The following is a 57,015-nucleotide window of genomic DNA, read 5'->3' as shown; positions in this document are numbered from 1 at the left end:
TGGCCAATGCGGTCTCGCCGCCGGTCACCGATCCGCGCACGGTTGCGCTCTGGGCGGCCTCGATGCAACTGGTGCCGCGGGATGCGAAAATGCGCGCGGTGCACCGCGAAACCTATCTGGAGTTTCGCGACCTCTTGCAGCGGATGATCACCGAGGCATTGGCGCATAGCGGCCAGCCGGTCGAGCAGGCGCAGACCCTCGCGATTGCCGGTAACGCGCTTTTGGACGGGCTATGGATCGAAGCCGGCGCGCTGCCCGACGCCTTCACACCAGATCAGTTAAAGTCTATCGCTATCAATGCCTTCTCACGCCTTCTTAAACTCGAACTCCCTGAGGTCTAACATGAAATTCGCGGCAGTCACCCAGCAATTGGCGGGTCTGGGATCGGACAAATGGACGCTCCATAACGCAGCGCAAAAACGCATCGCGGCGGGGGAAAAGGTGATCAATCTGACGATTGGCGAGCCTGATGTCGCCACCCCTGACGCACTGATCGAGGCCGCCTGCGAGGCGATGCGCGCTGGTCGCACCGGCTATTCCAACGGACAGGGCGAAGCGCGGCTGCTGGCGGCGCTCTCGGAACGCTATACCGAGCGGCTCGGCCGTCCGATTGGCCCCGAGCGCTTCATGTGCTTGCCCGGCACCCAGACCGCGCTCTATCTGGTGCTGCATACGCTATGCGAGACGGGGACCGAGGTGATTATCGGCGATCCGATGTATGCGACCTATGAGGGGTTGATCCGCTCCTCAGGCGCGACGCCGGTGCCGGTGACCTTGCGCCCCGAGAACGGGTTCAAAATTCAGGCCAGCGATATTGAATCCTCGATAACCCCCCGGACTCGTGTGATTTTTCTCAACACCCCGCATAATCCGACCGGCGCGATCCTGCAGCAGGACGACCTGAGTGCAATCGGCGAAGTGGCGAAGAAACACGACCTCTGGATCCTCTCCGACGAGGTCTACGGCGACCTCACCCATGACCACCGCGCCTTTACCTCGGCGCTGGCCGATCCCGCCTATGAAGAGCGCACGATTGCCGCCGCTTCGATCTCGAAAAGCCACGCCGCGCCGGGGTTTCGCTCGGGCTGGATCACCGGCCCCGCGCATTTCATCGAACGCGCCCTGCCACTCTCGGAAACCATGCTTTTCGGCTCGCAACCCTTCATCGCCGATATGACCGCGCAGGCGGTGGCCGAGCCGCCTATACTGGCCCGCGAGATGGCGGCACGGATGGCAAACCGCGCGAGGATCGTCCGCGACACGCTTGATAATCAAGCGAATTTGCATGTTTCCCTCCCCGAGGCCGGGATGTTCGCGCTGATCGACATTCGGGCGATTTCCATGGACTCCCTTGATTTTGCGCTAAAACTCTTGGAAACCGCCAATGTTGCGGTTATGCCCGGAGCATCCTTTGGTGAAGCGCTTGAGGGCTGGCTGCGCTTGGCGCTCAATGCCTCGGACGCGGACACCATCGAAGCCTGCACGCGCATCCGCGCCTTTGCCGAAGAACAGAGCACATGAAGAGCGTCGCGCAAACCCTTGTAGAATGGCTGAAATCCATGGGCGTGGAGGTCGTGTTCGGGATCCCCGGCGTGCATACGATTGAGCTTTATCGCGCGCTGCCCGGCTCCGGCATTCACCACGTGACACCACGCCATGAGGGGGGCGCGGGGTTTATGGCCGATGGCTATGCGCGCGCTTCGGGGCGGTTTGGCGTGGCCTTGGTGATCACCGGTCCCGGCGTGACCAATATGCTGACGCCGATGGCACAGGCCCGCGCCGACAGCAGCCCGATGCTGGTGATCTCGGGCGTGAACCAGCGGCAGACTTTGGGCCGCGGCATGGGGCATCTGCATGAGCTGCCCGACCAGCGCGCGCTGACGCGGGTGCTGGGTCCGGCGCTGCATCTCGAGGACCCGAAGGCCCTGCCCGGTATTCTCTCGCATGCTGGCCGTGCCCTGACCACGGGGCGCGGCGGGCCGGTGCATGTGCAAATCCCCTTGGACCTGATGGACAAACCCGCCCCCGCGACCGTGCCCTTGGCCGCACCTGCGCCCTCACTGCCGGACCCGGCCAAAGCGCTTGGCCGTATCCGCATGGCGAAAGCGCCGGTGATCCTTGCCGGTGGCGGCTGCCGCAAAGCCGGTGCCGAATTGCAGGCGCTGGCCGAGGCGATGGGCGCGCCGGTGGTGTTGACCGCCAATGCACGTGGCCTCATGCATAACCACCCGCTGGCGGTGCCGGCCAGCGCCAGCCTGCCGCCGGTGCGCGCGCTGATTGACGGCGCCGATCTGGTGCTGGTGGCGGGGTCGGAATTGGGCCCGACGGATTATGATGTCTACGGCACCGGCAGCTTTGAAATCCCGCATCAAAGCCTGATCCGCATTGATATCGACGGCGCGCAACTCGCCCGCCATAGCGCGGCGCTGACCCTACAGGCGGATGTCGCAGCGATCCTGCCGAAACTGGCGCCGCCGCGACCTGTGGCCGATGGCGCCGCGCGTGCGGCAAAGACCCGCACTGCCGCTTTTGCCGAATTGGACGCGCCCTATCAATCCGATATCCGCCTGTTGGAAGCGCTGCGGGATCGGGTGCCGAATGCGATCATGGTCGGCGATTCGACGCAGATTATCTATGCCGGAAACCTCTATTACAGCCATGACGCACCGGGTGGTTGGTTCAACGCCGCCACCGGTTACGGCGCGCTGGGGTTCGCCACCGGTGCCGCCATTGGTGCCGCATTTGCCGCGCCCGACCGGCGGGTGATCTGCTTGACCGGAGATGGCGGGCTGATGTTCCATCCCGGCGAATTGCGCACCGCGCGCGACGAGGATCTCGATATCACTTTCGTCGTCTTCAACAACCACGGCTACGGCGAGATCGCGCAATCGATGCTGGATGCGGGCGCCGAGGTGCTGGGCTGCACGCCGACACCGCCGGATATGGAGGCGCTGGCCAAGGCCTCGGGGCTGCGGTTCGATATCTGCTCGGATTCGGAACTGCCGGAGCTGATCGCCAGCGGCAAAGGTCCGCGGTTGATTGAGGTAGAACGTCCGAGGGTGGTGGATTTCGGGTAGCGTGACGGGCGCCAAAATGTCAGACATTAAAACGTCTGTCGTTTGGCGAAATCCCCGATCTTGTAGCGCCACTTATCAGACCCACAGAATAAAACACCCCGAAGCATGCGCTTCGGGGTGTTTTATTGTCAGATATCCACAGATCGCTTACGAGGCGTTCTGCGCCTTGCTATCGGTATAGATCAACAGCGGCCGTGCACCCGAGGTCACCGCCTCTTCATTGACCACAACCTCTTCGATATTCTCGAGCCCCGGCAGGTCGAACATCGTGTCGAGCAGGATGTCCTCCATGATCGAGCGCAGCCCGCGTGCACCGGTCTTGCGCAGAATGGCACGGCGCGAGATTGCGCGCAGCGCATCCTCGGTGAAGCTGAGCTCGGCGCCCTCGATCTCGAACAGACGCTGGTACTGTTTGACCAGCGCGTTCTTCGGTTCGCTCAGGATCGTGACCAGAGCGTCCTCATCAAGATCGGTGAGCGTCGCGATCACCGGCAGACGGCCAACAAACTCGGGGATCAGGCCGAACTTCAGCAGATCCTCGGGCTCCAACTCGGTCAGCGATTCCCCGATCGTGCGCTGGGTGTCGTCCTTGACGTCCGCGCCGAACCCGATCGCCGAACCCTTGTTGCGCATCGCGATGATCTTTTCGAGACCGGCAAAAGCGCCGCCGCAGATGAACAGGATGTTGGTGGTGTCCACCTGCAGGAATTCCTGCTGCGGATGCTTGCGCCCGCCCTGAGGCGGCACCGAGGCAACCGTGCCTTCCATCAGCTTGAGGAGTGCTTGCTGCACCCCCTCGCCCGAGACATCGCGGGTGATCGACGGGTTGTCGGACTTGCGGGTGATCTTGTCGACTTCGTCAATATAGACGATGCCGCGCTGCGCCCGCTCGACGTTATATTCCGAGGCTTGCAGCAGCTTGAGGATGATATTCTCGACATCCTCGCCGACATAGCCCGCTTCGGTCAGGGTTGTGGCATCGGCCATGGTGAAGGGCACGTCCAAAATCCGCGCCAGCGTCTGCGCCAGCAATGTCTTGCCGCAGCCGGTGGGGCCGATCAACAGGATGTTGGATTTTGACAGTTCCACCTCGCCGGATTTGCCATCCGCCGCCGAGAAATTCAGCCGTTTATAGTGGTTGTGCACCGCCACCGAGAGCACCCGTTTGGCGCGCTCTTGCCCGATCACATAATCGTCCAGCACCTTGCAGATATCTGCCGGTGTCGGCACCCCATCCGTCGCCTTGAAACCGGAGCCTTTGGTTTCCTCGCGGATGATGTCCATGCAAAGTTCAACGCATTCATCACAAATGAAAACGGTTGGACCCGCGATCAGCTTTCGAACCTCATGCTGGCTTTTGCCGCAGAAGGAACAATACAACGTGTTTTTGCTGTCATTGCCAGTTGTGTTGGCCATTAGACACCTCGTGCTCGCGTTCGGTTCGGGCCTTCTCACGGGCCTTTGGTGCAAAGGTTAGGCTAGCATGAAAGCGAGGACAATGCCAAATCGCCGCGCCCCGCTCATGTGCCACCTCAGCTCTCAGCGGTTTCGTCCTTGCCACGGCTTTCGACGATCTCGTCGATCAAACCCCAGTCTTTGGCGGCTTCGGCGGTCATGAAGTTATCCCGCTCGAGCGCTGCCTCGACTTTCTTGAGGGTCTGGCCGGTGTGTTTGACGTAGATATTGTTCAGCCGGTCGCGCAATTCGAGGATCTCGCGGGCGTGGATCGAAATATCCGTCGCCTGCCCCTGGAACCCGCCCGAGGGCTGGTGGACCATGATCCGGCTGTTGGGCAGCGAGAACCGCATGCCCTTTTCGCCTGCCGCCAGCAACAGCGAGCCCATCGAGGCCGCCTGCCCGACGACCAGCGTCGAAATCTTCGGTTTGATATACTGCATGGTGTCGTAGATCGACATCCCCGCCGTCACCACGCCACCGGGCGAGTTGATATACATGGAGATTTCTTTCGACGGGTTCTCCGCCTCAAGATGCAGAAGCTGCGCGACAATCAGGCTTGCCATGCCGTCGTGGACCGGGCCGGTGACAAAAATGATCCGCTCTTTGAGCAAGCGGGAAAAGATGTCATAGGCACGCTCACCCCGGCTGGTTTGTTCGACAACCATCGGGACAAGGTTCATGTAGGTTTCAATGGGATCTTGCATCGCTCGGGCCTTATGTTCTCGCGGGTGGTCCCACGCTAGGTGTAAATCCTTGCCCCAGACTTAGCCCGCCGGTCAGACCCCTGCAAGGGCGCGGCGCGCAGGTTTTTTCCGACGCGGGGTCATCGCGGCCATTCCGGCCATATTTTTGCCTCTGCAACCGGCTGGACTTTCGCCTTTAGAACGATTTGACTGGTCCCGAGGAGCCTCCCTGCAAAGGGAGCGGGAGAGATAGCCATGACCAGCCAACCCGCCACCGACCTGTCGCCTGCGGTCTCGGATGAGATCCGCCAGACCACCTGCTATATGTGCGCCTGCCGCTGCGGCATCAACGTGCATATGAAGGGCGACGAGGTCGCCTATATCGAGGGCAACCGCGACCATCCGGTCAACAAAGGCGTGCTGTGCGCCAAGGGCTCGGCGGGGATCATGCAGCACCTGAGCCCGGCGCGATTGCGGGCGCCGTTGCGCCGCGTGGGGCCGCGTGGGTCGGGGGAATTTGAAGAAATTTCATGGGAAGAGGCGCTGGAGCAAGCGGTCTCATGGCTCAAACCCCTGCGCGAGGAAGCACCTGAAAAGCTGGCGTTTTTCACCGGCCGCGATCAATCCCAAAGCCTCACCGGCTGGTGGGCGCAGGCTTACGGCACGCCCAATTACGCCGCCCACGGCGGGTTTTGCAGCGTCAATATGGCGGCGGGCGGTATCTATACCATGGGCGGCGCGTTTTGGGAGTTCGGCCAGCCTGATTGGGAGCGCACCAAGCTGTTCATGCTGTTTGGCGTCGCCGAGGATCATGACAGCAACCCGATCAAAATGGGCATCGGTCGCCTGAAAGCCCGCGGCGCGCGGGTGATCGCGGTCAATCCGGTGCGCACCGGCTATAATGCGGTGGCCGACGATTGGCTCGGCGTCACCCCGGGCACCGACGGGTTGTTGATACTGGCGATCGTGCATGAGTTGTTTCGCGCTGGTAAAATCGACCTCGATTATCTGACCCGCTACACCAATGCCGCCTATCTGGTGCGCGGCGATGAGGGACCGGAAAAGGGATTATTCCTGCGCGATGACACCGGCACGCCAATGGTTCTGGACCGGCGCAGCGGCGCCCCCGTGGCGTGGGATGCCGAGGGGGTCGATCCGGCCCCCGCCGCCGAGCACGCGGGCCATAAGACCGTGCTGCGCCTGATGGCCGAGCGCTATCTTGACCCCTCTTATGCCCCCGACGCCGTCGCCGAGCGCTGCGGCATTCCCGCCGATACCATCCGCGCGGTGGCCGCCGAGATCGCCCGCGTGGCCTTTGAAGAGGAAATCACCCTAAACCAGCCATGGACAGACTTTCGCGGGCAGCGTCATGAGACCATGACCGGCCGCCCGGTCAGCTTCCATGCGATGCGCGGGATCAGCGCCCATTCTAACGGCTTCCAGACCGCGCGCGCCCTGCATATGCTGCAAATCCTGCTCGGCTCGGTCGAGGTGCCCGGCGGTTACCGTTTCAAACCGCCCTACCCCAAACCGCCCGAGGCGCATCCCAAACCCCACGCCGGCGTAACCCCCGGCAAACCGCTTGATGGCCCGCATCTGGGCTATCCGATGGGGCCCGAAGACCTGCTGATCAACGATGATGGCAGCGCCAAACGCATCGACAAGGCCTTCACTTGGGAGAACCCGCTCTCCGCGCATGGCATGATGCATATGGTGATCTCCAATGCCCATGCCGGTGATCCCTATAAGATCGACACGCTGTTTCTCTATATGGCGAATATGGCGTGGAACTCGACGATGAACACCTCCGAGGTGATGCGCATGCTCACCGACACGGATGAAAACGGCGACTATGTGATCCCGAATATCCTCTATTCCGATGCCTATTCCTCGGAAATGGTGGCCTACGCCGATCTGATCCTGCCCGACACCACCTATCTTGAGCGCCATGATTGCATCAGCCTGCTAGATCGCCCGATTGGCGAGCCGGACAGTATGAATGACGCGATCCGCTGGCCGGTGGTCACGCCCGACCGGGATGTGCGCGGGTTTCAGTCGGTGCTCTTGGACCTCGGCGCGCGCCTCGGCCTGCCCGGCATGGTCAATGAGGACGGCAGCGCAAAATTCGCCGATTACGCCGACTATATCACCAACCACCAACGCCGCCCCGGGGTCGGACCGCTGGCCGGCTGGCGCGGCGATGGCACGGGCGCGGGACGCGGGGCACCGAATCCTGCGCAATTGCAGCGCTATATCGACAACGGCGGGTTTTTCTCGGCGCATATCCCCGAAGAGGCGCAATTCTTCAAACCGTGGAACGCCGCCTATCAGGAGTGGGCGGTCGAGCGCGGGATTTATGACGCGCCCGCGCCCTATATCTTTAACCTTTATCTCGAGCCGCTGCGCAAATTCCAGCGCGCCGCCGAAGGTTACGGTGAGCGCCAACCGCCCGAGCATCTACGCAGGCGGATCAAGGACACGCTCGACCCGCTGCCGATCTGGTATCCGCCGCTGACCGACGAGCAGGATGAGGCAGAATACCCCCTGCACGCGCTGACCCAGCGCCCCGCGGCGATGTATCATTCCTGGGGCAGCCAGAACGCGTGGTTGCGACAAATCCACGGCCTCAACCCGCTCTATGTCTCGGGCAAGATCTGGCGCGATCACGGGTTTGCCGATGGCGACTGGGCCTATCTCACCTCACCCAACGGGCGCATCAAACTCCCCGTCGCGCGGATGGAAGCGCTCAATGATCACACCGTCTGGACATGGAACGCGATCGGCAAAAGACGCGGCGCTTGGGCGCTGGAGAACGACGCGCCCGAGGCTGAAAAAGGCTTCCTGCTCAACCATTTGATCAGCGAACTTCATCCCGAGAAAGGCGATGGGTTACGCTGGAGCAACTCCGATCCCGTCACCGGTCAGGCGGCGTGGTTCGACCTGCGCGTGCGCATCGAGAAAGCCCCCGCCCATGGCCCCTCGGAACCCGCGCATCCGCCGCAAGCCTCACCGGTGGGCAGCGGTCCCGAAACCGTCGCTTTGCAAACTTCCCACAGATCGGGGGCATAGATCATGCGGCTTCATCTTGCCAAAAATACTCAACTCTTCGCCCGCTATCCTCGCCGCGCCGAGGCCCTCCTATGACCGCCCTGCCACAATCGACCGAGCGCAAGCTCGGCCTTGTCATCGACCTTGATACCTGCGTCGGCTGCCACGCCTGTGTGGTCTCCTGCAAAGGCTGGAACACCGAGAATTACGGCGCGCCGCTCTCCGATACGGATGCTTACGGCGCCGACCCCGAGGGCACATTTCTTAACCGTATTCACAGCTACGAAGTGGTGCCGGCGGATGCAGCCCCGATGGTGGTGCATTTCCCCAAATCCTGCCTGCATTGCGAGGATGCGCCCTGTGTCACCGTCTGCCCCACCGGCGCCAGTTTCAAGCGCGTCGAGGACGGGATCGTCTTGGTCAACGAGCAGGATTGCATCGGCTGCGGGCTCTGCGCCTGGGCCTGTCCTTATGGCGCGCGCGAGATGGATGCGCTGGCGGGTGTGATGAAGAAATGCACGCTCTGTGTGGACCGGATTTACAACGAGAACCTGCCCGAGGAAGACCGCGTGCCCAGTTGCGTGCGCACATGCCCCGCCGGCGCGCGGCATTTCGGCGACCTCGGCGATGAGAGCAGCGCGGTCTCGCAATTGGTCGCCGAACGCGGCGGATTTGACCTGATGCCCGAGCAAGGCACCAGACCGGTCAACAAATACCTGCCGCCGCGCAACCGCGACGCGCTGGCGGCGAAGGGCGCGCCCGCGATGGCGGCGGACCCATCCACCGACGGTCTGGACGGCTTTCTGGGCTGGATCGACCGCACATTGTCGAGGTTCTGATGCATCCCGCCCCCTCTATCATCGCGTTTTCGGTGCTCTCGGGTCTCGGGCTTGGCCTCTTGGCCTTTCTCGGGCTGGGCGTGGCGATGCCGACCGGCTGGGCGGCGTTTTTCTGGTTCGGGTTGGGCTATGCGTTAATCCTGATCGGGTTGGCGGCTTCGGCCTTTCACCTTGGCCGTCCCGAACGCGCGCTCAAAGCCTTCAGCCAATGGCGCACCAGTTGGCTCTCGCGGGAGGCGGTGCTGGCAGTGGCGGCACTTTTGTTCATCGCGCCGCATGCCGCGGGGCTGGTGTTCTTCGGCCAGCCTTTGGTCGGATTTGGCGTGATCGGCGGCGTGCTTTGCCTGCAGACCGTGCTGGCGACGGCGATGATCTACGCGCAACTGCGCAGCATACCCCGTTGGAATCATTGGTCGGGTCCGGCGGTCTTTATCCTTGCGGCGCTGACCGGTGGCGCGCTGCTCACCGGCATGGTGATGGCCGCGCAATTGCTGCTGGCGTGGCTGGCGCTGACACTGGTGGCGAACTGGCTGCTGGGCGACCGGCAGTTTGTCAAAAGCGGCACGACGCTCGGCAGCGCCACCGGACTGGGTGCGCGCGGTGCGGTGCGGCAGTTCGAGCCACCGCATACGGGGCAGAATTATCTGCTGCGCGAGATGGTCTATGTGGTCGGGCGCAAACACGCGCTGGTGCTGCGGGTGTTAACCTTGGTGCTGGCCTGCCTCGTGCCGTCGCTCATGCTGTGGATCGCACCGATGTCGATCACCGCGCTGGTCGCCGCGACGGTGATCCATACGCTGGGCATGTTCACCGCACGCTGGCTGTTTTTCGCACAGGCCGAACATGTCGTCGGCCTGTACTACGGCGCGCATCAATCTGCCTGAGCGTTCAGCGCCCCTCGAATTTCGCGGGGCGCTTTTCAAGAAATGCCATCACGCCCTCAAGGAAATCGCGGCTCTTGCCGACCTCACCTTGCAGCTGCGCCTCGACATCCAGTTGGGTTTCCAGATCGTTCACCAGACTGCCGCGCAGCGCCTTTTTGATCGCGCCGTAAGCCAGTGTCGGGCCACTGGCCAGTTGCTCGGCCCGCGCGCGCCATTCCGCGTCAAATTTGTCGTCGGGGATCGAGGCCCAGATCAGACCTTGCTCGACCGCCTCATCGGCGGTCACCTTATCGGCAAACAGCGCCTGCCCCATGGCGCGGGCAAAACCGACCAGACGCGGCAGCCAATAGGTGCCGCCGGCGTCGGGGATCAGCCCGATGCGCGAGAAGGCCTGCAGGAACACCGCCGATTGCGTGGCAATCACCACATCTGCCGCCAGCGCCAGATTGGCCCCCGCGCCTGCCGCGGCGCCGTTCACCGCCGCGATCACCGGCACCGGACAGTCATAGATCGCGCGCAGCATCGGCTCGTATTCCTCGCGCAATATCCGCCCCAGATCGAGGTCATTAACCGAAGCGCCATCGCCCAGATCCTGGCCCGAGCAAAACGCCCGCCCCTCGCCAGTGAGCACCAGCACCCGCATCCGCTGGCCCAGATCACGCACCGCGGCGGTGATCTCGGCGCGCATCTGCGTGTTGAGCGCGTTCATCAGGGTTGGCCTGTTCATCACGATCAGGCCAATGCCGTTGTCTTCGGTCACCGTGAGGGTGGTGTAAATCATCGTTAATTCCTTCGCGCCGCATGGGTGTTGCGCGCAGCTTACCTGCCGGTCACCCGCTCCGCCTAGGGACAACCTCGCGTCACATGGGAATTCTCACGTGAAAAGGTCACTCGTCGAGCAATTGCGCCAGTCGCGCCTCTTCGGCTTCGCTCAGCGGCTCCTCGGTCACCCGCCGCCGCCGCAGGCTGATCACGGCGACCAAAAGACCGGTCAGCAGGAGCGCCGGACCGGCCAGCCAGAGCAGTAGATTGGTGCCAGTGATGCGCGGATTGAGCAGGATGAACTCGCCGTAGCGATCGACCATATACTGGATCGCCTCGGCGTTGCTGTCGCCCGCGACCAGCCGTTCGCGCACCATCAGGCGGATATCGCGGGCAATCTCGGCGTTGGAATCGTCGACGCTTTCGTTGCGGCAGACCACGCAGCGCAGATCGGCGGTGATCACCCGCGCCCGCGCCTCAAGCGCCGGATCGTCAAGGATTTCATCGGGTTGCACGGCGAAAACCGGCGTCGCGATGAGCAGGAGGATAACGAGGAGCGCGCGCATCATCTCACTCCGCCGGTGTCGCATTGGCAGGCGCTTTGCGGGCACCGGCGGCAACGCGGTAGCGCCGGTCGGTGAGCGAGATCAACCCGCCCAGAGCCATGATGATCGCCCCGCCCCAGAGCCAATTGGCAAAGGGTTTGATATAGGTGCGCAGCGCCCAGCCGCCGCCGTCCTGCGGATCGCCCAAGGCGAGATAAAGGTCGCGGGTGAACCCGTAGTCAATCGCCGCCTCGGTGGTCGGCATGCCCGCCGCCGGATAGACGCGCTTTTCGGGGTTCAACTGCGCGACCAAAGCGCCGTCGCGGTGTATATCGACGTAAGCCATCGAGGTGACGTAATTCGGCCCCTGCTCACGGCGCACATCGGTCAGGGTGATCGTATAGCCGCCATGCTCGAAGCTCTGGCCGATGGTGGCGACGCGGATATCCTCGGTCGCCCAGCCCATCATGGCCGCGACCGCAAAAATGGTGATGCCCAGTCCGCCATGGGCCAGCGCCTTGCCCCAATCGGCGCGCGGCAGCCGTGCAATCCGGCGCAGACGCGCGGTCACACCATTGCGCCCGCCACGCATCCACAGATCCTTGAGCGTGCCCGCAACCAGCCAGACACCCAGCGCCAAGCCAATCGGCGCCAGCATCGAGCCGCCGGTTTGCAGCACCCATGTCAGTGCGCCGAGGCTGATCGCCAACAGCGCCACGCCCCACATGCTGCGCAGCGCGCGGCGCAGGTTGCCGCGTTTCCACGGCAGGATTGCGCCCACCGGCAGGATCACCGCCAAAGCAACCATGAACGGGGTAAAGGCGGCGTTAAAGAACGGCGGCCCGACCGAGAGCACCCGCCCGAAGGCCAGTTCCGAAACCAAGGGCCACATGGTGCCGACAAAGACCACAAAAGACGACACTGCCAGCAGCACATTGTTGAGCACCAGCGCGGATTCGCGGCTGATCAGGCCAAAGACGCCCTTGGCCTCAAGCGCCGCGCCGCGCAGGGCGAAGAGGGTTAATGCGCCACCGGTGAAGAAGGCAAAGATCGCCAGAATATAAACCCCGCGCTCGGGATCGCTGGCGAAGGCATGCACCGATGTGATCACGCCTGAGCGCACGATGAAGGTGCCCATCAGCGAGAAGCCGAAGCCGAGGATCGCCAGCAGAATGGTCCAGGCTTTGAGCGACTCGCGCTTTTCCACCACAATCGCGGAATGCAAGAGCGCGGTGGCAAAGAGCCACGGCATGAAACTGGCGTTCTCGACCGGATCCCAGAACCAGAAGCCGCCCCAGCCGAGCTCGTAATACGCCCACCATGAGCCCAAAGCGATGCCGATGGTCAGGAACACCCAAGCCGCCAGCGTCCATGGGCGCACCCAGCGGCCCCATGCGGCGTCAACTTTGCCTTCGATCAAGGCGGCGACGGCAAAGCTGAACGCCATGCTGAGACCAACATAGCCGAGATAGAGAAACGGCGGATGGAACGCGAGGCCGGGGTCTTGCAGCAACGGGTTTAGATCGGTGCCGTCAAAGGGCGGGAAGGCGCTGCGCAAAAACGGGTTCGAGGTCAGCAGCATGAAGGACAGGAAAGCGGCGCCAATCGAGCCCTGCACCGCCAACACGCGGGCTTGCAGGCTGACCGGCAGATTGCCACCGAACCACGCGGCACAAGCACCGAACAGCGCCACAATCAGCACCCAAAGCAGCAGCGAGCCCTCATGGTTGCCCCAAACGCCCGAGATTTTATAGAGCATCGGCTTGAGCGTATGCGAATTATTGACCACCAGTGCGACCGAGAAATCCGAGGTCACAAAGGCATAGGTCAGCGCGCCAAAGGACAGCGCGATCAGCACAAATTGCAGGCTTGCCAATGGGTTGGCGGCGGCCATCCAGTCGGCCCAGCCCTTTTGCGCACCGACCAGCGGCACAATAGTTTGCACGATCGACACCGCAAAGGCGAGGATAAGGGCGTAATGTCCGAGTTCTATAATCATAGAGCCGATATACCGCGAACACGGCGCCGCGCAAAGCACATCTGCACCACCAGCCTGCGACCAGAGGGCGCGGGGGCCGGTGGTTTTGGCGTGACTGGCTGGGGGCGTGACGCGGGCGCAGCACCCCCTGCGACGGGTTGACGCCATGGTGTCGCGGTGAATTGCCATTTCCCCCCGCGCAGGGCAAAATCCGCCTCATTAACGCCCGAAAACCACGACCGAACCGATCACAGGAGACCGCCCGCATGCTCAGCGACCTGCTCCAACGCAACCAAGCGTGGTCCGCCAAGCGAAAATCGGATGAGCCGGATTACTTCAGCCGTTTGTCGGCGCTGCAAGACCCTGAGTTTTTCTGGATCGGTTGTTCGGACAGTCGGGTGCCGGCGAATGTCGTTGCGGGGCTTGATCCCGGTGAGGTCTTTGTTCACCGCAATGTCGCCAATCTGATCCATTCGGCGGATATGAATATGCTCTCGGCGCTGGAATTTGCCGTGCATGCGCTGGATGTGCGCGAGATCATCGTCTGCGGGCATTGTGGCTGCGGCGGGGTCAAGGCGGCGACCGAGGAAATGTCGCAAACGCTGGCCGATCACTGGCTCGAGCCGATTCGCCGCCTCGCCCGCATCAATGCCGCGGAACTGGCGCAGGCGGCAGACCCTGAGGCGCGGCGCGACCGACTGGCGGAACTCAATGTCATCGAGGGCGTGCGCCGCGTGGCCGAAACGCCGATCCTGCAGCGCGCGTGGCAAGACGGAAATAGGGTTAAAATCCACGGGCTGATCTACGGTCTCAAGGACGGGCTGCTGCGCGATCTGGGTTGCACCATTGGCCCGTCGCATATCTCAGAGACGGCAGACGCCTAAAGCCTCAGGCGCACAGGTGCCTGCCGAAATCATGGTTAAGGACAACAGACGATGAAAATTGCATATACCATGGCGCCGGGGCGCGGCGATACCGACAGGCTGCTGTTTCGCGTTGCCGAAGCGCTGGTGGCGAAAGGCTACCGCGCTTGTGGCACCGTGCAGATCAACACCGAGCGCGAGGTCAATGACCCCTGCGATATGGATGTCAAAGTGCTGCCGCAAGGCACCGTGCTGCGCATTTCGCAAGATCTCGGGCCACATGCACGCGGCTGTCGGTTGGATGCCGACGCGCTGGAAACTGCTGTTGGTCTGGTCGCGGCAACGCTAAATGAGGGCGCGGATTTCGTCATCATCAATAAATTCGGCAAACATGAGGCCGAGGGCCGCGGGTTTCGCGATGTGATCGCCGAGGCGCTGGCCTTGGAGATTCCGGTTCTGGTCGGCACCAACGGGTTGAATGTTGATGCCTTCCAAGAGTTTACCGATGGCTATGCACAAGAAATCGCGCCCGAGTTTGACAGTATCGAGGCCTGGTTGACTGCGATGATCAAGGCCAACAAGGACGCCGCCTGACCCGCTGATACTTCGCGCGCGCGGCCTCGCGATAAGCCGAGCGCGCGACCTCGCCGCCACACCACCGCAAGACCTGCCCGCCCTGCCGAGGCGGGTCTTGGCAATTGCCCGCAGGATCGCTACAAGCGCCCTGCATTTCTTGGCGTTTGCGCGCGTATCGGGGCCAGCCCCATACGCCAGTGGAGCGCCGCGCATATCCAAATGACCACGCAAACAGCAGACCGGCGACGCGCCGGGCGGCAGACGGAACGCCTCATGATTTCTATCGACGCATATATCCGGCAATGGACCGGCAACATTCGCCCCGATCTTCTCTCGGGACTGGTTGTGGCGCTCGCCCTGATCCCCGAGGCGATTGCCTTCTCGCTGATCGCCGGGGTTGACCCCAAGGTCGGCCTCTACGCCAGTTTCTCGATTGCGGTGATCACCGCGATCACCGGCGGGCGGCCGGGGATGATCTCGGCGGCGACGGCGGCAACTGCCGTGCTGATGGTCACCTTGGTGCGCGATCACGGGCTGGAATACCTGCTGGCGGCGACCGTGCTGGCCGGATTGTTGCAGATCGGCGCCGGGCTACTGCGGCTGGGTTTTGTGATGCGCTACGTGTCGAAATCGGTGATGACCGGCTTTGTCAACGCGCTGGCGATCCTGATTTTCATGGCGCAATTGCCCGAACTCGACCCGCGCAGCGTCACTTGGCTGACCTATGTGATGGTCGCCGGTGGCTTGGCGATTATCTATCTGTTTCCACGCATTACCAAGGCGATCCCCTCACCCTTGGTCACCATTATCGTGCTGACGACGCTGACTTGGGCGATGGGGCTGGATGTGCGCAACGTCGGCGATATGGGCGCCCTGCCCGACACGCTGCCGGTGTTCCTGATCCCTGATATTCCGTTCAACCTTGAGACCTTGATGATCATCCTGCCCTATTCGGTGGCGGTGGCGGTGGTTGGGTTGTTGGAAAGCCTGATGACCCAGACGTTGATCGACGATCTGACCGACACCACCTCGAACCGCGATCAGGAGTGCATTGGCCAAGGTCTGGCGAACACCGCCACCGGCTTTATCGGCGGTATGGCGGGCTGTGCGATGATCGGCCAGTCAATGATCAACGTGAAATCCGGCGGTCGCGGGCGGCTCTCGTCCTTTGTGGCGGGCGTGTTCCTGTTGATCCTCGTCGTCGGTCTCGGCGATCTGGTCAGCATCATCCCGATGCCCGCGCTGGTGGCGATCATGATCATGGTCTCGATCGGCACCTTCAGCTGGTCGAGCCTGCGCGATCTGCGCAGCCACCCGCGCTCAAGTTCCGTGGTGATGTTGGCGACCGTGGCGACCGTGGTCTACACCCATAACCTCGCGATTGGGGTGCTGGTGGGCGTGCTTTTGTCGGGGATTTTCTTTGCCGCCAAGATCGCGCAATTGTTCCGCATCACCAGTGACATCAGCGCCGATGGTCGCGTGCGCACCTACCGCGTTGAGGGCCAGATGTTCTATGGCTCGGTCGAGGATTTCATGAAAGCCTTTGACTTCAAAGAGGCGCCCGAGCGGGTTATCATCGATGTGAGCCGCGCGCATATCTGGGATATTTCCTCGATTCAGGCGCTGGATATGGCGGTGCTGAAATTCCGCCGTGACGGCGCAGAGGTGGAGATTGTCGGCATGAACGAGGCCTCTGAAACGCTGGTTGACCGGCTGGCAACACATGACAAACCCGGCGCAATGGACAAATTGTTGGCGCATTGAGGAGGCCGAAATGAGCAGCAAAATCATCGCCTTGGTGGATGGCTCCATCTATTCGAAAAGCGTTTGCGAACATGCCGCTTGGGTCGCCGCGCGCAGCGGTTGGTCTGTGGAGTTGATGCATGTCTTGGGCCGCGGTGACGGCTCGGAGAAAAGCGATCTCTCGGGCTCGATTGCCCTTGGCGCGCGCTCGGCACTGCTGAGCGAACTGGCCGAGCTGGACGCGCAGCGCGCCAAACTGGTCACCCACCGTGGCCGCGCGATCCTTGAGGACGCGCGGGCAATTCTGGACGCGGCGGGGGTTGATGAGATCACCACCCGCCTGCGCCACGGCGACATTGTCGACACGGTGCATGAACAAGAGGCCGGCGCCGAGATGGTGCTGATCGGCAAGCGCGGCGAGGCGGCGGATTTCGCCAAGGGCCATCTCGGCTCGAACCTAGAGCGCATCGTCCGCTCCAGCCGCAAGCCGGTGTTCGTGGCCTCGCGCGCCTTCCGCCCGATCACCCGTGTGCTTCTGGCCTTTGACGGCGGGCCGTCGTCGATCCGCGCGGTCTCTTATCTCGCCGGTTCGCCGCTCTATGCCGGTCTGACGGTGCAGGTTGTCACCGTCGGCAGCCCCTCGGCGGCGGTGACCAAAGGGTTGGAGGACGCCCGCGCCATGCTGGTCGCGGCAGGCATCGAGGCCGACACCAAAGTGGTCAGCGGCACGCCGGATAAAGCGCTCGGCGATCTGGTCGATGAGGCCGGTTTCGACATGCTGGTGATGGGCGCCTACGGCCACAGCCGCATCCGCAGCCTGATCATCGGCTCGACCACCACCGAGATGGTTCGCTCGTGCAAAGTGCCGGTTCTACTGGTGCGCTAAAGCGCGGTTCAGCTGCGGATCGCCCCCTCGATGGGGGCGGTTCCGCGGCTATCCGAAAACACGCTGTCTTCGACAAAGCCCTCAGCCAAGCCGAGGTGCTGCGTCAGTATCGCTTTGAACAGGCTCTCGCAGGTGTTCAAAGGCGCCACATCGCGCGCCTCATAGAGCGCCCGCGCGCTCAGGCCGGGCCACTCGCCGAGGATTTGCCCGCCCGCCACTGCGCCGCCCGCCAGCATCACCAAGCCGCCAGTGCCGTGATCGGTGCCGCGGCTGCCATTCTCCGCCGCGGTGCGCCCGAACTCCGAGGCCACCATCACCACGGTGTCGCCCCATGCCGCACCCAATCCATGGCGCAGATCGACAATCCCCTGCGCCAGTTCGGCCAGCAGCGCATTCAACCGCCCCTGCTGCATGTGATGCGTATCCCAACCCTGCATCTCCATCGCGGCAATCCGCGGCCCCTCGGGGGCGGCCAGCAATTCCGCCGCAACCTGCGCGGAAATGGCGAAATCACGCTGCGCCAGGGGGCGTTCCATCATGGTTAACGCGGTTGCGGGCTGCACCGCCGCTTGTGCCGCGCTGAAGGCCTGCGCGAACAGCGGATCGTTTTGATAAAGCTGCCCCATGCGGAACAGGAAATCATCGTCGACTTCCGGCAATGGCGAGACCGCAAAGGTGCGAATACCCGCCACCCCCTGCATCAGCAGCGGCACCGAGGGCCCCAGCGCCAAGCCGAGCCGCCGGTCACCGCCGTTCAACCCAAGGATCGCCCGATTGAGCCATCCGTCGCGCGCGCCAAAGGGCCGCCCGCTGCCATTCTCCAACATGTTCTGCCCGTCGAAATGCGACCGCTCGCGGTAGCGCGTGGCGGCCGCAGGGATCAGTGCCAATTCGCCCGCTTGATACAACGGCATCAGCCCCGAGAGCGCCGCGTTGAGGCCAAAATAGCCGTCGAGCCCGACAACCTGATCCCCCGCCAGTGCCAGCGTCGGACGCAGCCGCCGATACTCCGCATCGGCATAGGGCGCCAGCGCGTGCAATCCGTCTAACCCGCCGCGCAAGAAGATGAAGACAAAGCGTTTTTCACCTTGGGTCTGGGCGAATACCGCGCCGCTGCGGTGCAGGGCGGCGATCACGCCAGCGCCCGAGAGTTGCAGGAAGATGCGCCGGTTCAGCATCCCTATCTCCTTTGAAATTCGGGGCTGGCGAAGATCAGCGCAAGGGCCGCATCATGCGAGGGCGCGCGCCTGACCCAAGTGCGGGTCTCGGCGCTGGCCACCGGCCCGATCACCGCCTCGAGAAACGGCTCGGGATGGCGCGTCGCGGGCAGCGTGGCAGCAAATCCGCGCGCCCATTCAATCCGCCGCATCAGGCTTTCGGGTGCGATCCAATCCGCCGCCGTATCGCCCCAGCCCTGCGGCGAGGGGGCGGAAAACGGCAACTGCCCCAGCGCTTGCAACGGCACAAACAGATCGGCACGCGTCGCCCGGATACGCTCGCTGGCGCGGTGCACCGAGAGCACATAGTCGATCGGTGATTTCACCTTGGCCAGCGGATCAACCCAAGCCGCATCAAGGTTAATCAGCGCCCGCGACACCGCGCCCAAATCTCCGTCACTGTCACGAAACACCGTGGCGATCTGGGCCACCGCCGCCGCGGGTGGATCGTCAGCCACAAAATGACGCACCAGCTTCGTCGCGATATGCTGCGCGGTGGCCGGATGACGCGCCAGATCGTCAAGGATCGCCATGCCCTCCGCGACCCCCGCCTCCTCATAGCGGCGGCCCAGCACAGTTTTCGCCCCCGGCTCGTGATAGCGCGGCAGAAAGGCAAACCCGCCGTGCCCCTCGGTCTCGCCCTCGTCCGCATCCATCCCGCCATGCCCCCAACCGCTGAGCGCCTTGGCCAGCGCGATGATATCCGCCTGCGTATAACCACCAGTCACCCCGAGCGTGTGCAACTCCAACACCTCCCGCGCGAGGTTTTCATTCAGCGTCTGCGCGGTGCCGCGCCGCCGGATCTGGCGCCGGCCAACCGGCGAATTGGGGCCAGCGGACGCCACATTATCAAGATAAATCAACATACAAGGATGGCTGATCACCGCCCTCAGCATATCCGAGAACCGCCCGAAAATATGCGGACGGATTGCCTCGCGTTCATAGGCGGGGATCGCCGGAGCGCTGACGCGGCGGGTCGTCGACAGGGTAAAATGATTGGACCAGAACAGCGTCATCCGGTCGACAAACGGGGTATCCGAGGCAATCATCAGCCGCAAACGCGCCACCATCGCGGGGTTATATTCGCGCCGGAACGCCCGCCGGATCGCCGCCGCGCGTGCCTCTGCCCCCTCTTGGCGGGCCGAGAATATCGCATGCAGGATATCCGCCGAGGATCGGCGGCGCGCATAAACAAGTGGATATCGCGGGTCCGGGGTGATCTGCGCCTGCAGCCAGCCGCGCGGATCGCCGGCGACATGCGCCTCGTCACCGGGCGCCGCGCCAAGGCCAAAGCGATTGAGCGCAATGAAACTCGCGATCTCTCTCATCCCGCGCCTCCGATCCCCCCGATCCCCCGATCCCGATGAACCGCCGGTCAAGGTTAGCGCGCCGCCCCCCATGCCGATAGGGACAATCGCGCGCCCTGACCCAGATGTGTTCTGGCAACGCGCCACCGCCACCGCTATGGTGAGCGCAAGCACCCCGATTTTCCGCGCTACGCAAGGCACTACGATGACCAAAACCGTCTACATCCTGAACGGCCCCAACCTGAACCTTCTGGGTCAGCGCGAGCCCGAGATATACGGCGCCGAGACGCTCGATGACGTCGCCGTCGCCTGCGCGGACACGGCGAAGACCGCGGGTTTGACCTGCCGCTTCCTCCAGTCGAATTGGGAGGGGCAGCTGATCGACTGGATCCACGAAGCCCGCGATGCGGCGGCGGGGATTATCATCAATCCGGCGGCGCTGACGCATACCTCGGTGGCGATTTTGGACGCGCTCAATAGCTTTGACGGGCCGGTGATCGAGGTGCATATCTCGCAGGTGCACAAGCGCGAGGCCTTCCGCCATCACTCCTATGTCAGCCAGCGCGCCGATGCGGTGATGGCCGGTTTTGGCACCCATGGCTACCTTCTGGCGCTGCGCCATATGCAGCATTTGCTGGCCTAACCGGTGGCGCCGGGGCTGCAATTTTCGGCGAACCTCGGGCTTTTATGGACCGACCGTCCGTTGGTCGCGCGGATCCATGCGGCAAAAGCGGCGGGCTTTGCGGCGGTGGAATGCCATTGGCCCTTTGACACCCCTGCCAGCATGGTTAAGCGCACCTTAACCGAGGCCAATTTGCCGATGTTGGCGCTCAACACCTCGCCCGGAGATCTGGCGTCGGGCGACTTCGGGATCTGCGCGCTCAAGGGCCGCGAGGAGGAGGCGAAAGCGGCGATCTGCGAGGCAATCACCTATGCCGCAGAGGTCGGCGCCAGAGCTGTGCATGTGATGGCAGGGAAAGGCGGTGACCAAAATGTGTTCATCGAAGCCCTTGAATTCGCATGCGAATTATCCGCGCCCTTGGGGTTGGATATATTGATCGAGCCGCTCAACCCCTATGACGTGCCCGATTACCTCCTGTCGACAACCGACCAAGCCAAGGCCGCGATCGAAACACTCAACCGGCCCAATTTAAAGTTAATGTTTGACTGCTATCACGTCGCACGCACCGAGGGCGCGGTTCTGGAGCGGTTCACTACCCTGCAACCCCTGATCGGCCATATCCAGATCGCCGCCGTGCCGGATCGCGGCGCACCGGATCACGGGGACATTGCCTATTCAACGCTGCTGCCCGAGTTCTCGCGCCTTGGCTGGCAACACCCAATCGGTGCGGAATACCGGCCCGAGGGCACCACCGAGGCCAGCTTGGGCTGGATGCGCGACTTCAAAAGTTGATCCCTCAGATCGGCGTGGGCGTCATGTGATAGCCTTTCCGCAGCACCAATTCCAGCGTCAACGTGGGTTTCGCACGCGCAGCATTCCTGCGCCAATCAGCCACCCCGATAGCCTTGGCTTATACCGCCTCACATACTTCGGATTTGCCCAAAGACCGGCGGCGGCGCATCCTGCAGACCACTGAGATGGAGAGGCAAATGTCCAATAAAACCGCTTTGATTGTCAGCGCTCATGCCGCGGATTTCGTCTGGCGCTGCGGCGGTGCGATCGCGCTGCACGCCGAACTGGGCTATGATGTGACCGTGGTTTGCCTGTCCTTTGGTGAGCGCGGCGAAAGCGCAAAACTGTGGAAACAGCCGGGGATGACGCTGGATGTGGTTAAGGCCAACCGCCGCGAGGAGGCGGAAAACGCCGCTGCAGCCCTGGGCGTTCACGAGCTGATCTGCATGGATCTGGGCGATTACCCGATGGACATCACCCGCGACGACCGGTTTGCGTTGGTCGAAATCATGCGCAAGGTCCAGCCGAGTTTCATCATGAGCCACTCGAAATGGGACCCCTACAATTCCGACCATATGCAGACTACGCAATTGGTGCTGGAGTGCCGCTCGACGGCGCAGGCTTGGGGCCATAATCCGGGCGAGAAAGTGCTCGGCGCGCCGCAGGTCTATCTCTTTGAGCCGCATCAATCCGAGCAGATGGAGTGGAAGCCCGACACGTTCCTCGACATCACGCCGGTCTGGGACAAGAAGCGCGCGGCGATTGAATGCATGCAGGGGCAAGAGCATCTTTGGGAGTTCTACACCCGTGTGGCACAAAATCGTGCGAACCATTTCAAGCGCAACTCAGGTGGCCAATCCGGCGGGCGCGATTGCCGCTATGCCGAAGGCTTCCAGTCGATTTTTCCGCGCACAGTGGATGAGTTGTGATGCCTTCACAATGAAATTTCGGTGTGACTCCAATCGGTTAAAGGCCAAGCTATGAACGTTGTTATGCAGGACATCCCGCGCGCTGACCCCGATTTGATCGCGCGCCTCGGCGCCGCGGGCGTCGCAACCGTGCATGAGGCGCAGGGCCGCAGCGGGTTGATGAGCGCAAAGATGCGTCCAATCCAGCAGGATCTTGGCATCGCCGGCAGCGCGGTGACAATCAGCGCCGCGCCCGGTGACAACTGGATGATCCATGTCGCCATCGAGCAGTTGCGAGCGGGCGATATTCTGGTGCTCGCCCCGACCGCGCCTTGCGATATGGGGTATTTCGGCGATCTTCTGGCGACCAGCGCACAGGCGCGCGGCTGTCACGCGCTGATCATCGACGCCGGTGTGCGCGACACCAAAGACCTGCGGCAAATGGGCTTTGGCGTCTGGTCGACGGCGATCTCGGCACAGGGCACGGTCAAAGAGACGCTCGGCTCGGTGAATGTGCCCATCGTCTGCGCCGGTGCCTTGGTTAACCCTGGCGATATCATTGTTGCCGATGACGATGGCGTTTGCGTGGTCCCGCACGATCGGGCTGAGGCGGTGATGGCAGAAACACAAAAGCGGCTCGATGCCGAAGAGGCCAAACGCGCGCGCCTCGCTGCTGGCGAGCTTGGTCTCGACATTTATGAGATGCGTCCAAGGCTTGCGCAAAAGGGTCTGAAATACCTGTAAGCGCAGCCCCCCAGATGAAAGGCACCAGATGAGCCCCTCAGACGACGGTATCCCCTGCCTCTGGATGCGTGGCGGCACCTCTAAAGCTGCATATTTTCTCGCCTCCGATCTGCCAGCGGACACCGAGGCCCGCGATCATCTGCTTATGTCGATCATGGGCAGCCCCGATCCGCGCCAGATTGACGGGATCGGCGGGGCGGACCCGCTGACGTCCAAAGTTGCCATTCTCGGCCCCCCGTCGCGCGCGGATGCCGATGTCGATTACCTATTCTTGCAGGTATTCGTTGAAAAACCGTTAGTGAGCGACGCCCAGGGCTGCGGAAATATCCTTGCCGGTGTCGGGCCCGCGGCGATTGAACGCGGGCTGGTCGCGGCGCAGGAGGGCGTGACCGAGGTGCGTATCCACATGCGCAACACCGGCGAGATTGCCCGCGCCGAGGTGCAAACGCCGGGCCAGCGGGTGCGCTATGGCGGCGATGCGCAGATCGACGGGGTTCCGGGTGGGCACGCGCCAATTCCCTTGATGTTTCAAGGCATTGCCGGCTCTATGTGCGGAGCGCTTTTGCCCAGCGGGAGCACGGTGGATGTGATCGACGGCATCACCTGCACGCTGATCGACAATGGCATGCCCTGCGTCATTCTCGCCGCCAGCGACATGGGGATCTCGGGCACTGAGACCCGCGCGGAACTGGAGGAGAATTCCGCGCTGAAAGAGCGGCTCGAGCATATCCGTTTGCAGGCCGGACCTTTGATGAATCTCGGCGATGTCACCGAGAAATCGGTGCCCAAAATGACGCTGGTATCGCCTCCCCGACATGGCGGCGTGATCAACACGCGCAGCTTTATTCCGCATCGCTGTCATGCCTCGATCGGCGTGTTTGCGGCGGTGAGCGTGGCCACCGCCTGCACCCTGCGCGGCTCTCCCGCCGCAGAATTTGCCGTGATCCCCGAGGGCGCGCGGTTTGCCATCGAGCACCCCAGCGGCGCGGCCGAGGTCTTGTTGGAGCAGGATGCGCAGGGCGCCGTGACTGGTGCAGGCACCCTGCGCACGGCGCGAAAACTGTTTGACGGGCGCGTGTTTCCCTAAAATTCTGGCGACAGGGTGAGCGGGTAGCAAAAACACCCCTTACATTCATCAATGTGAATGCGTATATAGCGAGGACCCGCGATCACGGGTGCCGAAAAACGGGTTATGCAGTTAATGCATGATCTGAGCTTCGCCACGCAACATGTTGAAAGAATAGACTATGTCCTTTCGTCTGACAAATTACATTCCGGCGCTCGACTGGGGCAGCAGCTATACCCGCGAGACATTGTCAAACGACCTTGTTGCCGCCGTGATCGTCACCATCATGTTGATTCCGCAGTCTCTGGCCTATGCCTTGCTGGCGGGATTGCCGCCGGAAGCTGGGATTTACGCCTCGATCGCGCCGATCATCCTCTATGCAATTTTCGGCAGTTCGCGCGCCTTGGCGGTCGGGCCGGTGGCCGTGGTCTCGCTGATGACCGCCGCCGCCATCGGGCAGATCGCCGAAAGCGGCACCATGGGCTATGCCATCGCGGCGCTGACGCTAGCGTTTTTGTCGGGGGCGATCCTGCTGGTCATGGGCGTCTTTCGGCTTGGATTTCTGGCCAATTTTCTGAGCCATCCGGTGATTGCGGGTTTCATCACCGCCTCGGGCATCCTGATTGCCGCCAGCCAGCTTAAGCATTTGCTAGGCATCCCCGCGCATGGGCATACGCTGTTTCAGGTCATCTCCTCCTTGGCGCAGAATCTGGGCAGTGTGAATGTGATTACACTCGCGCTTGGCGCCTCGGCAACCGGATTTTTGTTCTGGGTTCGCAAGGGCTTAAAGCCGCGTCTTCGCGCTTTGGGACTATCGCCGAAACTGGCCGATGTGGGCACCAAAGCCGGACCTGTGGCGGCGGTCGTAGTAACCACTTTGGCGGTCTGGGGCTTTGGTTTGGAGGCGCAGGGCGTCGCGGTTGTCGGCATGGTGCCGCAAAGCCTGCCGCCCCTGACCATGCCGTCCTTCTCGCCCGATCTGCTCCGGCAATTGTTCATTCCGGCGCTGCTGATCTCGATCATCGGTTTTGTTGAATCGATCTCGGTGGCGCAGACCTTGGCCGCAAAAAAGCGCCAGCGGATCAACCCGGACCAAGAGTTGATCGGCCTCGGCGCGGCCAATATCGGGGCCTCTCTGACCGGCGGTTATCCGGTAACCGGCGGGTTTTCGCGCTCGGTGGTGAATTTCGACGCCGGTGCCGAGACCCCCGCCGCGGGCGCCTTCACCGCCGTCGGGTTGGCGATTGCCGCCGTGGCCTTGACGCCGCTGGTCTATTACCTGCCCAAAGCAACCCTCGCGGCAACCATCATCGTCGCGGTGCTTTCCCTCGTCGACTTCTCTATCCTGCGGAAAACATGGGGTTATTCGCGCGCCGATTTCTTTGCGGTGGCGGCGACGATTGTCCTGACGCTGGGTTTCGGCGTCGAGACCGGCGTCTCGGCTGGGGTCATCCTGTCGATTGCGCTGCATCTTTACAAAACCTCGCGCCCGCATGTCGCCGAGGTCGGTCTGGTGCCCGGCACGCAGCATTTTCGCAATATTCTGCGGCATGATGTAGAGACCGATGACAGCGTCTTAACCCTGCGCGTCGATGAAAGCCTCTATTTCGTCAACGCGCGGTTTCTTGAGGATCTGATCCTCGATCGCACCGGTGACGGGTCGCCGGTGAAACATGTCATTCTGATGTGTTCGGCGATCAACGAGATAGATTATTCGGCGCTCGAGAGCCTTGAGGCGATCAATTTGCAGCTCACCGAGATGGGGATCGGCTTGCATATGTCCGAGGTCAAAGGGCCGGTGATGGACAGGCTGAAGGGCTCGCACTTCCTGCGTGATCTCAACGGCCAGATTTTTCAGGCACAGTTTGATGCCTGGCGCGCGTTAACCCTAAATCGGGGCGCAGAGGTGGACCGAGTGGAGCGGATCAGCTGAACAGCGGCGCCATGCTGCGGGCGAATTGCTCCGAATTGAGCCAGTCGTGCAGCGTGTCAAAGGCCTGCGCGGCGATCTTTTCGCGCAGCGGGGCATCGGCAGCTACGCGGTGCACAGTGTCGTGGAAATCCGACAGATCCCAGGCAATCGGCACATAGGTTTCCCAAGGCACAAAGATGTCGGGCGCGGTCTCGATATGGCTCATGTCGGGCTTTAATAGCACCGCGCCGGCCATCACCGCCTCGTAATCGCGCCAGCAGACCTCGCCATAGCCGAAGGGGCTGAAACCGATTTTCGAGGCGCGCATCTCGACCATAAACCGCGGCAAGGGCACGCCCTCGCCCTGCGCGATGGTCAGATCAGAAAGCCCCGCCAACGCCGCCTCGGCCTCGCCGCGCATCGCCTGATACCAGGGCGTGCCGCCCACGGCAAATCGCGCATGCAGGTCAATATTGCGCCCCGCACTGGTCGGACGCCGTCCCGTGAGCGCCGGCAGTATCCCCGGCGCGGTGGCGAAGGACGGGCCGAGGATCAGCTTGTCCATAAACCCGTCAGGGATGGCAAAGCATTGTTCCGGCTCATCAATATTAAAGCGGCGGTTGAAGTAATCGGTCAGGTTGGTATCGCCGCGCGTCACCTGACCGTAAGCGCTGCGGTCTTTGAGCAGGTGCTTTTTGACATAGAGATCGACCAGCGGATCCATCCGTTCCGCGTTGCGCAGATCGGTGGGGGCGAACCAATCCAGATAGACCAAGCGCGCGTCGGGATTATCCGTGCGCAGCCGGTCCACCAATTGGGTCAACTCGGCGTCGGGAATGTCAAAGGGGGTCTGAAACGCCACCACGCTGGCGCCCTTGGCGCGCTGTTCCGCACCGGCGAGCACCTGCCATGTGTCACTCTCACGGACCTCGGCGCCGTAAAGGCGCTTGAGATCCTTGGCATAGTGATGGAAGGGAAAAATCTGGCTCTGCGGGATGCGTTCAGGCTGGCTGACCAGCAACAGCCGCGCCGCGCTATGACCTGAAAACGGCTGCGCCATCGCCCGCGCGCGCAGCTTTTCGGCGCGGCGACGGCGGGCATAGATACGCAGACGGTTGGCAAAAACATCAACGGGCGAGATACTCATAACAACGGCCTCTGGTTGAGGTGCAGCATGCGGGCGGAGGGCGGAGCCAGAGGGGTGACGCCCATGCGTTAACCATCCTTGGCAATAAATTGCCCGAAACGACCGGCATGAAACACCAATGGCGCCGCATTCCGGTGGCGCGCCGCCACGACCCGTCCGATGATAATCGCGTGATCGCCACCGTCATGGCGCGCCTCGAACGCGCATTCAAACACCGCCAGACAGCCCGGCAAGATCGGCACGCCCTGCGCGTTCACGCTGGCCACCTGCCCGTCCGGCAAGTTGAAATCATGCCCCTGCCGCGCGAAATGCGCACCAAGCGCGGCCTGATCGGCGGCCAGCACATGGATGGCGAAATGCGGCGCTTCGGCAAAGGCCTCAAAGCGGCGCGAGGCTTTCGCCGGTGACCAAAGCACCAAGGGCGGGTCCAGCGACAGCGAGGCGAAACTATTCGCGGTGATTGCCAGCGGGCCGATGGCACTATCGGTGGTGATCACCGTCACACCGGTTGAAAAGGCTCCGAGCGCATCGCGGAACTGCCGCTCGGTCGCGGGGCCGGGCAGGAAAACATCAAGATCCATCGGGTCGCTTTCTCGGGCTGCTCGAATAAAACTCATAGATGTGTCCATAACCCTTGTTTACTTGGGAATGCCAGAGAAACACGGCCATTTTGCGGCATTTCGCCGCCCCGCGGGTCCGGCAAGTCACCTCTCGACAAAGTGATTCCCGATAACTAGCGTCCAATTTCGAGAAATCCCGACGAAGGCAATTCCCATGACACGCAAGATCATCATCGACACTGACCCCGGCCAGGACGACGCCGTTGCTATCCTTTTGGCGCTGGCCTCGCCCGAGTTGCAGGTGCTGGGAATCACCTGTGTGGCGGGCAATGTGCCGCTGCCGCTGACCGTGCGCAACGCGCAACTGGTCTGCGAATTGGCCGGGCGGCGCGAGGTCAAAATCTATGCGGGCTGCGACCGGCCGATGTCGCGGCTCTTGGTGACTGCCGAGAATGTGCATGGCAAGACCGGCCTTGACGGGATCACCCTGCCCGATCCGACGATGCCGCTGCAGTCGCAGCATGCGGTGGATTTCCTGATTGAGACCCTGCGCAGCGAGCCTGCGGGCAGCGTCACTTTAGTGCCGATCGGGCCGTTAACCAATATCGCCACGGCGCTGGAACGCGCCCCCGATATTGCCGAGCGGATCGCCGAGATCGTGATGATGGCCGGCGCCTATTTCGAGGTTGGCAATGTCACGCCCTCGGCGGAGTTCAACATTTTCGTCGATCCACAGGCCGCCGATATCGTCTTTCGCTCAGGCATTGCGCTAACCGTGATGCCGCTGGATGTGACGCATAAGGCGCTGACCAACCGCGCGCGGATCGAGGCGTTTCGCGCCCTGCCCGGCAAGGTCGGACCGGTGGTGGCCAGTTGGGCGGATTTCTTCGAGCGCTATGATATGGAGAAATACGGCTCGGAGGGGGCGCCGCTGCATGACCCCTGCGCGATTGCCTATTTGCTCAATCCTGACCTGTTCAACGGCCGCCATATCAACGTCGAAATCGAGACCGGCAGCGAGTTAACCATGGGTATGACGGTCGCCGATTGGTGGCATGTCACCGACCGTCCACCCAACGCCTATTTCATCGGTGAGGTCGATGCCGATAGGTATTTCGCGCTGCTAACCGAGCGTATCGCGCTGCTCTGAACCGCGACACGCGCGGGCAACCCCTTAATTTATCACGAAATTTCAAAGGGCTGATCCTCATAAGGGGTCAGCCCTTTGGCCTTTGCAGAGGCCCTATTTCCGGTTTCAAATAATTTTCAACGCAGGAATTTTACCAGTTGATAAAATTTCAATCTGTGGCACTCTGAAAAGAAAAACCAGCAAATCCCAACCCGGAGGTAGCCCGTGACCAATTCCCCGCAGACTGACGGCATCACAGCCGCGCGCCTTGACCGCGCGACGGTGGCCGCGAATTTTGACGATCTTTACCCCGATTTCGATGCCCATGAGGCGCGTGTCGCCGCAGACCGCTGCTATTTTTGCTATGACGCGCCCTGTATCACCGCTTGCCCGACGGCGATCGACATTCCGCTGTTCATCCGCCAAATTCAGGCCGGCATGCCGGATGCGGCGGCGCATACGATCCTGTCGCAAAACATCCTCGGCTCGATGTGCGCGCGGGTCTGCCCGACCGAAACCCTCTGCGAAGGCGCCTGTGTGCGCGAAGCCGCCGAGGGCAACCCGGTCGAGATCGGCCGCTTGCAGCGCTATGCCACTGACCAGCTTTTGCTGGTGAATGACCACCCGTTCACCCGCGCCGCCGAGACCGGCAAACGCATTGCCGTCGTCGGCGCCGGCCCCGCCGGTCTGGGCTGCGCGCATCGGCTGGCGATGAAAGGCCATAACGTCACCATTTACGACGCCCATGCGAAACCCGGCGGTCTGAACGAATACGGGATCGCCGCCTATAAAGCCGCCAATAACATCGCCCAGATCGAGGTTGACTGGCTGATGGGCATCGGCGGCATCGAAATTGTCACCGGCAAAGCCCTGGGCAAGGATCTCTCGCTTGACAGTCTGAAGGGCGAGTATGACGCGGTGTTCCTTGGCATGGGGCTGGCGGGTGTGAATGCGCTCGGCATCGACGGCGCCGAGAAAGACGGCGTGCGCGATGCGGTGGATTTCATCGCCGATCTGCGCCAGACCGACGACCTCACCACCCTGCCCATCGGGCGTCATGTGGTGGTGATCGGCGGCGGGATGACCGCGGTGGATGCCGCCGTGCAATCGCGTCTACTGGGCGCCGAACATGTGACGATGGTCTACCGCCGCGGGCGCGAGGCGATGGCGGCCTCGGATTATGAGCTTGACCACGCGGCCACCGAGGGTGTGAAATTGATCACCGACGCCGCCCCTGTGGCGGTGCATGGCAATGGCGCCGCGCGTGAGATCGAGTTCGGCTATACCCGCAGCGGCCCCAATGGCCTCGAGATGACCGGCGAAACCTTTCGCCTGCGCGCCGACAATGTGTTCAAGGCGATTGGCCAGACGCTGGAGGGCGCGCCGGAAACACTGAGCATCGAGCGCGGCAAGATCGTGATTGATGCCGTGGGCAAAACCAGCCTCGCCGGCGTTTGGGCGGGCGGCGACTGCGCGACGGGCGGCGAGGATCTGACGGTCACCGCCGTGGCGCAGGGGCGCGATGCCGCCGAGGATATTCACGCGGCGCTGTCGCAGTAAACACCGGTTTATCGGGGTCGCTGGCAAGGCCGCACCCTGTGGAGGACGTAAAAATGGCAGATCTGACAACCAATTTCGCCGGGATCAAATCCCCGAACCCGTTCTGGCTGGCCTCGGCGCCGCCCACGGATAAGGAATACAATGTGGTGCGCGCCTTCAAGGCGGGCTGGGGCGGCGTGGTGTGGAAAACGCTGGGCTCCGAGGGGCCGCCGGTGGTCAACGTTAACGGCCCGCGCTACGGCGCGATCTATGGTGCCGACCGGCGTTTGCTGGGGCTCAACAACATCGAATTGATCACCGACCGGCCGCTGGAAATCAACCTGCAAGAGATCAAAAAGGTCAAACGTGAGTGGAAGGACCGCGCGCTGATCGTCAGCCTGATGGTGCCCTGTGACGAGCAAAGCTGGATCGATATTCTGGCCCATGTCGAGGATACCGGTGCCGATGGGGTCGAGCTGAACTTTGGCTGCCCGCATGGGATGGCCGAGCGTGGCATGGGCAGCGCCGTGGGTCAGGTGCCCGAATACATCGAAATGGTCACCCGCTGGGTCAAGAAACACTCGCGGATGCCCTGTATCGTCAAGCTGACGCCGAATATCACCGACATTCGCCAGCCCGCCGAAGCGGCGATGCGCGGTGGCGCCGATGCGGTCAGCCTGATCAACACGATCAATTCGATCACCAGCGTGAACCTTGACAGTTTCGCGCCTGAGCCGACGATTGACGGCAAGGGCGCCCATGGCGGCTATTGCGGACCGGCGGTCAAGCCGATTGCGCTGAATATGGTCGCCGAGATCGCCCGCAGCGCCGAGACCGCGCATCTGCCGATTTCGGGCATTGGCGGTGTGACCACCTGGCGCGATGCGGCTGAATTTCTGGCGCTCGGTGCCGGATCGGTGCAGGTCTGCACGGCGGCAATGACCTACGGGTTTGATATCATTAAAGAGTTGAACGCCGGTCTCAGCCTGTGGATGGATCAAAAGGGGCTGAATTCGATCGACGATGTGGTCCGCCGCGCGGTGCCGAATGTCACCGATTGGAAGGATCTGAACCTGAATTACGTCACCAAAGCGGTGATCAATCAGGATCTCTGCATCAGCTGCGGACGTTGTTATGCGGCCTGCGAGGATACCTCGCATCAGGCGATTGCCATGTCGCCAGACCGTGTGTTTACGGTCAAGGACGAGGAATGCGTGGCCTGCAACCTTTGCGTCAACGTCTGTCCGGTGGAGGATTGCATCACCATGGAGCAAATGCAGCCCGGTATGGTCGATCCGCGCACCGGTGAGGTGGTCTCGGATAAGCACGGCGACTGGACGCAGCATCCGAATAACCCGATGGTTGCGGCGGCCGAATAATCCCATCGCCATATGGCAAACCCAAAGCCGGCGCGTCACTGTGACTGCGCCGGCTTTGTTATTTATTCGTGCCCGAGGGCCAATGTGAGGCAGGGATACGGTGGCATGTAGGTGCGCGCTGGTCGTGGGGGATGCGTGGGCTGCGCGGGTTGGAATGTCGCGCAAACCCGCGTCAGATCTTGAGGTTCACCGTCGGATCGGCGCTTTCCGAAGTGCCAAGATAGAGCGGCGCGCGCTCAGTCGCAGATGAACGCTCGGTCACAGCGGGGCGCTCCGCCTCATCCCCACCGGTCCCCTCCGCCACTTGCTCGTCCCGCGCCTCGGCAACGGCGTCGCTATCTGCCTCCGCAGCCACCTCGGGCACCGCGAAGTCCACCTCGGGGACGGTATTCGCCTGCTCCTGAATGGTCTCCGGTGGCGGCTCATAAGGGACTTTGGCGGCACGGTCGCGCATATCCTCCAACACATTGATTTCAAAGGTTGGTGGCGGGCCGACCGGTCTGTCGCGCGCGGTTTCACCGCGGACATCGCGCGGCGAGACCGAAGGCTCCACCGGGCGCAGGGCCTGCGCGGTTTCCGTGGCGGGGGCGCGATTGGCCGCGGCCACCCCCTGCCCGACCACGCCATAGGCGCGCACATCGAACGCCGTGCCCGGAATGGAGACCGGAGCAATGCCAGCAATCATAGCAGCCTCCTTGGCTATCACTTCGGGCCCAGTCTGGCAGCTCAGGCTTAATAGCGGCTTAACCTTTCAAATTGTCTGTAAAAAAGGGCACCCGTCGCCGGATGCCCTGTCTCATCTGTCTAAATGCTCATCGCTTAACCCACGACGACCAGCCGCGAGAGGCGGCGACATCACCGCCCGCAACCCGAGCCAGCTTCAGCCGCGTAGCACCGAACGGCCCGCATAGATCGCCACATCGCCCAGCATTTCCTCGATACGGATCAACTGGTTATACTTGGCCAACCGGTCCGAGCGCGCCAGCGAGCCGGTCTTGATCTGCCCGCAATTGGTGGCGACCGCCAGATCGGCAATCGTCGCATCCTCGGTCTCGCCGGAACGGTGCGACATCACATTGGTATAGCGCGCGCGATGCGCCATATCGACAGCTTCCAGCGTCTCGGACAGGGTGCCGATCTGGTTGACCTTGACCAGCATCGAGTTTGCCACCCCGCGCGAGATCCCATCGGCCAGACGCTCGGGGTTGGTGACAAAGAGATCGTCGCCAACCAGTTGCACGCGGTCGCCCAGAGCCTCGGTCAGCAGTTTCCAGCCGTCCCAATCGTCCTCGGCGCAGCCATCCTCGATCGACAGGATCGGGTAATCGTCACACAGCGCTTTCAGATAGGCGACATTCTCGGCCGCAGTCAGGCTTTTGCCCTCGCCGGTCATCTCGTATTTGCCGTCTCTATAGTATTCGGTCGCCGCGCAATCGAGCGCCAGATAGATATCCTCACCCGGCACATATCCGGCTTTTTCAATCGATTTGAGGATGAAATCCAGCGCGTCGCGGGCCGAATTCAGGTTCGGCGCAAAGCCGCCCTCATCGCCGATACCGGTGGACAGGCCGGCGGCGCTCAGCTCTTTTTTCAGCGTGTGAAAGACCTCGGCCCCCATCCGCACCGCCTCGCGGATATTCGCCGCCGAGACCGGCATGATCATGAATTCCTGAATGTCGATCGGGTTGTCGGCATGTTCGCCGCCATTGATGATATTCATCATCGGCACCGGCAGAACCCGCGCGGCAGTGCCACCGACATAGCGATAGAGCGGCTGGCCGGTGGCTTCGGCGGCGGCTTTGGCAATCGCCAGCGACACGCCAAGGATCGCATTGGCGCCAAGCCGGGCCTTGTTCGGGGTGCCGTCAATCTCGATCAGCGCGGCGTCAATCGCCTGCTGTTCGGTGGCGTCAAAACCGACCAGCGCATCGGCGATCTCGCCGTTGACTGCCTCAACCGCGCCCAAGACGCCCTTGCCGAGATAGCGCGCTGCATCGCCGTCGCGCAGTTCCACCGCCTCATGGGCACCGGTCGAGGCGCCCGAGGGCACCGCCGCGCGGCCCAAAGTGCCGTCTTCGAGGATAACATCCACTTCGACCGTCGGGTTGCCCCGGCTATCGAGGATTTCGCGGCCAATGATATCAATGATCGTGGTCATGCTCTGCGCCCCTTTTGCTCTGCGTTGGCGGTTCTATACTGCGCCACCCGCCGCGGTGGAAGGGCGCGCGCGCAGGTTACCGCAACCAGTGACGAATTTGCCAGCTCTGGCGGTCGCTTAGGCGGTCAGTCGGCCAGTCAGATGGGCGGCCAGTCGGGCTAAGGTTCAGGCGCGGGTGACGCTACGGCGCAACCGCATTTCGCGCATCAAGGTGTAAAGCCCCGCCGCAACGATCAAAAACGCGCCGATCAGGGTCAGAAGGTCGGGCCGCTCGCCAAAGACAATCACCCCGATCAACATGCCAAACACCAGCCGCGAATAGCGAAACGGCATGGTCAACCCGATATCGCCAACGCGTGTCGCCAGAACGAGGGTGATATAGCCCAGAATACCCGCCAGCAGGGTCAGCGCCTGCAGCCCCCAATCCAGCGCGGTGGGCACGATCAGGGGATCGCCGCGCAGCAGCAGCAGGATCACCCCGCCGGGGATCGCCGCGGCAAACCCCCAGCCCGAGACCTGGCTTGAGGCCACCGTCGCGGGCACATTGCGGGTCGCCAAATCGCGCACGGTCAGCGCCACCACCGCGCCCAAGGGCAACAGCACATAAGGATCAAACCCCGAGGCTCCGGGGCGCACAATCATCATCACACCGGCAAAGCCGATGACAATCGCGCTCCAGCGCCGCCAGCCAACCGGTTCGCGCAAGAACACGGCAGCGGCCAGCGTCACGGTCAGCGGCATCGCCTGCAACACCGCGGTCACCACGCTGAGCGGCGCCATGGAGATGCTCAACAGCATGAAAATCACCGCAAACAACTCGGCAAAGGTCCGCAGGAACACCGCGCCGCGCAAGGCTTTGCGGTCAAACAGACTATAGCCCTGCACATAGGCCATGATGCCAAAGACCAGCGCGCCGCCAAAGCCCAGAAACAACCCGATCTGCCCGATCGGCACGCGCAGCGCCAGACCTTTGATCAGCGCATCCTCGGCGGCAAACCCCGCCATCGAGAGCACCATGAACATCGGGCCACGCAGGGTATTCATACAGGGCTCCGGTCCATCATAAAACGCTCACCCCCGACAAACACCATGTGGCGGGCAAGATCAACTCTCGAGTTTTACGCCATATAATTCAAGCCGGTGGCCTTCGAGCCGGTAGCCCAGCTTGCGCGCAATGGCTTCTTTCAGCGCCTCGATCTCGGGGTCACAGAATTCGATCACATCGCCATTGGCGAGATCGATCAGATGGTCATGATGCTCACGGTCGGCGTCTTCCCAACGCGCGCGCCCGTCGCCGAATTCGCGGCGCTCCAGAAGGCCGACATCCTCGAAGGCTTTGACCGTGCGGTAAACCGTCGCAATCGAGATCCGCGGGTCCAGATCCACCGCGCGCCGGTGCAATTCCTCGACATCGGGATGATCCTCGGCGGTTTCCAAAATCCCCGCGATGATCCGGCGCTGGCCAGTCAGCCGCAGACCCTTGGCCTCGCAACGCGCCACAAGCCCTTGTGAGGTTTCCGTTTTTGTCATGTCAGTGCCATTCGCCGATATATTAACCACCAGTCTAGGGGATATAGGACGGCGCGAAAAGGGCCAATGCCCTGCGCGCCCAAGTCGCAGGGCCTTGGGGTTAGGGGGCTCGAACCCCCAGTTACGCGCCGTTTCCTTGATCGGTTATTGCGAAACCGCGTCCTAGCGCTGCCGCAATGCCTCATCAAGCACCGCCGCCAGCGCCTCAGATGACACCTCGGAGCTGACGAAACTGTCGCCGATATCACGCGCCAGAATGAACCGCATCTGCCCCATGACGACCTTTTTGTCCTGCGCCATTAGGGCGATCAGACCGTCGCGATCCGGCAGCTCACCGGCGATATCCGCGAGGCTGCGCTTCATCCCCATATCAGCGAGATGGGCGGCCACCCGCGCCGGCGCCTCTTGCGAGACCAGCCCCATGCGCGCCGAGAGATCAAAGGCCAGCAGGCAGCCAATCGCCACCCCCTCGCCGTGCAGCAAGCGGTCGGAATAACCGGTCGCGGCCTCAAGCGCATGGCCGAAGGTATGGCCGAGGTTTAGCAGCGCGCGGTCGCCCTGTTCGGTCTCGTCCCGCGCCACAATATCGGCCTTCATCTGCACCGCATGGCGCACCGCCGCCTGCCGCGTGCCTTTGTCACCGCGTGCCAAAGCGGGGCCGTTGACCTCAAGCCATTCGAAATACTCCGCGTCGCCCAACAGCCCGTATTTGACCACCTCGCCGTAGCCCGCGAGAAAATCGCGCGGCGGCAACGTGTCGAGGACATCAATATCCGCCAGCACCAAGGACGGCTGGTGAAAGGCACCGATCAGGTTCTTGCCCTGCGCCGAGTTGATGCCGGTCTTGCCGCCCACCGAACTGTCGACCTGCGCCAGCAAAGAGGTCGGGATTTGCACGAACCGCACCCCGCGGCGCAGGATTGCTGCGGCAAAGCCGACCAGATCGCCAATCACCCCGCCGCCCAAAGCGATGACAATATCGCCGCGCTCGACCTTCTGCTCGAGCAGCCACTCCACTGTGCGCTCGAGATGCGGCCAGCTCTTGGTTGATTCGCCCGGTGGCAGGATCAGCGCCTCCATCTCGATGCCCGCAGCCGCCAACCCCGCGCGCAGCGCTTCAAGGTGCAGATCAGCCACCGTGCGCTCGGTCACCACGGCAACGCGCGGGCGGTTGAGCAAGGGCGCGATCTCGGCACCCGCCCGCGCCATCAACCCGCGCCCGACACGCACCACATAGGAGCGCGCGCCCAGATCAACCGCCACATCGTCAATCGCATCCGCCATTGGGAAAATCTGCTCTGTCATCTCAACTCCTTGCCGATCCCGCGCTGCGGGCCTCGGCGATCAATGCAGCACATCAGGGCGGGTCAGGATCGCCTCAACGGTTTTTTGTGCTGTGTCTTCAATGGTATACTCGGGCCGCGCATCGACCATCAGATCGGCCTGCGCATAAGAGGGCTCGCGCTCGGCCATCAGACCGGCCAGCGTCGCCCGCGGATTAGCAGTGCGCAGCAAGGGCCGCGAGTCCTTGCGCCGCACCCGTTGCCACAGGGTCTCGAGATCGGCCTTGAGCCAGACCGAGACCCCCAACTCACTGATCAATGCGCGGGTGTCGGCGCGCAAAAACGCCCCGCCCCCCACCGACAACACGCTCGGGGTGCTGCCCAACAGCCGCGCGATCACCCGTGCCTCCTTGTCGCGAAAGAACGCCTCGCCGTCGCGGGCGAAGATTTCGCTGATCGTGGCATTGGCGGCAGTTTCGATCTCGGCGTCCGAATCTACGAAATCCACCCCTAGAATACGCGCCAACTCGCGGCCAACAGCAGACTTTCCAGCCCCCATCATGCCGACCATCACCACCGTCTTTTTCAATCTCGCCGTCATCACCTTGCCCGCGCCCTATCACAAGAGGGCGATTTTCAACTTATTGTCCTTGAATGGCGTGATCTTGCGATAAGTTCCAGCTATAAAACACCCAAGGAGCGCGGTGCAGGCCGCAAGCTCCGGGATACCAATAAGAGGATTGAGCCCCCATGTCCCGTTTCGACCGCCGTTATGATGAACGCCCGGGTTTTTTCGGCTACCTGTTTCGACTGCTGGTGATCCTGATCCTCTTTGGCGGACTCGGGTTCTTAGGCTTTGCCTATCTCGGCGATCTCAGCCGCGCCCCCGAACCGCGCAGCGTGCCGGTGGAGTTGACCACAGAATGAGCGCAGCGCCCCGTCGAAGCATGCCCCATTGGTCCCGCCGCCTGAATGCGTCGGAGGGCGGGGGTATCGCGACGGGGCGGCTGTTGGCCGGAGTTGCCGTCACGGCGCTGATGCTGGCGCCCCTGCCCGCTTCGGCCCAGCAGATCGGGCCGATGTCGGTGATCGACTGGCTGCGCCCCGGTGAGCGGGCCGAGGCCCCCGGTGCCTATCCGCTGACTCCGCCGGGCGCACGTGTGGCTGATTCGGCGATCTCGGTGCGGCCGCTGGATGCGCTGCGCCCCGAGGCCATCGGGTTGTTTCCGGCGGCGCGGGTTGGTTTGCCGTCGAACCTCTGGGGCGCGACCCCCGCCGATACGCTGGCGCAGCTGATCACGGCGCTGCCCACCGATATGCTGCCCGCTCTGCGCGATCTCAGCCTGCGGCTTTTGCTGGCCGAATTCGACGCGCCCCTGCCCGAGGCGATTGCGCCAACTATTGCTCCGGCCATGGCTCAGGCAGATGACCACGCCCCAACCGGTGCCCCCACCCGAGAGCGGCCCGATTTCCTGATGGCGCGGATCGACAAGCTGATCGAATTCGGCGCGCTCGACCAAGCCGCCGCGATCCTCGACGCTTTGGACCCCAGCGATCCGCATCTGCGCCTGCGCCGGTTCGATATCGGGCTGTTGCTCGGCGATGAGCACCGCGCCTGCGCCTCGGTCCTGCTGGATGAGCCGCCGATTGGCGATGATGCGGCAATGATCTTCTGTCTGGCCCGCGAGAGTGAATGGGACAAGGCGCTGAACCTTTTGCATGAGGCCGAGGACGCGCAACGACTATCGCCCTATTTGGTTGATCTTCTTGAGCATTTTCTGGACGGGAACGAGCGACTGCCCGGTGCCGCGACGCTGCTTCCGCCGCCCTCGGGCACGCCCAGCCCGCTGGTCTGGCGCCTGTTGGAAGCCACCGGCGATCAGGTGCCGACGCTGGGTCTGCCGGTCTCTTATGCCCATGCCGATCTGCGCGGCACCATCGGTTGGCGCGCCCAGCTTGAGGCCGCCGAACGGCTGGTGCGCGCCGGAGCGCTCTCGCCGAACCGCTTGCTCGGGCTCTATACCGAACGCCGCGCCGCCGCCTCGGGCGGCATATGGGAGCGCGTGCGGCTAGTGCAACGCTTTGATACCGCGCTGCATTCCGGCGACACCGAGGCCACCGCCGCGGCCCTGATCGAGGTTTGGCCGCAAATTCAGGCGGGCGAGCTGGAAGTGCCGATGGCCGAATTATACGCGCAAAGCCTCGGGCAGATGGCGCTGAGCGGCGCCGCCGGCGCGCTGGCGTTTCGCGTCGGGCTGCTGTCGGACAGCTATGAAACCGTCGCCCTTGGCCGTGATATGGAGCGCGCCACCTCCGAAGAGCGGTTTCTCGCTGCGGTGGCGCGCGGCCTTGATCCCGCGCTTCATAATGGTGCGATGACCGGCGAGGTCGCGCAGGCGGTGGGCGAAGCCTTCGCCCGTGAGGCCCTGCCCGCGGCCGAGACGCTGGACAGGCTGGCCGAGGGGCGTCTGGGCGAGGAGGTGCTGCGGGTGTTGATCCAGTTGGGTGGGCCCGCCGATCCGCGGATGCTGGCCGAGGGGCTCAGCGTGCTGCGCTATCTCGGGCTTGAGGATATCGCGCGGCGCACAGCGCTGGAAAGCCTGCTGCTGAATCGGCGGGGCTAGGCGATGCCCAAATCCGCGCCCACACCCATCGCCGATGACGCGCGCAGTATCTCGACCTTCCTTGAGGCCATCGCCGCCGAGAACAGCGCCGCGCGCAACACGCTGCTGGCCTACGGGCGCGATCTGCGCCACGCCGCCGAGTGGCTGGCCGACCAGCAGGCGACGCTGGGCACGGCGGATGCGGCGGCAATTGAAACCTATCTGGTCGCGCTGGATGCCGAGGGCCTCTCCCGCGCCACCCGCGCGCGGCGGCTCTCCTCGCTCAAGCAATTCTACCACTTCGCCTATGACGAGGGCTGGCGCGCGGATAACCCCACCCTGCGCATTGACGGGCCGGGACGATCCGCGCGCTTGCCCGGCACGCTGACCCAGGACGAGGTGGCGCGGATGCTCGATGTGGCGCGCAATCACGGCGCCGATGCCGCAACCAAATCGCGCAACGCCTGCCTGTTTGAACTTCTCTACGCCACCGGCCTGCGGGCCACCGAACTGGTCAGCCTGCCCGACAGCGCCCTGCGCGGCGCGCCGCAAATGATGATGGTGCGCGGTAAGGGCGGCAAGGACCGGCTTGTGCCCCTCTCCGATCCGGCCCGGGCAGCGGTTGCGATCTGGCTGGTCCACCGCGACAAAGCCGAGGATCAGGCCCGCGCCAAGGGCAAGCCCGTCTCAAAGTTCCTGTTTCCCGCCCGCGGCGTCAAAGGCCATATGACCCGCGAGCGGTTCTTTTTGCTGGTCAAAGAGGTCGCCGCGAGCGCTGGTCTCGACCCGACCCGCGTCAGCCCGCATGTGCTGCGCCATGCGTTCGCTACCCATCTTTTGGCCGGTGGCGCCGATCTGCGGGTGATCCAGACGCTGCTCGGCCATGCCGATCTCTCCTCAACCGAGATCTACACCCATGTGCTTGATGAACGCCTGCGCGCCTTGGTGATGGAGCATCACCCGCTGGCCCGCGACTGAATCAGGTCGCATGCTTAGGCATGGGCGCTTTCGCCGCTCAGGAATGCTCTTCGGCGGCAATCGCGGCCAGCGCCTGATTGAAGGCGCGCAAGGCATCGACATGGCTCAGGCAACCGACCACCCGCGCGCCCTCGCCCGCGCCCACCGAATTCACCACCGCCAAATGCGAGGCGCCGGTCTTGTCAAACCGGCGCAGGGCCTCGCGCAGCAGCCCCTTATGGTCAATCGCCATCCCGTCCTTGGCCAGATCCTCCAGCACCACCTGCGGCAGGGCTTTCGGGCTGCCCGGACGGCGGGTGACATGGGCGATGCCGACCAATTGCAAGAGATATTCCTGCGGCCCCTGCGCCACTTTCACCCCGCGCCGCGCCAATTGCTCCAGAAAGAACGAGCGTTTAACAAAGCGGCTGGCGACAGCGGTGGCGGTGGAAATCGCGGCCAGCACGGCAATCGCAGTCTGCCAGTCGCCGGTCAATTCAAACACGATCAAAGTGGTCGAGACCGGCGCGCCCAGCACCGAGGCCGAGACCGCGCCCATACCGGCCAGCGCATAGGTGGTGGCGCTGCCGGAATAGGCGGGGATCATCGCGGTGGCGATCAGCCCGAAGGCCAGTCCGGTCAAAGAGCCGACCACCAGCGCGGGTGAGAACACGCCGCCGCCCATCCGCCCGCCCAAGGTGATCGCCACCGCCACTACTTTCAGCACCGCGATGATGATCGCCTCGCGCAGCAACATCTGGCCGGTCAGCGCGAGCGTGGTCACCTCATAGCCGATGCCGATGACCTGCGGCGCAAAGATCGCGATGGTGCCGACCAGCGCCCCCGCAATCGCGGGCAACAGCCAGCGCGGCAGCCCTGTGCGCGACAAAAACACATCGCCCATATCCTCGGTCCAGAAAATCGCGCGCATCAGCACCACCGCGACCAGCCCGCAAACCAGCCCGAGGATCAGGAACGCCGGTATCTCCCAGTAAAACGCCACCATATTGCGCACCGGCAGGATGAATTCGGCAACATCGCCAAACACCAGCCGGTTGACCACGCTGCCCATCACCGAGGCGATGGCGATCGGGGCGAAAGCGCGTAGGGCGTAATGGCGCAGCACCACTTCCATGGCGAAAATCGCCCCGGCAATCGGCGCATTGAACGAGGCCGAGACCGCCCCCGCCACCGCACAGCCCAAAAGATCGCGGCCGGTGACCCCGCTGGCGTTGATCCGTATCGCCATCCATGTCGAGATTGTCGCCGCCAGATGCACCACCGGCCCCTCGCGCCCGCCCGAGCCGCCCGAGCCCAGCGTGATCATCGACGAGAGCGCCGAGGCCAAGCCCTCGCGTAATTCCACGCGGCCCTTGTGCAGCGCCGCGCCCTCGATCACATCGGCCACCGCGCGCACCCGTCCGTCGGGGGTAAAGAGATGCAAGATCACCCCGACCACCAGCCCACCCGCCGCGGGCAAGGCCACCAAAGCATACCACGGCAGATCGAGCGCGGCGCTGAAGACATTGGAATCCGGTGCGCCGTAAAGCCAGCGCTCGAGCATCAGAATCCCTGTGCGAAATCCCAGCGCCGCGACGCCCGCGCCGACGCCGAGAAAGAACGCCAGCACCCAGAACAGCGCCTGCCCCGGCCCGCGTGAGCGCAATTGCCGCCAGGCAATGCGACCGCGCCGTCTCAGCCGGTCCAATCTGGTTTTTACCGCTGCAATCAACCCCGCACGCCCTCTCTGGCCTCCCTGCCCTCGTGGTCCCGGACCCCGTGCAAAGCGCAGAACCGGCGCCGTTGCAAGCTTTAGGTTGCACTGGCGCGGGGCGCGAGCGCGCGTTAGGGTCCAAAAATCGCCCCATGGAGCCCTGATATGACCGCCAATCCGACCGCCACAATGACCGCCAAAACCACCGCCTTTGACGCAATTTCCGCGTTGCTCGGCAGCCGCTTTACCCAATCCCAATCCGACCGCGACATCCACGGGCGCTCGGAAAGCCATTTCGCCCCGATGCCGCCCGATGCCGTCGCCTATCCGCGCTCGACCGAGGAGGTCTCTGCCATCGCCAAAATCTGCTCAGGCGCCGGCATCCCGCTGATCGGCTGGGGTACCGGCACTTCGCTCGAGGGTCATGCACTGGCGCCGCGCGGCGGCGTGACGGTGGATTTCAGCCAGATGGATAAGGTGCTGGATGTGGCGCCCGAGGATATGGTCGCCAGCGTGCAACCGGGCGTGACCCGCGAGGCGTTGAACACCGAATTGCGCGCCACGGGGCTGTTCTTTCCGGTCGACCCGGGTGCGAATGCCAGCCTTGGCGGGATGGCGGCGACACGGGCCTCGGGGACCACGGCGGTGCGCTACGGGACGATGAAAACCAATGTGTTGGGGCTTGAGGTGGTGCTCGCCGACGGGCGGGTGATCCGCACCGGCACAAGGGCGCCGAAATCCTCAACCGGCTATGATTTGACCAGCCTGTTTATCGGCTCCGAGGGCACTTTGGGGCTGATCACCGAGTTGACCGTCAAACTCCATGGCCAGCCCGAGGCGATGCGCGCGGCGGTCTGCGCCTTCGATAATATGGAGGGGGCGGTGAATGCGGTGATCGCGACCATTCAATCGGGCATCCCGATGGCGCGAATTGAGTTTGTCGACAGCGCCAGTGCGGCCTATTTCAACAAATCAAGCGGCGGCGACTGGCCCGATGCGCCGCATCTGATGCTGGAATTCCACGGTAGCGAAAGCGGTGTCGCCGAACAGGCCGCACGCTTTGGCGAGATTGCCGAGGATTTCGGCGCGCAGGGGTTTCGCTGGGCGGAAAAGACCGAAGACCGCAACGCGCTCTGGGCGATGCGCCATAATGCCTACCGCGCAGCGCTCACCGCCTATCCGGGGCGCCGTCCGATCACCACCGATATCTGCGTGCCGATCTCGAAACTGGCCGAAGCGGTCGAGGAAACCGCCGAGGAAATCGCCGCCTCGGGCATCCCCGGCCCGATCGTCGGCCATGTCGGCGACGGGAATTTCCATGCGCTGTTATTGCCCTTGGAGGGCGACGCGCAGGAATGGGAGCGGGCACAGGCGCTCGCGGCGAATATGGCCGAACGCGCGCTGCGCCTTGGCGGCACGGTCAGCGGCGAGCACGGGATCGGCATGGGCAAGATGAAATATATGGCCCGCGAGCACGGCGAGGGCTGGGCGGTGATGGGCGCGATCAAAGCCGCACTTGATCCCGAGGGGGTGATGAACCCGGGCAAGCTGCTGGCGGGGAATTAGGCGCGTTTGGTGCTGTTAGAGGCGTTTTATCGGGGCATCGAACCCCGATAAAACGCGCGGGCCCGCCCGCACCGGCCAAGGGGGTTTTCCACCCCCTTGGGAACCCCCGAGGATATTTAGGGCATAAAGTGGGCTTAGGCGTTGAACAGGAAGTGTAGCACGTCGCCGTCTTTGACCTCATAGGTCTTGCCCTCGACGCGGAATTTGCCCGCCTCTTTGGCGCCGGCCTCGCCGTTGCCGGCCACGTAATCGTCAAAGGCAATGGTTTCGGCGCGGATGAAGCCTTTTTCAAAGTCACCATGGATCACGCCTGCCGCACCCGGCGCCAGCGTGCCCTGGGTGATCGTCCAGGCGCGGGCCTCTTTGGGGCCGACGGTGAAATAGGTTTGCAGGCCCAGAAGATCGTAACCGGCGCGGATCAGACGGTCGAGACCGGCCTCTTCAAGGCCCATTTCAGCGAGGAACATCTCGGATTCCTCGGCGTCGAGCTGGCTGATCTCTTCCTCGATCCGGGCCGAGATCACCACCATGCCCGCGCCCTGCTCAGCGGCCATTTCCGCCACCCGCGCGGTCTGGCTGTTGCCATCTGCCGCCGAAGCTTCCTCGACGTTGCAGACAAAGAGCACCGGTTTCGCGGTCAAGAGTTGCAACATGCGCCATTCTTTGGCGTCCTCGGCCGAGACGGTGATCGAACGCGCCGGACGCCCCTCTTCGAGCGCCTTTTGCGCCATGGCCAACAGGCGGTCCTGGTCGGCGGCCTCTTTGTCGCTGCCCTTGAGTTTGCGCGCCAGATTGGCGCGGCGGCGCTCGATCGATTCCAGATCGGCGAGCATCAGCTCGGTCTCGATGGTCTCGGCGTCGGCGACAGGATCAATCTTGCCCTCGACATGGGTGATATCATCGTCTTCAAAGCAGCGCAGCACATGGGCCACCGCGTCGCATTCGCGGATATTGGCCAGAAACTGGTTGCCCAGCCCCTCACCGCGCGAGGCACCGCGCACGAGGCCCGCGATATCAACGAAGGTCAGCCGCGTCGGGATCGTCTGTTTCGAGCCCGCAATCGAGGCCAGCGTGTCGAGCCGCGCATCGGGCACCGCCACATCGCCGACATTCGGCTCAATGGTGCAAAACGGAAAATTCGCCGCCTGCGCCGCTGCGGTTTTGGTCAATGCATTGAACAGGGTCGACTTGCCGACATTCGGCAGACCCACGATGCCCATTTTAAAGCCCATCATTCCCTCCGGCGCTTGATCGCGCTGCTTCTAGGGCAGGCAGCGGGGCGAGGCAAGGCGAATGGGCGTCAGAACGGTTTGACGACGACCACCCAGAGAATGGCGATCACGCCGATCACGCTGGCCTCGTTGAAAATACGCAAGAACATATCCGACTCGCGAAATTCGCCGCGGCGGGCGCGCACGACCATGACGCCGGTCCAGACGTAATGTCCGGCCAGTAAGAGCACCAACGCCAGTTTCAGATGGGTCCAGGGCGCGAAGCTCCAGACCTGCCACGCCAGCAGCAAACCGGTGAGCAGCGCGATCACCCCGAGCCCCGCCGAAAACCGGTAAAGCCGCACCGTCAGATCGCCGGTCGGGCCGAACTCGCCGAGCCGTGCATATTCGCGCTTCCAGTAGATCAGCGCGCGGGGCACGGCGAAAATGCTGGTCATCCAGCCCATCACGCAGAGCAGATGTATGATTTTGATCCAATCCATGCCCCGTGATTGCCCAAAGCACCGCGAGGGTGCAAGGGGAAACGCCCAGCGACGGCGGATCCCGCCCGAGAGCCCTTGATTTTCCGCTGCCACACGTGCAAGCCCTAACCGGCATAAGACGGGGACCGCCATGACCAGAATTGACGCTACATTTGCCCGCCTGCGCGCCGAAGGGCGCAAGGCTTTCGTGACCTATATCATGTGCGGTGATCCCGATCTGGAGACCTCTCTGGAGGTGATCAAGGGCCTGCCCGCTGCCGGTGTCGACATCATCGAGCTGGGCATGCCCTTCACCGATCCGATGGCCGATGGCTCGACCATCCAACTGGCCGGTCAACGCGCGCTTGATGCCGGTATGACGATGGATAAAGTGCTGGATGCGGTGCGCGAATTCCGCCGCGAGAACAGCACCACGCCGATCGTGATGATGGGCTATTACAACCCGATCTATTCGCGCGGCGTCGACCGGTTTCTGGCCGAGGCGGTCGAGGCGGGGATCGACGGGTTGATCGTCGTTGACCTGCCGCCCGAAGAGGACGCGGAACTCTGCATTCCGGCGCAGAAGGCGGGGATCAACTTCATCCGGCTGGCGACGCCGACCACCGACGACAAACGCCTGCCGAAAGTGCTCACCAATACCTCGGGCTTTGTCTATTACGTCTCGATCACCGGCATCACCGGCGCGGCAGCCCCACAAGCCGCCGATGTGGCGCCGGAAGTGGCGCGGATCAAGGCGCAGACCGATCTGCCGGTGATCGTGGGCTTTGGCATCACCACGCCCGAGGCCGCGCAAGACATCGCGGCGATTGCCGATGGCTGCGTGGTCGGCTCGGCGATTGTCAGCCAGATTGCGGCGGGCAAACCGGTGGGTGACGTGCTGGCCTTCGTCGCGGATCTGGCGGAAGGCGCGCATCGCGGCTGAGGCCCTGACCTAGCGGCACGGGGTTACCCGCGCGCGGGCCACAGTTGCATTCGCAAGCATATGCGCAGAAGATGGGCGGATCCCTTGCGAAAGGACCGCCCCCGATGCCCCGATATCACCCGCTTCTCGTTGCGCTGCATTGGCTGCTGGCGGTGATGATCCTTGTCGCGCTGGTCATGGGTGGCACGGTGCTCAAGGGCACGCCGAACAGCGATCCGGCAAAGGTGACTGCGCTGATGCAGCATATGAGCGCGGGCATCGCGATCCTCGCCTTAATGGTGATCCGGCTGCTGGTGCGGCTGCGCTCGGCCAAACCGCCACCCGCGGATATCGGCCACACGCTGCTCAATATGCTGGGCGTGGCGATGCATTACGCGCTCTATCTCGCGGTGTTTGCCATGGGTATCTCGGGGATTGTCACCGCCAATATCGCCGGTCTGCCCGAGATCGTGTTTTTCGGGGCAGACCTCCCCCTGCCCGAGAATTTCCGCGGTATTCAGGCCCGTGCCGCGCATGGGGTGATCTCGAAACTGCTCTGGCTGTTGATCGCCCTGCATGTCGCGGCGGGGCTTTATCATCAGCTGATCCGCAAGGACGGGCTGTTTGCGCGCATGTGGTTCGGCAGAGGTGCCTGAGGGCTGTGACGGAGCGGTTTTGGCAGGGTGCTTGCCAGCCCGCGGCACAGGCGGTAAAGATTTCTGACCAATCCGCTGCGGAGAGAGCAATGCCCGTCATCACCACCGTCGAAGACCTGCGCAAAATCTACCAGCGCCGCACCCCGCGCATGTTCTATGACTATTGCGAATCGGGCAGCTGGACCGAGCAGACCTTTCGCGATAATGTCAGCGATTTCAGCAAGTTACGCCTGCGCCAGCGGGTGGCGGTGGATATGAACAACCGCTCGACGCGCTCAACGATGATCGGCGAGGATGTGGCGATGCCGGTGGCGCTGGCGCCGGTCGGACTGACCGGCATGCAAAGCGCCGATGGCGAGATCAAAGCCGCCAAAGCCGCCGAGGCCTTTGGCGTACCCTTTACCCTCTCGACGATGTCGATCTGCTCGATCGAGGATGTCGCGGAACACACCACGCGGCCGTTCTGGATGCAGGTCTATACGCTTAAAGACGATGACTTCATGCGCCGGCTGTTTGACCGCGCGAAGGCGGCGAATTGCTCGGCAGCGGTGATCACGGTGGACCTGCAACTGATGGGCCAGCGTCATAAGGATGTGAAAAACGGGCTGAGCGCGCCGCCGAAACTGACCCCGAAAAGCATCGCCAATATGGCCACCAAAGTGCATTGGGGCCTGGGCATGCTGGGCACCAAGCGGCGGTTCTTCGGCAATATCGTCGGCCATGCGAAGGGCGTCACCGATCCCTCGTCACTGACAACCTGGACTGCCGAGGCCTTCGACCAGTCGCTGGATTGGGACCGCATCCGCCAGTTTCGCGCGATGTGGGATGGCAAGCTGATCATCAAGGGTATTCTCGACGCCGAGGATGCCAAACAGGCGCTCAATGTCGGCGCCGATGCGATCATTGTCTCGAACCACGGCGGGCGGCAACTTGATGGCGCGATGTCCTCGATCCGCATGCTGCCGATGATCATGGATGCGGTCGGCGACAAGATCGAAGTGCATCTCGACAGCGGCATTCGCAGCGGGCAGGACGTGCTGAAAGCTTTGGCATTGGGCGCCAAGGGCACCTATATCGGGCGCGCCTTTGTCTACGGGCTGGGCGCGATGGGGCAAGAGGGTGTGACCAAAGCGCTGGAGGTGATCCACAAGGAGCTGGATCTGTCGATGGGCCTGTGCGGAGTGCAGGACGTCAACGCCCTGAGCCGCGACAATCTCTATGTGCCGCAGGGGTTTGAGGACCCGAGGGTGCTGCTCTAGGCCAAAGGATTAGGGGGCGTTGCCCCCTCGCCTTGCAGGCTCACCCCCAGGATATTTTTGGACAGATGAGGGCGCGGGGCTATTCGGCCGCCTTGAGGGTGAAGCCGCGTTTGACCATATCGCTGGGCACAATCGGGTATTCGCCCGAAAAACAGGCATCACAAAACTGCGGGCAGCTATTCGACCGCCCCTCGGCCTCGCCCGCGGCGCGGTAAAGCCCGTCCAGCGAGACGAATTTCAGGCTCTCGACGCCGATATAGTCGCGCATCTCCTCCTCGGTCATCCGCGCGGCCAGCAGTTTTGAACGTTCCGGCGTATCGACCCCGTAGAAACAGGGCCACATGGTCGGCGGCGAGGCGATGCGGAAATGCACCTCGGAGGCGCCGGCCTCAAGGATCATCTGCTTGATCTTCAGACTGGTGGTGCCGCGTACCACGCTGTCATCGACCAGCACCACGCGTTTACCAGCAACCAGCGCGCGGTTGACGTTGAGTTTCAGGCGCACACCCATGTTGCGGATCTGCTCGGAGGGCTCGATGAAGGTGCGGCCCATATATTGGTTGCGCACGATCCCCATCGCATAGGGAATGCCGGATTCCTGACTATAGCCGATTGCCGCCGGTGTGCCGCTGTCGGGCACGGGGCAGACAAGATCGGCCTCAACCGGCGCCTCGCGGGCCAGTTCCACGCCGATCTGGCGGCGGGTTTCATAGACCGAGCGGCCACCGAGGCTGGAATCGGGGCGGCTGAAATAGACCTGCTCGAAGATACAGAAGCGCGAACCTCGGGACTGGAAGGGATGCGTCGAAGTGACCCCCTCCGCGCCGATCACCACCATCTCGCCGGGTTCGATCTCGCGCACGAATTCGGCACCGATGATATCGAGCGCGCAGGTCTCGGAGGCCAGCACCCAGCCCTCGCCCAGCCGCCCCAGCACCAAGGGCCGCACGCCCAGAGGATCGCGCACGCCGATCAGCTTGGTGCGGGTCATCGCGACAATCGAGAACGCCCCTTCGACGCGGCGCAGCGCATCTTTCAGCCGTTCGGCAATCGTCGTCTGATAGGAGCGCGCCATCAGATGAATGATGCATTCGCTGTCGCTGGAGGACTGGAAAATCGACCCACGCTCGATGAGTTCACGGCGCACGGTGCCGGCATTGGTGATATTGCCGTTATGCGCAATCGCCGCGCCGCCCATGGCAAACTCGCCAAAGAACGGCTGCACATCGCGGATTGAGGTCGAGCCTTTGGTGCCGGCGGTGGAATAGCGCACATGGCCGATGCCGATGGTGCCGGGCAGAGTCTCCATCACTTTCGTCGAGGTGAAACTGTCACGCACAAGGCCGAAACGATGCGCCGAGTTGAAACCGCTCTCGGGCGCATAGGTGATGATCCCGCCTGCCTCTTGTCCGCGGTGCTGCAGGGCGTGCAGCCCGAGCGCGACAAAATTCGCCGCATCGGTCACACCGATGGTGCCAAAGACGCCGCACTCCTCTTTCAGCTTGTCATCATCAAACGGATCGCTGAGCCAAGGCTGCATATCCTGCTCCCCAAAATCTGGCGCTGCATTGATTGCGCTCCGTTTAGGGGCTTGGTGGGTTCGGGGCAAGGGGGCGCATCCAAATGCTGCGAAAATCTGGCATCCCGGACGCATGTTATTGGCCCGCACACGGACGGGTTCGGCATTGAAAAACCGGCAGAAACCGGCACGGCCAAGCGCAGAACAAAAAAGCGCGACCCGAAGGCCGCGCTTTTGAAACTTGTGAGATAAGGCGTCGCCGTGACGACAGGCCTTAGCGCTTCGAGAACTGGAAGCTACGGCGGGCTTTGCGGCGGCCGTATTTCTTACGCTCAACGACACGCGAGTCGCGGGTCAGGAAGCCCGCAGCCTTGAGCGCACCGCGCAGGCTGGGATCATAGAGTTGCAGCGCTTTCGAGATACCGTGCTTGACCGCACCGGCCTGACCCGAGAGACCACCACCAACAACCGTGGCCATCACGTCGAACTGGTTCTCGACACCGGCAATCTGGAACGGCTGGCGCAGGATCATCTGCAGCACCGGACGGGCGAAATACACGTTGATCTCTTTGCCGTTCACCGTGACCTTGCCCGAGCCGGGCTTGATCCAGACACGGGCAATCGCGTCTTTACGCTTGCCGGTGGCATAGGAGCGACCGAGTTCGTCGCGCTGGGGTTCACGGGCAGGACCGGCATCCGCGGCGACCGAAGCGTCAGCAGCGGCAGTGGCGGTTGCAGCACCGGCGACGGCATCTTTCAGCGCGTCGAGGGATTTGATCTCGTCAGCCATTATTTTGCGCTCCGGGTGTTCTTGTTGTTCAGCGCCTTGACGTCGAGGACATCGGGCTGCTGAGCTTCATGCGGGTGATCGGCACCGGCATAGACGCGCAGATTGGTCATCTGCTGGCGGCCCAGACGGTTGCGGGTGATCATCCGCTCGACGGCTTTGGTCACCACGCGCTCGGGGTGGGCGCCTTCGAGCAGCTGCTCGGCGGTGCGGAACTTAATCCCGCCCGGGTGGCCGGTGTGCCAGTAGTAACGCTTGTCGGTGCGCTTGTTACCGGTCATCTGCACCTTGTCGGCGTTGATGATGATAACATTGTCACCCATGTCGAGATGCGGCGTGAAGGTCGGCTTGTGCTTGCCGCGCAGCAGGCTGGCGACGATCGTGGCGAGACGGCCCAGAACAACGCCTTCAGCGTCGATCAGGATCCATTTCTTCTCGATCTCCGCCGGTTTTGCGGTGTAGGTTTTCATGGTATGCCCTGAAAATTGATACGAGGTACGGGTAGCGCGCCGAAGCCCGCGCCGAATGAGCGTGTTTTAGCGGATTAGCGTGCAGGGTCAAGACCAAACACCCAGCAATAAATGAGTGTTATCAGCGCCTTATAAGTTAGGTATTATAATACCCCACTTTTCTACGCTGTTTTCACCCGCAAAACCGCACCCTGTCGCTACGGGTCAACCGACCTGCTGGCTCTGGCCGTTGCCGCCACTCTCGGTGTCACCCTCACCGAGCGGGATACTGGACGCCCCGGCCTCGGCTTCGGTATTGGCCAGCTCTTCAGGCTCTGCCCAAGTGATCTTGCGGTGGTCGAACCCTTTTTTGATCGTCGGCTTCACCACCGCGAAATAGGGCGAGAGATCGAAATCGCGCGGCATGAACATCGAGTAATGCCGGATATGCCAGACCTCGCGATGGTGCCATTTGCTGGCACCTGCGGCGCTGCTCATCTCGATGGTGGGCAGGATCGGGTAGTTGACCGACTGGAAAGCCTGCGCGATCAGCGACGAGCAAATCGCCCGCGTCGGATCACCGGCGCCAAAGCTCATCATCCGCCGCCGCCAGCGGATCGGGATCGGCGGAAACGGCAGCAGATAGCGCGCCAGATCAAAGATATTGCGCTTGTCATACCGCAGCCCGATACGCTCTTCGGCATAGCGCGCCACCGCCTTGCGCTCGTCGTCATCAAGGCTGACCGCACGGCATACGCGGGTATTGAAGCCTTTGTATTTGGTCAGCGGGATCTTATGGCAACCCTCTTCCAGCGTCACCTCGATCAACTCGCAGGGCGCGCCCGAGGTTTGATCCGAGACGCAAAGCGCCGCATGCGACCATGTGCTTTGGGTCAGATATTTGATCCCCGACGAGATTTTCGCCCGCCCCTCGACCAGCAACACATCCCCGACCCGCAGCATCTCGCAGAGCGCGTCGAAATCCTGCGAGACATAGGCCTGACGCTCGGGCCGGTCGAATTCAAGGTATTGGCCGAGAAATTCGCCAATGCGGTCAAACATACTCTCCTCCAACCCGCTGCCACCTGCGCATATGCCATACGCCTGCGCCGCTGCGGGCCTTACATCTGCCTATCTGAGCTTTGGCGGGCGGTCGGGGTCAAGACCGGGATTTGCGCCTGCGGTTTCGGCGCTGATGATCTGCTCGTCGCGCGGCGCATAGGGCGCGGGCGCAAGCGCCAGACCGACGGCGCGGATCGCCTCCAAGGCCGCCTCATCGGGAAACAACACATCCAGTGAGCCCGCCTCCAGTCCCGAAAGAGACAGCGCCTCGACCACCGCGCGGGCGACCGGCGCATGGGCGGTATCCGGCAAGCCCGAAAGCGCCAGAATATGCCCGCGGGTGCCGTCCTGCCAATCGGCGCGCGCCAGTATCGCATCCTGTAATCCGGGCAATCCCGGCAGATGCGCCTCGAGCGCGGGCTGCAACAGCGCCATCACCGCGGCGGGCAACTCGGGTTTCGCAATCCGCTGCGGCACCGCTTCGGCGTGTTCCGGCGCCGCGACCGCCAGCGTTTCATCCAGCCATGCCAGCGCTTGCGGGGCCAGTAGCGCAGCATGCTCGGTATCCGGCGCGATCAACAGCGCCAACCCTTCGGGCGATTGCGCCAGCATTGACACCAGCACCCGCCCGGGCAGCGCCGCATAGGCCGCCGCCTCACCGGCGAAATTGGCCAGCCGCATCTCCGAGCCAAAGGCCAGCACCGCCCGCCCGTCGCTCAGGTCAAACACCTGCGGGCGCATATTCTCGCCCTCGACCTCCTCTTCGAGCAGCACAAACAGCTCGGCGCGGCTGAGTTCGGAATGGAACCGCAGGCGCGTCGGCGTGTCCTCGGGATTGGCGGACATGGCGCGCATTGCGGCGTCCAGAGCAGGGGTCAAAGTCTCGGTCATATCCACAGCCAGTTCAGGGCAAATTCTGCGGCCTCGCAATAAGGCCCCATAGGATTTCTGCGTTTTGCCCGCCAAAGTAAACCCCGCGCGCCCTGCCAGCCGCCGATAACGCAGCGCAGCCCCATGAGAACACGCAGTTTTCACTACACCATTGGCCGCAAGTCGGGCATACTGCACCCCTGATCCGGCCGTATGCACTGCTGACTGCGACAATTGTCAGGATTATTCCGGCCGCAAGAAAAGACCCGTTAAACCCGCCGTGCCATAATGCCACGCAACGGGAGGGTATATGAGGCGCGTCGATGCTGGAGTTCTACAACGTCAGCAAATCTTTCTGGACCGGGAAGACCAACAAGGTCATCCTGCATGAAGCGTCATTCCGCATTGAGCTGGGCAATTCGATGGGCATTCTGGCGCCCAATGGCTCGGGCAAAACCACGATCATCAATATGATGGCGGGGCTGGAAAAACCCGACGACGGGGTGATTACACGCAGTTGCCGTGTGTCCTTTCCGCTGGGCTTTATGGGCGGCATCAACCACCGCCACACCGCCACCGAGAACGCCCGCTATATCGCGCGGCTTTATCAGTTGGACCCTGACGAGGTTGAGGCTTTCTGCCGCTGGCTTTGCGATATCGGCGATTATTTCGACATGCCGGTGGGCACCTATTCGCAGGGCATGCGCTCACGGTTTGCCTTCGCGCTGATGCTGGGGATCGAATTCGACCTCTATCTGGTCGATGAGGGCATGCCCGCCACGACGGACGTAAAATTCAACCGCCGCGCCGGTGCGATCTTGAAAGAACGGCTCGATGACGCCACGGTGTTGATCGTGTCGCATCAGGCCGAAACATTGGAACGCTACTGCAATTCGGCAGCGGTGCTCAGCGGCGGGCAGCTCAATTTCTTTGACACGTTGGAAGAAGCAAAAGCAATCTATGACTACGAGACCCAAAGCTAGACGGTTCCGCCTGCGCCTTGGCGACGAAGGCAGCGATGCATTGCGCACCAATGTCGCGCCGCAGCGCACGCAGGACGCCGACCAGACACCGGCCCGTGCACAGACCCGCGCACAGGCCAGACCGCAAGCGCCTGCCGGTGCCGCCGCCGCTGGCGCATCCTCCGGTGGCTCTGGTTCCGCAGAAGGTGCCGCGCCCGCCTCGACCGAGGCCGAGCGGCAGGCCCGTCGCGCCGCCGCCGCGCGTCCGGTGACGCCCGCTGCCGCAGGTGAGACCGCGCCCCAAGACGCATTGTTTGACGAGGGTGCCGCCGACACCGCGCCCGAGCAAACCCCGAACCGCCCTGCCCCGCCAGCGCATTCGCGCCGCAGGGACACCCCGCGCGCGCCCGCCGCCAAACCCGCGCGGCCCGAAGCGCCCGCGACGCCCGAAGCCAGTGCCCGCAGTTCTAGCAGTGTCACCACGCCCGAACGCACCACCGCCGATCGCACCCCAACCGATCACAGCGCCGATGTCTCCGGCTCTGCCCGTGTCGAGGCTGAAATCGAGGCGATCCGCGCCGAGGAACTGACCGGACGCCAGATGCGAATGGCGATGCGGGTGGCGCAACGCCACGGGATCAAAGCGACCTCGGGGCTAGAGGCCGTGCGGCTCTTGCGGTTGCGCGGGATCGACCCCTTCGAGCCTTCGGCCCTTCTGGATATCGTGCGCGACCAAAGTCAGGCCAGCTCCAGCCGCGCCCTGACCACCACCGAACAACCGGCCCTGCCCAAAGCCTATAGGCAGCCGAAACCGCCCGCCCATCTGCCCCCCACGGGCAGCGATGCCGAGGCCACGCGGCGCGGGGAAATCTCGCGCATTCAACAAGATATCGCCCGCCGCCGCCGCCGCCGGATGCTGCTGCTGGCCACCCGCCTGATGGTCTTTGTCGGCCTGCCAACGCTGCTCACCGCATGGTATTTCTACGTCATCGCGACTCCGCTCTATGCCACCAATTCCGAATTCGTCATCCAACAGGCCGAGGTGCAATCCACCGCCTCGGCGGGTGGTTTGGCCGGGATGATGGGCGGCGGCGCTCTGGGCGGCATGCATGACAGTGTGACGGTGCAAAGCTATCTGCAATCTCGCTCGGCGATGCGGCGGCTCGATGAGGAACACGGGTTCAAAGCCTATTTCCAGCAGCCCGATCTCGACCCCCTGCGCCGCCTCGCTCCCGATGCCACCGATGAGGCCGCCTTCCGGCTCTATCAGGACGTGGTGCAAGTCAGCTATGATCCGACCGAGGGCGTCATCCGCATGGAGGTGATCGCCGCCGATCCCGAAACCAGCGAGGTTTTCGCCCGCGCGCTGGTGCAATACGCCGAGGAACAGGTCGATCAACTGACCCAGCGATTGCGCGAGAACCAGATGCGCGACGCGGTGGAAAGCGTCGAAATAGCCGAGACCAATATGCGCGACGCGCAACTGCGGGTGCTGGAACTGCAAGAACGCTATCAGGTGCTCTCAAGCGAGGTCGAAGTGACCCTGCTCACCCAGCAGATCACCTCGCTGGAAACGCTGCTCAATCAGGAACGGCTGACGCTCGATGACCTGCTGGCCAATGCGCGGCCCAATCAGGCGCGTCTGGCGCAGTCGCGGAGGCGGATTTCCACGCTTGAGGGTCAGGTCGCGGAACTGCGCGCCGCGCTCACCCAAGGCGGCGACGATGGCACCTCGCTGGCACGGGTGCAGCGCGAATTGGTGATGGCCGAAAGCGATGTTGCAACGCGGCAGATGCTGATGGCGCAGGCGATGCAAACCATGGAATCCGCGCGGATGGAGGCCAATCGGCAGGTGCGCTATCTGTCGATGGGGGTCAGCCCGATCGCCCCCGATGAACCCACCTATCCCCGCGCTTTCGAGAACACCGCGCTGGCGTTTTTGATCTTTTCGGGGCTCTATCTGATGATCTCGATGACCTCGGCGATCCTGCGCGAACAGATAACCGGCTGAGCGCCGCCACGTGATCGCCGCGTGATCGCCGCCGCATATGCCAGCGATTGGCGGGCAACCGCACGTCCTGTTGATCTGGGCAAAATGGGTCTGGTCCCGCGTAAACGGCTTGGCTACTCTGTGGGCAATACATTCAACCCAAAGGAGTTTTCACATGCGTTTGATCAGTCTCGCAGCAGCCGCCACCGCGGTCACGCTGGCCGGTTGTGTCGATGTCGATATGACCACCACGATCACCGGCGCCGATAGCGCCACATTGACCGGCTTTATGGAAGTCGAGACCGAAATCCTCAATATGATGGGCGGCGCCGAGTCCTTCTGTGACGCCGAAGAAGGTGGCACGCTGGAAATGACCGACACGGTCGCGCGCTGCAATATGCTGGTCGAGGGCAGCTTTGCCGAAGTCTTCGAGGGCGAGCCCGGTGAGCCGGTGCCGACCGCGACCGACCTTGGCGATGGCACCGTGCGGATTGAATTCCCGCTGGGCGAAATGACCGCCGAGACCGGCGAAATGCGCGAGGATCCGCAGGCCGCGGCGATGATGCGCCCGATGCTCGAGGGGCATTCCTTTACCATGCGCGTCGCCGGTGCCGAGATCATCTCGACCAATGGCACCCTGTCGGATGATGGCCGCAGCGCCTATTTCACCTTCCCGCTGGTAGACGTGCTGAGCGAGGATTTCTCGGTGCCGGACGTGTTTGAAGCGGTGGTCCGCTACTGATCCCCGTCCTGCGCGGCAAGTCCCTCTAAGGCCTTGATCATCCGCGCAAAAGACGCGCGCGCGCCCTTGGACATATGGCGCGCGCGCAGATAGCCATGCACCATGCCCGGCTCTTCGGTCAGCTCCACCGGCACGCCTGCTTCGGCCAGCCGCGCGGCATATTCCACCGAATCTGACGCCAGCGGATCGGCCTCGGCCGAGAACAGAACCGTCGGCGGCAGATCACCGAACGCCTCGGCATCCAGCGGCACCGCGGTGACATCGCGCGCGGGCATGCCGCCGTCAAACCGCATCGCGCCATAAAACTCCATATCCGCCAATGTCAGCATCGGCGCAAAAGCATGGCGCGCGTAGCTGGGCAATGTGTGATCACGGCCAAAGCTGCCATAAATCAGCATCTGCCCGATGATATCATCGCGCGTGGCCGAGACCGAGGCCGCCAGATTGGCCCCCGCGCTATCGCCCGCCAGTAACTTCGGCCCGACAATCGCCTGCGCCACCGGATCGTGTCCCAGGAACTGGTGTAACTTTGTTCTTCGGCCTTGGCTTGGCCGCAGTTACAGGGCGGCGATTGTCGCCGGGTCCATGGAGGTAGTGTCGCAAATGGCGGCGACGGTTTCCAGCGTCAT

The 57,015-nt window shown here is 63.0% G+C and carries 53 protein-coding genes (1 of these 53 only partly in view); 29 read left to right on the top strand and 24 right to left on the bottom strand.

Annotation, left to right across the window (positions count from 1 at the left end; translation table 11 throughout):
• The 3 genes in view from DDE20_RS10310 to DDE20_RS10300 are tightly spaced (at most 1 nt apart) and all read left to right on the top strand, a layout consistent with a single transcriptional unit that may run on beyond the window.
• Window positions 1-341: the 3' portion of a TetR/AcrR family transcriptional regulator gene (locus tag DDE20_RS10310; RefSeq protein ID WP_116558423.1), read on the top strand. It extends 286 nt beyond the left edge of the window; only the last 341 of its 627 coding nucleotides appear in the window; its start codon lies beyond the left edge, outside the window; the stop codon is at window positions 339-341.
• A 1-nt stretch (window position 342) separates the two neighbouring features.
• Window positions 343-1,521, top strand: coding sequence for a pyridoxal phosphate-dependent aminotransferase (locus tag DDE20_RS10305; protein WP_116558422.1), 1,179 nt, complete (start codon window positions 343-345; stop codon window positions 1,519-1,521).
• Entirely contained in the window at window positions 1,518-3,077 is a 1,560-nt protein-coding gene (locus tag DDE20_RS10300; RefSeq protein WP_116558421.1) for a 5-guanidino-2-oxopentanoate decarboxylase, read from the top strand. The genes DDE20_RS10305 and DDE20_RS10300 overlap by 4 nt, the downstream gene beginning before the upstream one ends.
• Window positions 3,078-3,224: 147 nt before the next feature.
• On the opposite strand, the gene clpX is transcribed toward DDE20_RS10300, so the two are convergent.
• Entirely contained in the window at window positions 3,225-4,493 is a 1,269-nt protein-coding gene (gene clpX / locus DDE20_RS10295; protein WP_116558420.1) for an ATP-dependent Clp protease ATP-binding subunit ClpX, read from the bottom strand.
• 116 nt (window positions 4,494-4,609) lie between these two features.
• Window positions 4,610-5,239, bottom strand: a complete 630-nt coding sequence (gene clpP, locus DDE20_RS10290) for an ATP-dependent Clp endopeptidase proteolytic subunit ClpP (protein ID WP_116558419.1) — start codon at window positions 5,237-5,239, stop codon at window positions 4,610-4,612.
• Window positions 5,240-5,473: 234 nt separating this feature from the next.
• Between clpP and DDE20_RS10285 the strand changes: the two genes are divergently transcribed.
• The 3 genes from DDE20_RS10285 (at window position 5,474) to DDE20_RS10275 (ending at window position 9,989) form a co-directional block, all read left to right on the top strand.
• Window positions 5,474-8,287: a molybdopterin oxidoreductase family protein gene (locus tag DDE20_RS10285; protein WP_116558418.1), complete on the top strand. Its 2,814-nt coding sequence runs from the start codon at window positions 5,474-5,476 to the stop codon at window positions 8,285-8,287.
• A gap of 71 nt (window positions 8,288-8,358) precedes the next feature.
• Window positions 8,359-9,105 (top strand): 4Fe-4S dicluster domain-containing protein, encoded by a 747-nt coding sequence (locus DDE20_RS10280; protein WP_116558417.1) that lies wholly within the window; start codon window positions 8,359-8,361, stop codon window positions 9,103-9,105.
• Window positions 9,105-9,989, top strand: a complete 885-nt coding sequence (locus DDE20_RS10275; protein ID WP_116558416.1) for a dimethyl sulfoxide reductase anchor subunit family protein — start codon at window positions 9,105-9,107, stop codon at window positions 9,987-9,989. The genes DDE20_RS10280 and DDE20_RS10275 overlap by 1 nt, the downstream gene beginning before the upstream one ends.
• Before the next feature lie 4 nt (window positions 9,990-9,993).
• Here DDE20_RS10275 and DDE20_RS10270 read toward each other — a convergent pair whose 3' ends face one another.
• The 3 genes from DDE20_RS10270 to DDE20_RS10260 all read right to left on the bottom strand — a co-directional run bounded on the left by DDE20_RS10270 (window position 9,994) and on the right by DDE20_RS10260 (window position 13,295).
• The gene (locus DDE20_RS10270) at window positions 9,994-10,770 is read right to left on the bottom strand and encodes an enoyl-CoA hydratase-related protein (protein WP_116558415.1); all 777 of its coding nucleotides are present in this window, start codon (window positions 10,768-10,770) and stop codon (window positions 9,994-9,996) included.
• 106 nt (window positions 10,771-10,876) lie between these two features.
• Window positions 10,877-11,320 carry a cytochrome c-type biogenesis protein gene (locus DDE20_RS10265; protein ID WP_165814486.1) on the bottom strand — a complete coding sequence of 148 codons (444 nt, stop codon included), beginning with the start codon at window positions 11,318-11,320 and terminating at the stop codon, window positions 10,877-10,879.
• Window position 11,321: 1 nt separating this feature from the next.
• Complete coding sequence (locus DDE20_RS10260) at window positions 11,322-13,295, bottom strand: heme lyase CcmF/NrfE family subunit (RefSeq protein WP_116558414.1); 1,974 nt, start codon at window positions 13,293-13,295, stop codon at window positions 11,322-11,324.
• A 245-nt stretch (window positions 13,296-13,540) separates the two neighbouring features.
• On the opposite strand from DDE20_RS10260, the gene DDE20_RS10255 reads away from it, so the two are divergent.
• The 4 genes from DDE20_RS10255 (at window position 13,541) to DDE20_RS10240 (ending at window position 17,342) form a co-directional block, all read left to right on the top strand.
• Window positions 13,541-14,158, top strand: coding sequence for a carbonic anhydrase (locus tag DDE20_RS10255; RefSeq protein ID WP_116558413.1), 618 nt, complete (start codon window positions 13,541-13,543; stop codon window positions 14,156-14,158).
• A 51-nt stretch (window positions 14,159-14,209) separates the two neighbouring features.
• Entirely contained in the window at window positions 14,210-14,731 is a 522-nt protein-coding gene (locus tag DDE20_RS10250; protein WP_116558412.1) for a DUF2478 domain-containing protein, read from the top strand.
• Between the two features lie 255 nt (window positions 14,732-14,986).
• Window positions 14,987-16,477, top strand: coding sequence for a SulP family inorganic anion transporter (locus DDE20_RS10245; RefSeq protein ID WP_116558411.1), 1,491 nt, complete (start codon window positions 14,987-14,989; stop codon window positions 16,475-16,477).
• 10 nt (window positions 16,478-16,487) lie between these two features.
• Window positions 16,488-17,342: a universal stress protein gene (locus DDE20_RS10240; protein ID WP_116558410.1), complete on the top strand. Its 855-nt coding sequence runs from the start codon at window positions 16,488-16,490 to the stop codon at window positions 17,340-17,342.
• An 8-nt stretch (window positions 17,343-17,350) separates the two neighbouring features.
• Here DDE20_RS10240 and DDE20_RS10235 read toward each other — a convergent pair whose 3' ends face one another.
• Window positions 17,351-18,520 carry a DUF1501 domain-containing protein gene (locus tag DDE20_RS10235; RefSeq protein ID WP_116558409.1) on the bottom strand — a complete coding sequence of 390 codons (1,170 nt, stop codon included), beginning with the start codon at window positions 18,518-18,520 and terminating at the stop codon, window positions 17,351-17,353.
• Window positions 18,521-18,522: 2 nt separating this feature from the next.
• A complete protein-coding gene (locus DDE20_RS10230; RefSeq protein WP_165814485.1) occupies window positions 18,523-19,887 on the bottom strand; it encodes a DUF1800 domain-containing protein in 1,365 nt (454 codons plus the stop codon).
• Window positions 19,888-20,071: 184 nt separating this feature from the next.
• On the opposite strand from DDE20_RS10230, the gene aroQ reads away from it, so the two are divergent.
• The 6 genes from aroQ to DDE20_RS10200 all read left to right on the top strand — a co-directional run bounded on the left by aroQ (window position 20,072) and on the right by DDE20_RS10200 (window position 25,931).
• Window positions 20,072-20,509, top strand: a complete 438-nt coding sequence (gene aroQ, locus DDE20_RS10225; protein WP_116558407.1) for a type II 3-dehydroquinate dehydratase — start codon at window positions 20,072-20,074, stop codon at window positions 20,507-20,509.
• A gap of 3 nt (window positions 20,510-20,512) precedes the next feature.
• Window positions 20,513-21,280, top strand: a complete 768-nt coding sequence (locus DDE20_RS10220; RefSeq protein WP_240607977.1) for a hydroxypyruvate isomerase family protein — start codon at window positions 20,513-20,515, stop codon at window positions 21,278-21,280.
• A gap of 197 nt (window positions 21,281-21,477) precedes the next feature.
• Entirely contained in the window at window positions 21,478-22,209 is a 732-nt protein-coding gene (locus tag DDE20_RS10215) for a PIG-L deacetylase family protein (protein ID WP_116558406.1), read from the top strand.
• A 51-nt stretch (window positions 22,210-22,260) separates the two neighbouring features.
• The gene (locus tag DDE20_RS10210) at window positions 22,261-22,932 is read left to right on the top strand and encodes a 4-carboxy-4-hydroxy-2-oxoadipate aldolase/oxaloacetate decarboxylase (protein WP_116558405.1); all 672 of its coding nucleotides are present in this window, start codon (window positions 22,261-22,263) and stop codon (window positions 22,930-22,932) included.
• A gap of 28 nt (window positions 22,933-22,960) precedes the next feature.
• Window positions 22,961-24,019 (top strand): 4-oxalomesaconate tautomerase, encoded by a 1,059-nt coding sequence (locus DDE20_RS10205; RefSeq protein WP_116558404.1) that lies wholly within the window; start codon window positions 22,961-22,963, stop codon window positions 24,017-24,019.
• A 160-nt stretch (window positions 24,020-24,179) separates the two neighbouring features.
• Window positions 24,180-25,931 (top strand): SulP family inorganic anion transporter, encoded by a 1,752-nt coding sequence (locus DDE20_RS10200; protein WP_116558403.1) that lies wholly within the window; start codon window positions 24,180-24,182, stop codon window positions 25,929-25,931.
• Here the strand turns inward: DDE20_RS10200 and DDE20_RS19130 are convergent.
• Window positions 25,924-27,057, bottom strand: coding sequence for a glycosyltransferase (locus DDE20_RS19130; RefSeq protein ID WP_205961650.1), 1,134 nt, complete (start codon window positions 27,055-27,057; stop codon window positions 25,924-25,926). The two genes, DDE20_RS10200 and DDE20_RS19130, sit on opposite strands and share 8 nt — an antisense overlap.
• A 68-nt stretch (window positions 27,058-27,125) precedes the next feature.
• A complete protein-coding gene (locus tag DDE20_RS10190) occupies window positions 27,126-27,638 on the bottom strand; it encodes a flavin reductase family protein (protein WP_116558402.1) in 513 nt (170 codons plus the stop codon).
• Window positions 27,639-27,831: 193 nt separating this feature from the next.
• On the opposite strand from DDE20_RS10190, the gene DDE20_RS10185 reads away from it, so the two are divergent.
• From DDE20_RS10185 to preA, 3 genes are all read left to right on the top strand, one after another.
• The gene (locus DDE20_RS10185; RefSeq protein ID WP_116558401.1) at window positions 27,832-28,767 is read left to right on the top strand and encodes a nucleoside hydrolase; all 936 of its coding nucleotides are present in this window, start codon (window positions 27,832-27,834) and stop codon (window positions 28,765-28,767) included.
• 204 nt (window positions 28,768-28,971) lie between these two features.
• Complete coding sequence (locus DDE20_RS10180; protein ID WP_116558400.1) at window positions 28,972-30,306, top strand: NAD(P)-dependent oxidoreductase; 1,335 nt, start codon at window positions 28,972-28,974, stop codon at window positions 30,304-30,306.
• A gap of 53 nt (window positions 30,307-30,359) precedes the next feature.
• Complete coding sequence (gene preA / locus DDE20_RS10175) at window positions 30,360-31,664, top strand: NAD-dependent dihydropyrimidine dehydrogenase subunit PreA (protein ID WP_116558399.1); 1,305 nt, start codon at window positions 30,360-30,362, stop codon at window positions 31,662-31,664.
• A gap of 172 nt (window positions 31,665-31,836) precedes the next feature.
• On the opposite strand, the gene DDE20_RS10170 is transcribed toward preA, so the two are convergent.
• The 6 genes from DDE20_RS10170 to DDE20_RS10145 all read right to left on the bottom strand — a co-directional run bounded on the left by DDE20_RS10170 (window position 31,837) and on the right by DDE20_RS10145 (window position 37,236).
• Complete coding sequence (locus DDE20_RS10170) at window positions 31,837-32,349, bottom strand: hypothetical protein (protein ID WP_116558398.1); 513 nt, start codon at window positions 32,347-32,349, stop codon at window positions 31,837-31,839.
• Between the two features lie 195 nt (window positions 32,350-32,544).
• Window positions 32,545-33,822, bottom strand: a complete 1,278-nt coding sequence (gene eno / locus DDE20_RS10165; protein ID WP_116558397.1) for a phosphopyruvate hydratase — start codon at window positions 33,820-33,822, stop codon at window positions 32,545-32,547.
• A gap of 165 nt (window positions 33,823-33,987) precedes the next feature.
• Window positions 33,988-34,866, bottom strand: coding sequence for a DMT family transporter (locus tag DDE20_RS10160; RefSeq protein ID WP_116558396.1), 879 nt, complete (start codon window positions 34,864-34,866; stop codon window positions 33,988-33,990).
• Between the two features lie 60 nt (window positions 34,867-34,926).
• A complete protein-coding gene (locus DDE20_RS10155) occupies window positions 34,927-35,352 on the bottom strand; it encodes a Fur family transcriptional regulator (protein WP_116558395.1) in 426 nt (141 codons plus the stop codon).
• 162 nt (window positions 35,353-35,514) lie between these two features.
• A complete protein-coding gene (gene aroB / locus DDE20_RS10150; RefSeq protein ID WP_240607976.1) occupies window positions 35,515-36,657 on the bottom strand; it encodes a 3-dehydroquinate synthase in 1,143 nt (380 codons plus the stop codon).
• Between the two features lie 39 nt (window positions 36,658-36,696).
• Complete coding sequence (locus DDE20_RS10145) at window positions 36,697-37,236, bottom strand: shikimate kinase (protein ID WP_116558394.1); 540 nt, start codon at window positions 37,234-37,236, stop codon at window positions 36,697-36,699.
• A 149-nt stretch (window positions 37,237-37,385) separates the two neighbouring features.
• Here DDE20_RS10145 and DDE20_RS19010 point away from each other — a divergent pair, with 149 nt between their 5' ends.
• The 3 genes from DDE20_RS19010 to DDE20_RS10135 all read left to right on the top strand — a co-directional run bounded on the left by DDE20_RS19010 (window position 37,386) and on the right by DDE20_RS10135 (window position 40,216).
• Window positions 37,386-37,562 (top strand): hypothetical protein, encoded by a 177-nt coding sequence (locus tag DDE20_RS19010; protein WP_165814484.1) that lies wholly within the window; start codon window positions 37,386-37,388, stop codon window positions 37,560-37,562.
• Window positions 37,563-37,645: 83 nt separating this feature from the next.
• Window positions 37,646-39,259 (top strand): hypothetical protein, encoded by a 1,614-nt coding sequence (locus tag DDE20_RS10140; protein WP_133240342.1) that lies wholly within the window; start codon window positions 37,646-37,648, stop codon window positions 39,257-39,259.
• 3 nt (window positions 39,260-39,262) lie between these two features.
• Window positions 39,263-40,216, top strand: coding sequence for a tyrosine recombinase (locus DDE20_RS10135; RefSeq protein WP_116558392.1), 954 nt, complete (start codon window positions 39,263-39,265; stop codon window positions 40,214-40,216).
• Between the two features lie 37 nt (window positions 40,217-40,253).
• On the opposite strand, the gene DDE20_RS10130 is transcribed toward DDE20_RS10135, so the two are convergent.
• The gene (locus tag DDE20_RS10130) at window positions 40,254-41,903 is read right to left on the bottom strand and encodes a chloride channel protein (RefSeq protein ID WP_240607974.1); all 1,650 of its coding nucleotides are present in this window, start codon (window positions 41,901-41,903) and stop codon (window positions 40,254-40,256) included.
• A gap of 171 nt (window positions 41,904-42,074) precedes the next feature.
• On the opposite strand from DDE20_RS10130, the gene DDE20_RS10125 reads away from it, so the two are divergent.
• Window positions 42,075-43,475 (top strand): FAD-binding oxidoreductase, encoded by a 1,401-nt coding sequence (locus DDE20_RS10125; RefSeq protein ID WP_240607972.1) that lies wholly within the window; start codon window positions 42,075-42,077, stop codon window positions 43,473-43,475.
• Between the two features lie 134 nt (window positions 43,476-43,609).
• On the opposite strand, the gene ychF is transcribed toward DDE20_RS10125, so the two are convergent.
• Both ychF and DDE20_RS10115 read right to left on the bottom strand, forming a co-directional pair.
• Complete coding sequence (ychF, locus tag DDE20_RS10120) at window positions 43,610-44,707, bottom strand: redox-regulated ATPase YchF (protein WP_116558390.1); 1,098 nt, start codon at window positions 44,705-44,707, stop codon at window positions 43,610-43,612.
• A gap of 68 nt (window positions 44,708-44,775) precedes the next feature.
• Window positions 44,776-45,189 carry a CopD family protein gene (locus tag DDE20_RS10115; RefSeq protein ID WP_116558389.1) on the bottom strand — a complete coding sequence of 138 codons (414 nt, stop codon included), beginning with the start codon at window positions 45,187-45,189 and terminating at the stop codon, window positions 44,776-44,778.
• Between the two features lie 130 nt (window positions 45,190-45,319).
• Here DDE20_RS10115 and trpA point away from each other — a divergent pair, with 130 nt between their 5' ends.
• The 3 genes from trpA (at window position 45,320) to DDE20_RS10100 (ending at window position 48,005) form a co-directional block, all read left to right on the top strand.
• Window positions 45,320-46,111 (top strand): tryptophan synthase subunit alpha, encoded by a 792-nt coding sequence (gene trpA, locus DDE20_RS10110; RefSeq protein ID WP_116558388.1) that lies wholly within the window; start codon window positions 45,320-45,322, stop codon window positions 46,109-46,111.
• Between the two features lie 104 nt (window positions 46,112-46,215).
• Window positions 46,216-46,746, top strand: a complete 531-nt coding sequence (locus DDE20_RS10105; protein WP_116558387.1) for a cytochrome b — start codon at window positions 46,216-46,218, stop codon at window positions 46,744-46,746.
• Window positions 46,747-46,835: 89 nt separating this feature from the next.
• Entirely contained in the window at window positions 46,836-48,005 is a 1,170-nt protein-coding gene (locus tag DDE20_RS10100; protein WP_116558386.1) for an alpha-hydroxy acid oxidase, read from the top strand.
• Between the two features lie 79 nt (window positions 48,006-48,084).
• Here DDE20_RS10100 and purF read toward each other — a convergent pair whose 3' ends face one another.
• The 5 genes from purF to DDE20_RS10075 all read right to left on the bottom strand — a co-directional run bounded on the left by purF (window position 48,085) and on the right by DDE20_RS10075 (window position 52,713).
• Entirely contained in the window at window positions 48,085-49,545 is a 1,461-nt protein-coding gene (gene purF, locus DDE20_RS10095) for an amidophosphoribosyltransferase (protein ID WP_116558385.1), read from the bottom strand.
• 253 nt (window positions 49,546-49,798) lie between these two features.
• Complete coding sequence (gene rpsI / locus DDE20_RS10090; protein ID WP_116558384.1) at window positions 49,799-50,314, bottom strand: 30S ribosomal protein S9; 516 nt, start codon at window positions 50,312-50,314, stop codon at window positions 49,799-49,801.
• The gene (rplM, locus tag DDE20_RS10085) at window positions 50,314-50,781 is read right to left on the bottom strand and encodes a 50S ribosomal protein L13 (protein WP_116558383.1); all 468 of its coding nucleotides are present in this window, start codon (window positions 50,779-50,781) and stop codon (window positions 50,314-50,316) included. Before rplM ends, rpsI begins: the two co-directional genes overlap by 1 nt.
• A 204-nt stretch (window positions 50,782-50,985) precedes the next feature.
• Complete coding sequence (locus DDE20_RS10080) at window positions 50,986-51,822, bottom strand: YiiX/YebB-like N1pC/P60 family cysteine hydrolase (RefSeq protein WP_116558382.1); 837 nt, start codon at window positions 51,820-51,822, stop codon at window positions 50,986-50,988.
• Window positions 51,823-51,891: 69 nt separating this feature from the next.
• Entirely contained in the window at window positions 51,892-52,713 is an 822-nt protein-coding gene (locus DDE20_RS10075; protein WP_116558381.1) for an SseB family protein, read from the bottom strand.
• Between the two features lie 302 nt (window positions 52,714-53,015).
• Here DDE20_RS10075 and DDE20_RS10070 point away from each other — a divergent pair, with 302 nt between their 5' ends.
• The 3 genes from DDE20_RS10070 (at window position 53,016) to DDE20_RS10060 (ending at window position 56,386) form a co-directional block, all read left to right on the top strand.
• Window positions 53,016-53,675 (top strand): ABC transporter ATP-binding protein, encoded by a 660-nt coding sequence (locus DDE20_RS10070; RefSeq protein ID WP_116558380.1) that lies wholly within the window; start codon window positions 53,016-53,018, stop codon window positions 53,673-53,675.
• Complete coding sequence (locus DDE20_RS10065; RefSeq protein WP_133240341.1) at window positions 53,653-55,665, top strand: capsule biosynthesis protein; 2,013 nt, start codon at window positions 53,653-53,655, stop codon at window positions 55,663-55,665. Before DDE20_RS10070 ends, DDE20_RS10065 begins: the two co-directional genes overlap by 23 nt.
• Window positions 55,666-55,819: 154 nt before the next feature.
• Window positions 55,820-56,386, top strand: a complete 567-nt coding sequence (locus DDE20_RS10060; RefSeq protein WP_116558378.1) for a hypothetical protein — start codon at window positions 55,820-55,822, stop codon at window positions 56,384-56,386.
• Here the strand turns inward: DDE20_RS10060 and DDE20_RS10055 are convergent.
• Window positions 56,380-56,886, bottom strand: coding sequence for an alpha/beta hydrolase fold domain-containing protein (locus DDE20_RS10055; RefSeq protein ID WP_165814483.1), 507 nt, complete (start codon window positions 56,884-56,886; stop codon window positions 56,380-56,382). The two genes, DDE20_RS10060 and DDE20_RS10055, sit on opposite strands and share 7 nt — an antisense overlap.
• Window positions 56,887-57,015 lie beyond the last annotated feature (129 nt).

The organism is Pararhodobacter oceanensis, from assembly GCF_003076755.1.
Lineage (GTDB): Bacteria > Pseudomonadota > Alphaproteobacteria > Rhodobacterales > Rhodobacteraceae > Pararhodobacter > Pararhodobacter oceanensis.
Note: the sequence above shows the minus strand (reverse complement) of the source record. Positions and strands in the feature narration are given on the sequence as shown.

Bases quoted from the DNA above. Each gene is read 5' to 3' on its own strand.
- DDE20_RS10190 (WP_116558402.1), bottom strand. From the start codon at position 27,638: ATGGATCTTGATGTTTTCCTGCCCGGCCCCGCGACCGAGCGGCAGTTC.
- DDE20_RS10205 (WP_116558404.1), top strand. From the start codon at position 22,961: ATGAGCCCCTCAGACGACGGTATCCCCTGCCTCTGGATGCGTGGCGGC.
- DDE20_RS10260 (WP_116558414.1), bottom strand. From the start codon at position 13,295: ATGATTATAGAACTCGGACATTACGCCCTTATCCTCGCCTTTGCGGTG.
- DDE20_RS10200 (WP_116558403.1), top strand. From the start codon at position 24,180: ATGTCCTTTCGTCTGACAAATTACATTCCGGCGCTCGACTGGGGCAGC.
- rplM (WP_116558383.1), bottom strand. From the start codon at position 50,781: ATGAAAACCTACACCGCAAAACCGGCGGAGATCGAGAAGAAATGGATC.
- DDE20_RS10170 (WP_116558398.1), bottom strand. From the start codon at position 32,349: ATGATTGCTGGCATTGCTCCGGTCTCCATTCCGGGCACGGCGTTCGAT.
- DDE20_RS10155 (WP_116558395.1), bottom strand. From the start codon at position 35,352: ATGACAAAAACGGAAACCTCACAAGGGCTTGTGGCGCGTTGCGAGGCC.
- purF (WP_116558385.1), bottom strand. From the start codon at position 49,545: ATGCAGCCTTGGCTCAGCGATCCGTTTGATGATGACAAGCTGAAAGAG.
- DDE20_RS10215 (WP_116558406.1), top strand. From the start codon at position 21,478: ATGTCCAATAAAACCGCTTTGATTGTCAGCGCTCATGCCGCGGATTTC.
- DDE20_RS19130 (WP_205961650.1), bottom strand. From the start codon at position 27,057: ATGAGTATCTCGCCCGTTGATGTTTTTGCCAACCGTCTGCGTATCTAT.
- clpP (WP_116558419.1), bottom strand. From the start codon at position 5,239: ATGCAAGATCCCATTGAAACCTACATGAACCTTGTCCCGATGGTTGTC.
- DDE20_RS10250 (WP_116558412.1), top strand. From the start codon at position 14,210: ATGAAAATTGCATATACCATGGCGCCGGGGCGCGGCGATACCGACAGG.
- DDE20_RS10265 (WP_165814486.1), bottom strand. From the start codon at position 11,320: ATGATGCGCGCGCTCCTCGTTATCCTCCTGCTCATCGCGACGCCGGTT.
- DDE20_RS10185 (WP_116558401.1), top strand. From the start codon at position 27,832: ATGACACGCAAGATCATCATCGACACTGACCCCGGCCAGGACGACGCC.
- DDE20_RS10080 (WP_116558382.1), bottom strand. From the start codon at position 51,822: ATGTTTGACCGCATTGGCGAATTTCTCGGCCAATACCTTGAATTCGAC.
- DDE20_RS10245 (WP_116558411.1), top strand. From the start codon at position 14,987: ATGATTTCTATCGACGCATATATCCGGCAATGGACCGGCAACATTCGC.
- DDE20_RS10235 (WP_116558409.1), bottom strand. From the start codon at position 18,520: ATGCTGAACCGGCGCATCTTCCTGCAACTCTCGGGCGCTGGCGTGATC.
- DDE20_RS10240 (WP_116558410.1), top strand. From the start codon at position 16,488: ATGAGCAGCAAAATCATCGCCTTGGTGGATGGCTCCATCTATTCGAAA.
- DDE20_RS10125 (WP_240607972.1), top strand. From the start codon at position 42,075: ATGACCGCCAATCCGACCGCCACAATGACCGCCAAAACCACCGCCTTT.
- preA (WP_116558399.1), top strand. From the start codon at position 30,360: ATGGCAGATCTGACAACCAATTTCGCCGGGATCAAATCCCCGAACCCG.
- clpX (WP_116558420.1), bottom strand. From the start codon at position 4,493: ATGGCCAACACAACTGGCAATGACAGCAAAAACACGTTGTATTGTTCC.
- DDE20_RS10280 (WP_116558417.1), top strand. From the start codon at position 8,359: ATGACCGCCCTGCCACAATCGACCGAGCGCAAGCTCGGCCTTGTCATC.
- DDE20_RS10105 (WP_116558387.1), top strand. From the start codon at position 46,216: ATGCCCCGATATCACCCGCTTCTCGTTGCGCTGCATTGGCTGCTGGCG.
- DDE20_RS10160 (WP_116558396.1), bottom strand. From the start codon at position 34,866: ATGAATACCCTGCGTGGCCCGATGTTCATGGTGCTCTCGATGGCGGGG.
- DDE20_RS10255 (WP_116558413.1), top strand. From the start codon at position 13,541: ATGCTCAGCGACCTGCTCCAACGCAACCAAGCGTGGTCCGCCAAGCGA.
- DDE20_RS10065 (WP_133240341.1), top strand. From the start codon at position 53,653: ATGACTACGAGACCCAAAGCTAGACGGTTCCGCCTGCGCCTTGGCGAC.
- DDE20_RS10300 (WP_116558421.1), top strand. From the start codon at position 1,518: ATGAAGAGCGTCGCGCAAACCCTTGTAGAATGGCTGAAATCCATGGGC.
- DDE20_RS10070 (WP_116558380.1), top strand. From the start codon at position 53,016: ATGCTGGAGTTCTACAACGTCAGCAAATCTTTCTGGACCGGGAAGACC.
- rpsI (WP_116558384.1), bottom strand. From the start codon at position 50,314: ATGGCTGACGAGATCAAATCCCTCGACGCGCTGAAAGATGCCGTCGCC.
- ychF (WP_116558390.1), bottom strand. From the start codon at position 44,707: ATGGGCTTTAAAATGGGCATCGTGGGTCTGCCGAATGTCGGCAAGTCG.
- DDE20_RS10285 (WP_116558418.1), top strand. From the start codon at position 5,474: ATGACCAGCCAACCCGCCACCGACCTGTCGCCTGCGGTCTCGGATGAG.
- DDE20_RS10115 (WP_116558389.1), bottom strand. From the start codon at position 45,189: ATGGATTGGATCAAAATCATACATCTGCTCTGCGTGATGGGCTGGATG.
- aroQ (WP_116558407.1), top strand. From the start codon at position 20,072: ATGACCAAAACCGTCTACATCCTGAACGGCCCCAACCTGAACCTTCTG.
- DDE20_RS10075 (WP_116558381.1), bottom strand. From the start codon at position 52,713: ATGACCGAGACTTTGACCCCTGCTCTGGACGCCGCAATGCGCGCCATG.
- DDE20_RS10230 (WP_165814485.1), bottom strand. From the start codon at position 19,887: ATGAGAGAGATCGCGAGTTTCATTGCGCTCAATCGCTTTGGCCTTGGC.
- aroB (WP_240607976.1), bottom strand. From the start codon at position 36,657: ATGACAGAGCAGATTTTCCCAATGGCGGATGCGATTGACGATGTGGCG.
- DDE20_RS10275 (WP_116558416.1), top strand. From the start codon at position 9,105: ATGCATCCCGCCCCCTCTATCATCGCGTTTTCGGTGCTCTCGGGTCTC.
- DDE20_RS10145 (WP_116558394.1), bottom strand. From the start codon at position 37,236: ATGACGGCGAGATTGAAAAAGACGGTGGTGATGGTCGGCATGATGGGG.
- trpA (WP_116558388.1), top strand. From the start codon at position 45,320: ATGACCAGAATTGACGCTACATTTGCCCGCCTGCGCGCCGAAGGGCGC.
- DDE20_RS19010 (WP_165814484.1), top strand. From the start codon at position 37,386: ATGTCCCGTTTCGACCGCCGTTATGATGAACGCCCGGGTTTTTTCGGC.
- eno (WP_116558397.1), bottom strand. From the start codon at position 33,822: ATGACCACGATCATTGATATCATTGGCCGCGAAATCCTCGATAGCCGG.
- DDE20_RS10135 (WP_116558392.1), top strand. From the start codon at position 39,263: ATGCCCAAATCCGCGCCCACACCCATCGCCGATGACGCGCGCAGTATC.
- DDE20_RS10210 (WP_116558405.1), top strand. From the start codon at position 22,261: ATGAACGTTGTTATGCAGGACATCCCGCGCGCTGACCCCGATTTGATC.
- DDE20_RS10060 (WP_116558378.1), top strand. From the start codon at position 55,820: ATGCGTTTGATCAGTCTCGCAGCAGCCGCCACCGCGGTCACGCTGGCC.
- DDE20_RS10270 (WP_116558415.1), bottom strand. From the start codon at position 10,770: ATGATTTACACCACCCTCACGGTGACCGAAGACAACGGCATTGGCCTG.
- DDE20_RS10305 (WP_116558422.1), top strand. From the start codon at position 343: ATGAAATTCGCGGCAGTCACCCAGCAATTGGCGGGTCTGGGATCGGAC.
- DDE20_RS10100 (WP_116558386.1), top strand. From the start codon at position 46,836: ATGCCCGTCATCACCACCGTCGAAGACCTGCGCAAAATCTACCAGCGC.